General features: G+C 45.3%; 39 protein-coding genes. 14 read left to right on the top strand and 25 right to left on the bottom strand.

Features of this window, described 5'->3' with window-relative positions; translation table 11 throughout:
• From ONB37_16880 to ONB37_16870, 3 genes are all read left to right on the top strand, one after another.
• The coding region (locus ONB37_16880; GenBank protein MDZ7401833.1) for a YfhO family protein at positions 1-2,522 on the top strand (2,522 nt) is incomplete at its 5' end.
• Between the two features lie 53 nt (positions 2,523-2,575).
• On the top strand, positions 2,576-3,787 hold the full coding sequence (locus tag ONB37_16875) for a HAMP domain-containing histidine kinase (protein MDZ7401832.1): 1,212 nt from the start codon (positions 2,576-2,578) through the stop codon (positions 3,785-3,787).
• A 918-nt stretch (positions 3,788-4,705) separates the two neighbouring features.
• Complete coding sequence (locus tag ONB37_16870) at positions 4,706-5,389, top strand: response regulator transcription factor (protein MDZ7401831.1); 684 nt, start codon at positions 4,706-4,708, stop codon at positions 5,387-5,389.
• 51 nt (positions 5,390-5,440) lie between these two features.
• On the opposite strand, the gene ONB37_16865 is transcribed toward ONB37_16870, so the two are convergent.
• From ONB37_16865 to ONB37_16855, 3 genes are all read right to left on the bottom strand, one after another.
• A complete protein-coding gene (locus tag ONB37_16865; GenBank protein MDZ7401830.1) occupies positions 5,441-6,940 on the bottom strand; it encodes an N-acetylmuramoyl-L-alanine amidase in 1,500 nt (499 codons plus the stop codon).
• An 11-nt stretch (positions 6,941-6,951) separates the two neighbouring features.
• The gene (locus ONB37_16860; GenBank protein ID MDZ7401829.1) at positions 6,952-7,782 is read right to left on the bottom strand and encodes a rhomboid family intramembrane serine protease; all 831 of its coding nucleotides are present in this window, start codon (positions 7,780-7,782) and stop codon (positions 6,952-6,954) included.
• Positions 7,783-7,893: 111 nt separating this feature from the next.
• Positions 7,894-8,526 carry a hypothetical protein gene (locus ONB37_16855; GenBank protein ID MDZ7401828.1) on the bottom strand — a complete coding sequence of 211 codons (633 nt, stop codon included), beginning with the start codon at positions 8,524-8,526 and terminating at the stop codon, positions 7,894-7,896.
• A gap of 238 nt (positions 8,527-8,764) precedes the next feature.
• Here ONB37_16855 and ONB37_16850 point away from each other — a divergent pair, with 238 nt between their 5' ends.
• Positions 8,765-8,968 carry a hypothetical protein gene (locus ONB37_16850; protein MDZ7401827.1) on the top strand — a complete coding sequence of 68 codons (204 nt, stop codon included), beginning with the start codon at positions 8,765-8,767 and terminating at the stop codon, positions 8,966-8,968.
• A 129-nt stretch (positions 8,969-9,097) separates the two neighbouring features.
• The gene (locus tag ONB37_16845; protein MDZ7401826.1) at positions 9,098-9,286 is read left to right on the top strand and encodes a hypothetical protein; all 189 of its coding nucleotides are present in this window, start codon (positions 9,098-9,100) and stop codon (positions 9,284-9,286) included.
• 110 nt (positions 9,287-9,396) lie between these two features.
• On the opposite strand, the gene ONB37_16840 is transcribed toward ONB37_16845, so the two are convergent.
• Positions 9,397-10,254 carry a sigma-70 family RNA polymerase sigma factor gene (locus ONB37_16840; protein MDZ7401825.1) on the bottom strand — a complete coding sequence of 286 codons (858 nt, stop codon included), beginning with the start codon at positions 10,252-10,254 and terminating at the stop codon, positions 9,397-9,399.
• Positions 10,255-10,413: 159 nt separating this feature from the next.
• Here ONB37_16840 and ONB37_16835 point away from each other — a divergent pair, with 159 nt between their 5' ends.
• Both ONB37_16835 and ONB37_16830 read left to right on the top strand, forming a co-directional pair.
• The gene (locus ONB37_16835) at positions 10,414-10,839 is read left to right on the top strand and encodes a hypothetical protein (protein MDZ7401824.1); all 426 of its coding nucleotides are present in this window, start codon (positions 10,414-10,416) and stop codon (positions 10,837-10,839) included.
• A gap of 405 nt (positions 10,840-11,244) precedes the next feature.
• On the top strand, positions 11,245-12,522 hold the full coding sequence (locus ONB37_16830) for a fibronectin type III domain-containing protein (GenBank protein ID MDZ7401823.1): 1,278 nt from the start codon (positions 11,245-11,247) through the stop codon (positions 12,520-12,522).
• 69 nt (positions 12,523-12,591) lie between these two features.
• Here ONB37_16830 and ONB37_16825 read toward each other — a convergent pair whose 3' ends face one another.
• The 3 genes from ONB37_16825 to ONB37_16815 are packed head-to-tail and all read right to left on the bottom strand — an operon-like array spanning position 12,592 to position 16,126.
• Complete coding sequence (locus ONB37_16825) at positions 12,592-14,166, bottom strand: ATP-binding protein (protein ID MDZ7401822.1); 1,575 nt, start codon at positions 14,164-14,166, stop codon at positions 12,592-12,594.
• A gap of 38 nt (positions 14,167-14,204) precedes the next feature.
• Positions 14,205-15,122 (bottom strand): DUF58 domain-containing protein, encoded by a 918-nt coding sequence (locus tag ONB37_16820; GenBank protein ID MDZ7401821.1) that lies wholly within the window; start codon positions 15,120-15,122, stop codon positions 14,205-14,207.
• On the bottom strand, positions 15,122-16,126 hold the full coding sequence (locus tag ONB37_16815; GenBank protein ID MDZ7401820.1) for a MoxR family ATPase: 1,005 nt from the start codon (positions 16,124-16,126) through the stop codon (positions 15,122-15,124). The genes ONB37_16820 and ONB37_16815 overlap by 1 nt, the downstream gene beginning before the upstream one ends.
• A gap of 612 nt (positions 16,127-16,738) precedes the next feature.
• On the opposite strand from ONB37_16815, the gene rlmN reads away from it, so the two are divergent.
• Entirely contained in the window at positions 16,739-17,779 is a 1,041-nt protein-coding gene (rlmN, locus tag ONB37_16810) for a 23S rRNA (adenine(2503)-C(2))-methyltransferase RlmN (GenBank protein ID MDZ7401819.1), read from the top strand.
• Between the two features lie 103 nt (positions 17,780-17,882).
• On the opposite strand, the gene ONB37_16805 is transcribed toward rlmN, so the two are convergent.
• From ONB37_16805 to ONB37_16745, 13 genes are all read right to left on the bottom strand, one after another.
• On the bottom strand, positions 17,883-19,046 hold the full coding sequence (locus ONB37_16805; protein MDZ7401818.1) for a polysaccharide deacetylase family protein: 1,164 nt from the start codon (positions 19,044-19,046) through the stop codon (positions 17,883-17,885).
• 596 nt (positions 19,047-19,642) lie between these two features.
• Positions 19,643-20,290, bottom strand: a complete 648-nt coding sequence (locus ONB37_16800; protein MDZ7401817.1) for a hypothetical protein — start codon at positions 20,288-20,290, stop codon at positions 19,643-19,645.
• Positions 20,291-20,448: 158 nt separating this feature from the next.
• A complete protein-coding gene (locus tag ONB37_16795; protein MDZ7401816.1) occupies positions 20,449-23,388 on the bottom strand; it encodes a M1 family metallopeptidase in 2,940 nt (979 codons plus the stop codon).
• A 299-nt stretch (positions 23,389-23,687) separates the two neighbouring features.
• Positions 23,688-24,548, bottom strand: coding sequence for a cell wall-active antibiotics response protein (locus ONB37_16790; protein ID MDZ7401815.1), 861 nt, complete (start codon positions 24,546-24,548; stop codon positions 23,688-23,690).
• Between the two features lie 17 nt (positions 24,549-24,565).
• A complete protein-coding gene (locus ONB37_16785; GenBank protein ID MDZ7401814.1) occupies positions 24,566-25,636 on the bottom strand; it encodes an NAD-dependent epimerase/dehydratase family protein in 1,071 nt (356 codons plus the stop codon).
• Between the two features lie 454 nt (positions 25,637-26,090).
• Positions 26,091-28,328 (bottom strand): DUF5686 family protein, encoded by a 2,238-nt coding sequence (locus ONB37_16780; GenBank protein ID MDZ7401813.1) that lies wholly within the window; start codon positions 28,326-28,328, stop codon positions 26,091-26,093.
• 355 nt (positions 28,329-28,683) lie between these two features.
• Positions 28,684-30,210 (bottom strand): VanZ family protein, encoded by a 1,527-nt coding sequence (locus ONB37_16775; protein ID MDZ7401812.1) that lies wholly within the window; start codon positions 30,208-30,210, stop codon positions 28,684-28,686.
• A 286-nt stretch (positions 30,211-30,496) separates the two neighbouring features.
• A complete protein-coding gene (locus ONB37_16770) occupies positions 30,497-32,017 on the bottom strand; it encodes a hypothetical protein (GenBank protein MDZ7401811.1) in 1,521 nt (506 codons plus the stop codon).
• A gap of 228 nt (positions 32,018-32,245) precedes the next feature.
• Complete coding sequence (gene selD / locus ONB37_16765; GenBank protein ID MDZ7401810.1) at positions 32,246-34,453, bottom strand: selenide, water dikinase SelD; 2,208 nt, start codon at positions 34,451-34,453, stop codon at positions 32,246-32,248.
• A gap of 490 nt (positions 34,454-34,943) precedes the next feature.
• On the bottom strand, positions 34,944-35,231 hold the full coding sequence (locus ONB37_16760) for a hypothetical protein (protein MDZ7401809.1): 288 nt from the start codon (positions 35,229-35,231) through the stop codon (positions 34,944-34,946).
• Positions 35,232-35,432: 201 nt separating this feature from the next.
• Positions 35,433-36,698: a (Fe-S)-binding protein gene (locus tag ONB37_16755; GenBank protein MDZ7401808.1), complete on the bottom strand. Its 1,266-nt coding sequence runs from the start codon at positions 36,696-36,698 to the stop codon at positions 35,433-35,435.
• A gap of 2 nt (positions 36,699-36,700) precedes the next feature.
• Positions 36,701-38,041 carry an FAD-binding oxidoreductase gene (locus ONB37_16750; GenBank protein MDZ7401807.1) on the bottom strand — a complete coding sequence of 447 codons (1,341 nt, stop codon included), beginning with the start codon at positions 38,039-38,041 and terminating at the stop codon, positions 36,701-36,703.
• A 128-nt stretch (positions 38,042-38,169) separates the two neighbouring features.
• Positions 38,170-39,564, bottom strand: a complete 1,395-nt coding sequence (locus tag ONB37_16745) for an FAD-binding protein (protein MDZ7401806.1) — start codon at positions 39,562-39,564, stop codon at positions 38,170-38,172.
• Positions 39,565-40,027: 463 nt separating this feature from the next.
• Between ONB37_16745 and ONB37_16740 the strand changes: the two genes are divergently transcribed.
• Complete coding sequence (locus ONB37_16740) at positions 40,028-40,546, top strand: hypothetical protein (protein ID MDZ7401805.1); 519 nt, start codon at positions 40,028-40,030, stop codon at positions 40,544-40,546.
• Positions 40,547-40,592: 46 nt separating this feature from the next.
• Here the strand turns inward: ONB37_16740 and ONB37_16735 are convergent, their stop codons facing one another.
• Positions 40,593-41,990 (bottom strand): FAD-binding protein, encoded by a 1,398-nt coding sequence (locus ONB37_16735; protein MDZ7401804.1) that lies wholly within the window; start codon positions 41,988-41,990, stop codon positions 40,593-40,595.
• Between the two features lie 310 nt (positions 41,991-42,300).
• Here ONB37_16735 and ONB37_16730 point away from each other — a divergent pair, with 310 nt between their 5' ends.
• Together ONB37_16730 and ONB37_16725 are read left to right on the top strand one after the other, a co-directional pair.
• Positions 42,301-42,945 (top strand): nucleoside recognition protein, encoded by a 645-nt coding sequence (locus ONB37_16730; GenBank protein MDZ7401803.1) that lies wholly within the window; start codon positions 42,301-42,303, stop codon positions 42,943-42,945.
• Entirely contained in the window at positions 42,946-43,485 is a 540-nt protein-coding gene (locus ONB37_16725) for a spore maturation protein (GenBank protein MDZ7401802.1), read from the top strand. It begins immediately after the preceding gene.
• Here ONB37_16725 and ONB37_16720 read toward each other — a convergent pair.
• Entirely contained in the window at positions 43,441-44,604 is a 1,164-nt protein-coding gene (locus tag ONB37_16720) for a hypothetical protein (protein MDZ7401801.1), read from the bottom strand. The two genes, ONB37_16725 and ONB37_16720, sit on opposite strands and share 45 nt — an antisense overlap.
• A 155-nt stretch (positions 44,605-44,759) precedes the next feature.
• Positions 44,760-45,386: a uracil phosphoribosyltransferase gene (gene upp, locus ONB37_16715; protein MDZ7401800.1), complete on the bottom strand. Its 627-nt coding sequence runs from the start codon at positions 45,384-45,386 to the stop codon at positions 44,760-44,762.
• A gap of 295 nt (positions 45,387-45,681) precedes the next feature.
• Between upp and ONB37_16710 the strand changes: the two genes are divergently transcribed.
• Positions 45,682-46,533: a sugar phosphate isomerase/epimerase gene (locus ONB37_16710; GenBank protein MDZ7401799.1), complete on the top strand. Its 852-nt coding sequence runs from the start codon at positions 45,682-45,684 to the stop codon at positions 46,531-46,533.
• 181 nt (positions 46,534-46,714) lie between these two features.
• On the opposite strand, the gene ONB37_16705 is transcribed toward ONB37_16710, so the two are convergent.
• Together ONB37_16705 and ONB37_16700 are read right to left on the bottom strand one after the other, a co-directional pair.
• Positions 46,715-47,578 carry a hypothetical protein gene (locus ONB37_16705; GenBank protein MDZ7401798.1) on the bottom strand — a complete coding sequence of 288 codons (864 nt, stop codon included), beginning with the start codon at positions 47,576-47,578 and terminating at the stop codon, positions 46,715-46,717.
• A 121-nt stretch (positions 47,579-47,699) separates the two neighbouring features.
• Positions 47,700-50,486 carry an alpha-amylase family glycosyl hydrolase gene (locus ONB37_16700; protein MDZ7401797.1) on the bottom strand — a complete coding sequence of 929 codons (2,787 nt, stop codon included), beginning with the start codon at positions 50,484-50,486 and terminating at the stop codon, positions 47,700-47,702.
• Positions 50,487-51,745: 1,259 nt separating this feature from the next.
• On the opposite strand from ONB37_16700, the gene ONB37_16695 reads away from it, so the two are divergent.
• Both ONB37_16695 and ONB37_16690 read left to right on the top strand, forming a co-directional pair.
• Positions 51,746-53,797: an alpha-L-fucosidase gene (locus ONB37_16695; GenBank protein ID MDZ7401796.1), complete on the top strand. Its 2,052-nt coding sequence runs from the start codon at positions 51,746-51,748 to the stop codon at positions 53,795-53,797.
• A 63-nt stretch (positions 53,798-53,860) separates the two neighbouring features.
• Positions 53,861-55,309: an alpha-L-fucosidase gene (locus tag ONB37_16690; protein MDZ7401795.1), complete on the top strand. Its 1,449-nt coding sequence runs from the start codon at positions 53,861-53,863 to the stop codon at positions 55,307-55,309.
• The last annotated feature ends 699 nt before the right edge of the window (positions 55,310-56,008 follow it).

Raw genomic sequence — 56,008 nt, 5'->3', positions numbered from 1 at the left:
TGGCCAAGAAGAAATCCAAAAAATTTGCTGCTGTCAAAACCGCTCCCAAACAACCGAAGGAGAGCTTCTTCACCCGCCATCCCAATTGGGCCACGGCAATCATTTTGTTCATCCTATTGCTCATTTTCTATTACCAGGTCGTATTTGAGGGGAAAACCCTGTTAGCGCCCGACGCCCTTAATTCCCGAAGTTTTAAACCATTTATCAATGATGCATTGAATCGAGGCATCTATCCCCTCTGGAATCCGTACATCTTTTCGGGCATGCCATCGTTGGGCAGCCTCACAGCGCCGCTGATTAACATCGTCGATACCATCGTCAATTATATCCTCCTGGGCATCAGCCAGATCATCCCACTGACGCCGTTCATGGTAATCATTCTGAATTATGTTTTATTGGGATTTCTGACCTATTTTCTTTTGAAGTCGCTGAACCTCAATCGCTACGCCTGTCTGTTTTCGGCCATTGCGGTCACTTTCCTGCCGCAGTTCATCGCCTTCACCGCCTTCGGCCATAACACCAAATTCTATTCCGTGGTCCTGATCCCCCTCATCTTCTGGTCGGTGAAGCAACTACTCGAAAAGAAAAATCTGTTTTATTTTGCGATCACAGCGCTGGTCATTGGCTTCCAACTGCTGCGGGCCCACATTCAGGTTTGTTACTACACCTATTTGATGATCGGCATCTATTTTATTTTTCAGGCCATCCTGGAATATAAAGAAAATAGAAAGCCGCTGCCGATTTTGAAATCGGGGGCGCTGTTGGCGGCAGCCGTCCTGGCGGGATTGATGCTGTCGTCCGTGCTCTATCTTTCGGTCTACGAATATTCCCACTACTCTATCCGTGGCGGCGGCATCACCGAGGGGCTGGACTACAAATATGCATCGAATTGGTCATTCTCTCCTGCTGAGATGATCACCTTCATCGTTCCGTCGTTTTTCGGCTTCGGTGGCGAGACCTATTGGGGCAAAATGCCGTTCACCGATTACCCGCTGTATATGGGCATCGTGGTACTGTTCCTGGCGGGATTGGCGTTGGTGATTCGTCGGGACCGCTACGTGATCTTCTTCGCCATCGTGGCACTGTTCGCTCTCATCGTCTCGTTTGGCAGCCATCTCCCGATCCTCTACGGTCCCATGTTCAAATTTCTGCCCTACTTCAATAAATTTCGGGTTCCCAGCATGATCCACATCATTCTGGATATCGCTGTGGTCATCATGGCTGGATTCGGTCTTCATTTTCTAATTCAATTAAAGGACTCGACCGATCCGAAATTATTAGCCAGAAAGACCCAGGCCATCCAGCGCTATTTTTATGTATTCGGCGGCGTGGCGATTTTGATCATGCTGTTCGTAATTTTGGGCAAAGGCACGATTCTGAACTGGATTGCAGGCTCAGGCAAAGTCGGCAATGCTTCAGCGCAGCAGTTTGCCTATCAAATGACCTTGCGGGATTCGGTGATCATGCTGATCATCCTGGGCGCTAGCGGTTTTCTGGTTTTGTATTATTTGAATAAAAAATTAAACACAGGGTTGATGGCCATCGGCATCATCTTCCTGCTTATCGTTGATTTGTGGCTGGTGGATTTCAAAATCATCAAGCCGCAGCCAGAGGTGGAAGAGCAGGACTATTTTCAAAAGGATGATGTGGTACGTTTTCTTGAAAATCAGCCCAAGCCGTTTCGGATTTTACCAGTTAATATCGGACAGCGCGGCGAGAAGCCCGATAATTGGTACATGTATTTTAAAATTCAAAACATTCTCGGTTATCATGCGGCCAAGCTAAAAATCTATCAAGAAGCGCTGGAACAAATGCAATGGCAAAGGGTGCCATTTCCTGCTTCGTTCTTTTTCAATTTTTATCAACAAAGGATTAATGAAAAAGGCCAAAGTGTTATTCAGCAGCGGTCTGAAGAGGAAATCCCTTGGGATCTTTTTCATCGGCATCAAGCGTTCTTAAGGATGCTAAATGTGAAATATCTGATCACAATGTTCCCAATCTCTAACGAATCATATCAACTTGTTGAGCAGGCAAACGCTTTGGTCTACGAGAATAAAAGTGCCTTGCCCCGGGCATTTTTTGTGGGCGATATCGTCACCTTAAAAGATAAAAATGAGATTTTTGGATATATGGCATCGGGACGGTTCGATCCAGCTCGAACCGCAATTCTTGAAGAAAAAGCCGAGTTTGAAATTTCCCCAAATCCTGAGAATGAAGTTCAAATCACCCATTATGATATTCATGACATTAAAATGAAGGCTTCAGTGAAGTCCCCAGCCCTTTTGGTTCTCTCAGAAGTATACTATCCAGCGGGCTGGAAGGCCTACGTCGATGGCGAGGAAACTAAAATCTACAAGACGAATTATATATTAAGATCGATTTTTCTCCAACCAGGGGATCATAATATTGAGTTTGTATTTCGACCTGCCTCTTTCAAAATCGGCTTAATGGTCAGTATTATTACTCTAATGGTTTTGATCGCACTATTGGTCTATTCAATTCGGCATGGCGTAAGGAAATAGAGCTTTATCGTTTTTCAGATAACAATTTCAATTCCGAATTCGAGGTGGTCAAAATGAAAAAGCTGTTCTATCGTTTTTCAGATAAGTTCAATATGATTTTATTTACGCTGGCCATTATTTTAATTTTAGTGTTACTCTATTATTCTCAAACGATCGTTCACAGTTTAAGAGAACAATCGCGCACCATTTTAGAATTTTATGCTCAAATCCATTCTCGCGCTGCGGCTGAAAATGATTCAACCAATATCAATTTTTTATTTGAGAACATTATTCAAAAAACCAACTTTCCGATCATCAATACAGACGAAAATAAAAATCCGCTCTATTGGGAAAATATTTCAGTTGAGCCGAATGACAAATCCCCAGAGGCTATCGCTAAAGTGAGGAAAATGGTGGCCAATTTGGAAAAGGAGCTTGAGCCAGTGCCGATCATTTATCGTGATGAGCAAACTGGCCAAATTTTGCTCAAACAATTTCTCTATTACGGTGATTCAAATTTGATCACCCGGTTGATTTGGTTACCATATATCGAGATAGGTGTTTTCGGGTTATTTTTATTGGTTGCATTTTTAGGTTTTCGCAGCATAAAAAGCAACGAAGAACAATCCATTTGGGTTGGAATGGCCAAAGAGACAGCTCATCAGCTTGGGACACCTCTCTCCTCGCTGATGGGCTGGCTGGAGCTGATGAAAAGTACTCAATCTCCGAAAAAATTTCATCAAGTGCTCTTGGACATGGAAAATGATGTTAATCGCCTTAATAAGGTGGCTAATCGATTTTCACAGATCGGCTCTCAAGCGGACTTGAAACGACAGGACATTATTCCGATTATCAAAGACACGATTCAATATTTTCAGCGTCGCTTGCCTCACATGGGAAAAAAGATCAATATCATTGAACAATATGAATCTGTGCCTCCAGTTCGAGTTAATCGCGATTTGTTCGAATGGGTGATCGAAAATTTGTTGAAGAACTCACTTGACGCAATTGAAAAGGAGACCGGAATGATTAAAATTTCGATCGGTAGGTTAACAGAAAGGGGAGATGATATTTTCATCGATATCAGCGATAATGGAAAAGGGATCAGTCCCAAGAATCGTCGGTTAGTTTTTAGACCCGGTTTTAGCACCAAAAAACGTGGTTGGGGACTTGGCCTAAATTTGGCCAGGCGAATAATCGTTGAGTATCATGGTGGCAAACTTTTAATCAAAGATACTAAGATCGGAGAAGGAACGACGATGCGGATCATTTTGAAAGGGAAATGAGCTGTTGAACACCTTAAAATAAAAATTCTTCTAAGCTTTGATTTTTGTGATACGCATCATGTTAACGTTTCGTGATAAATCCTATCTTATTACTGCATAAGTAAAACACCCATTGGTTGAGTCAGCGCATTAGATCAGAATTCATGTCTTAAATTCCTGCCCTTTACGTCTTAGCAGATTGAATCGGAACCGATTAGTTGAGTAAGTTTAGCTCACTTTTACGAATTGCAATGAATGTTAAGAATAAAATATTCAAGGCCGAATTTTATTGTTTCAGTCCAGAACAGCGCATAATTTTGATACAATTTCAAGGAGTTATATTAAATTTCATATTTGCTAAATTAAAATACAATGCTTTATTTAAGAATGATATTGAGCCGAAGCGTTTGCTATCGGTTATAAAAATTGCGAAATGCCTATTGCTGGAAGGTAATCGAATAGTTATCATTCTTGTTTAATTTTATTGACTGATTTCCGTTCATCAATATCTTTTCTGTTGTTTGAAATCAGCCAGTATTTGGCATGACGTAGCAGTGATTCAGATTATTTTGGGGTTAATAAAACAAGCAAAAATTGTATAAAATATAGAGAGTTAACTATATACTTCCCAAAAATTATTTAAGGGCTAACATTGGTGCCAATTCGATAATACATATGGCATAATCTTTGCAAAAATAAATAGCGTAGTTTAATAAATGATGTTTGTTCTATCGATTGATTATTTTATTCAAAGCTTCCACCTCGCATTGAGATCGGGTTTCACAGCTCTAATCCAGGATGTTGATGGTTGGGGTGAAGGGTTTTGGAGTCAAGCACTGCATCATATCTCGATGCGAGGTGGCTATTTACATCTGAGGAGATAATTCACTAAACTCACGCTTCGTCAAATTGAACCATAAGTTAAAAGAGGAAAATTAAATGGATAAGGGAAAAGTATTGATTTTAGACGCAAGGAACGGCAACCCCGATTCCATAACCAAGAGCATCGAGGAAGAGGGCTTCGTTACAATTCGAACAAGCGATCTGGGGAAAGTTCAGGAATTAGTGTTATCCGAAAAACCGAAAGCTCTGCTGGTTGATCAAGATAGTTTCGGTGATGAAGTCTGGGAAATTTATAAAAATCTAAAAGACGATTTCGATACGAGAAAAACGGCCCTCATTATTATTTCCAGCAACAATGATGAAAATCAGGTGGTCCGTGCATATCAAGTCGGAGCAGATGATTACATTATAAAGCCTTTTAGCTCCAAATCTACTGTGGCTCGGATGAAAGCGATTATCGAGCGTGTGGAACGAAGCGAAAGCAAGAAAATTAAAGTGAAAGATATTGAAATCGACCTGGATGAGCATAAAGTGAAAAAGTCTGGGAAGCCTATCGATTTAACATATATTCAGTTTAAGCTCCTTTATCTTCTGGCTTCGCGGCGTGAAAATGTATTCTCACGGAAGGAAATTTTAGAGAAAGTATGGGGCCGCAAAGTATACGTCACCAACCGTACGGTTGATGTTCATATTAAGCGACTCAGAGAGAAATTGGGCGAGTACAAATACCCCTCACAGTATATCGAGACAATTCACGGAACAGGCTATAGATTTCTGTAACATCTCATTTTTTCCTCCCTCCGAAGCCCCTGGTGAAAACTGGGGGCTTTTTTATATCTGCGATTCATATCGTTCCTTGAATTGCTTAATGCTACGATAGATAGCAAGTGCTTGCTTTTTTTGAAAGGATTTGCTTCGAAGCAGTTTTTCTTCATCCGGATTTGAAATAAAAGCGGTTTCAATCAGGATATTTGGCATCGAAGCTCCCCATAATACATAAAATCCTGCCTGCTTTACTCCAAGGTCTTGAAGATTGCATTCCCGGGAAATTTCGCGTTGAACAATAGCGGCCAAATCCTGACTTTCTATATTATATACATTTTGAGCGATTGCTGATAAAATGTATTTTTCCTGGGATAGGTCGGCATATTTGCTTTCGGTCTCTAAACTAATGACGGAATTTTCAAGACTTGCAACTTCTCTTGCTTCTTCGGTGTTTTCAGGTCCTAAGAAATACGTGCTTACCCCATTGATCCTTCGATTCCGATTCGAATTGGCGTGGATACTAATGAATAATTTTGCTTGATGACGATTCGCAAATTCCGTGCGCTGATTTAACGGAACAAAACGATCATCCTCGCGGGTCATTAATACTTCAACTCCGAGATTCTCCTCTAGCAGCTCCTTGAGATGATGGGCGATCCCCAGAACCACGTCTTTTTCCTTTGTCCCCAATTTGCCTATAGCGCCTGGGTCTCTGCCGCCGTGACCTGGATCGATAACAATTCGATCGATTAGCCATTTGCGTTTTTCTACATCAATATTTTTGTTGGAATTTTTTGGCAGTTCTACCTTTGTCTTTAGCGATATTAGAATTTGATTCGGATTTTGTAACAATAGGCTTTTTTCGATAATGTCTTGGCGCAGCCGAAAACCGATTTGAGCTAACTCATTCGTCACCTGGCTGGGGATGATCTCGGCGATCAACCCAGTTTTGTACTTTCCGTAAAGCGCCAGAGAATCAACTCTCCCTCCATAAATATCCAAATATATGAAATTCGGTCCGCTTCTCAAGCTGAGCTCCGATTCCGAAAAGCGCCTCGTGGTCATAATGGACACTAATGTTCCGTTCGCTTTCTCTTCGATGGTTATTTGGGTGATATTTATGGCATTAAAAGGGTTGATCTCAAGTTCGCTGTTTAGTTGATTATAGCGGATTCGATTAGGAAATAATTGATCAAAAAGTTCGATGAAATAGGGGAGTGGCGCATAAAAATTCTGGTCGATCAATTCGATTTCGGCTGGTAGTTGATAGATTTTCTGGTCCAATTGAACAAAGGGACTAAAGGCACATAGTTTTAGAACGCGATTTTGAATCTGAACAATGAATTTGCCACTTTGAACATCAAAATGGCTTTGTGCATTGAGAAGCCGTGCCAAGTCATTGGCTGATAAATATTGCAGATTGTTGTTGGTAAACGTTTTGATTTTATTGGGAGCATAGGGGTCAGTTGTAAGTTGCGCCACAAATGTCTGTCCAAAGACAACGGTAATAAAGAACAATAAGAGAGTAATGAACAAGAGCATTTTGAGGAAAAGATGATCAAGCATTGGTCTACTCATCAAAACTCAAAATTATCGGTTTCATGAGCAAGAGAAATGCTGGCTTCTTTTAAAAGTTTCTTCTCTTTCTCAGTTAAGTTATCATATCCGACTTCGTTAATTTTATCAAGAATCGAATCGACTTCAGCTCTAAGTTTCAAGATCTTCTGCTGCTTTTGCATTCTATGGCGCAGTTCTTGATTTAGTCGTCTCTTTTGAATATAATCAGCCCAGGATAGAGCAATTTTCCAACCGAATTTCAGATATAAGAAGCCCACGAGCATCCCACCAAGGTGTGCAAAATGGGCGACCCCGCTTTGTCCAAGTAGGCCAAAGGTGATTTCTATCAAAACGAAAATCATCGCTAAGTATTTTGCTTTAAGCGGAACAGGAAAAGGGAAGAGGATCATCATGCGATCGGGATAAATCATCGCGAAGGCCACCAAAATACCGTAGATGGCACCCGAAGCACCGACAACTGGAACAGACGAATTATAATTAAATATCAGGTGAAAAAAGCCAGCTCCAACACCACAAATAAAATAGTACTTGAAAAATTCTTTTAGGCCCCATCTTCGCTCCACTTCGCCCCCAATCATCCAAAGAATAAACATATTGAGCAGAAGATGAATAAAATCGCCGTGAAGAAATAAGTAAGTTACAAATTGCCATAAATGCAACTGGGCAAACACCTCGGAGGGATGCAATCCAAACCAGTCGATGATCCATCTTCCCACTATGCTTTGAATCAAAAAAATAACTGTATTCGAAATCATCAAGATCCGGACCGCTGGGGTAAAATAAACTCCGCCTGGCCTGAATGAGATTTGTCCTTGTTGATAATAATTCATCGTTTCGCTTGCAGATCACTTAATGTCACAAAGAGTTAAGTCGCTAAATGGAAAGGTATGCAGATAGGATGTTAATTAACCGCTACCTCAACACAAGCCTCGCAAGAAATTTTATTGAAATCCCATCCGAATTCCAGCGCGGATTCCAAATCCAGAGAGATCGACCTCATATCTAGCCAGACCTGTGGGTTCGTCTTTCTTTTCACGGCTTACAATCGTCCCATCATAGAATGCTTCAGCAATAAATGAGGAGCGATAACCGATTCGATACATGAGTCCTGCGGATATCAGCCACTTAAAACCGCTGTAATACCGAGAATTTTTGCTACTGTTAGGACCATAGGTCTGTTCTTTGCGAAATAACATTTCGTAGCCCACTCCGCCACTGATGAAATAATCCATGCCAATGCCAGCTGGGAATTTAATATTGATGATTCCGTATATTGGAAGGATATTCGTTGTTAAATCAACATATTTGATTCGTAGCGTTTCATCCCCTTGGACGATAGTGGAATCTTCTGAATGATTTTTTCTGAAATAATCCACCGCAATGCCAACATCTACGGACTGGTCCACGGCCCAGGTATAGCTTCCTCCGAAAATAAAGCCTGCTTTGCTCGCTTTTGGATTAAAAAATCCTGCTTTGAGTGTCGTGACCGACATGGGTTGGCTGAACACTGGTGCCGATCCCCAGATGAATAGCGCGACCATTAATGAACTGGTGAATATTTTGATAATTTTCATTGTCCGTTTCCTCCATAAATTTTTTTCAGATTAAGTTATCAAATATTCCGCTAAATGTCAAGCAAAAAATATGCGTTATGGGATAATTTTGCCTAAGCAATGAATACTTCAATTTTTGCTATTTAGGGTTTTCTTATCAGTTGCAAAATGGTAATTCAATGGCATAATTATTGCAAAAATCAAGATAAAATCAATTAGTGATTTAAAATTGACCAGCGAAAGGAGTCTAAGATTTCCTATGAACAAATTTAATACCCAGGATTTTGAATGGATCGAATATTTACCCCCTTCCTCGATCATACTTAAACAAAAGATCAAAAATATTTTGCGAACCACTGAAAAATGCACAATCGATGAGATCAATCTGGATCTCGTTACTGGACATTATCAAATCACACTTTACGGGAAATTGAAAGATCAGAGAACCTGTTGTCAAAACTGAGTGCGGATGCTTTAATATCCATAATATCCTTTCGTCATTAAAGATTAATTTCAAAAAATAAGATGCTTTTGAAAACGCAATTTTCACTAAGATCGTTTCTGTGAAATAATCTCATGAGGTGAATTCATAATGAAGGTTGATGTTCGCGATTTGGAAGTCATCAAAAATGCGAAGCTCTCGCATTCGTCATTAAAACGACAATTGAAATCGATTTTAGATAGCTCTGGAAAGTATCGTGCAATAGTAGCAGGTTTCAATCGGACAACTGGAGAATATCGGATTGTTTTGCAAGGGACATTAGATCATCGCGAGTCCTGAGTAATGTTCGGCAAAATGAGCAGTGGACTCTCAAGAAAGAAACTGAATAGTCCAGTGGTTAGATTAAAGCTGAAAAAGAGCGAAGTGATCGATTAAAAAAGAGAAGATCCTTAGCCAAGAAAACCTCGCAAGGGCTTGCTTCGTGAGACATGACGCAATCGGCGCAATGCCTTTTCTTTAATTTGGCGTACTCTTTCTCGTGTCAGTTGAAATTTTTCTCCGATTTCTTCCAAGGTTAATGGTGTTTCAAGCCCCAATCCAAAATAGAGTCGAACCACTTCTGCCTCTCTGGGGTTCAGGGTTGAGAGGGCTCGTTCGAGCTCTATTTTAAGCGATTCTTTCATGAGTGTGTTGTCTGGAGCAGGCTGATCTTGATTTTCCAAGATATCGAGCAAGCTATTCTCTTCCTCTTCGCTGAACGGGGCGTCCAGCGAAAGATGCTTACTAGATTTTTGGATGGTCTCTGAAACTTCAAAATCACTGAGATCCAACACCTCGGCGATTTCTTCTGGGGATGGCTCTCGTTCAAATTCTTGCTCTAAAGCGCCGAACGCTTTGCCGATTTTATTCATGGTTCCCACTCGGTTCAGCGGAAGACGCACAATTCGCGATTGTTCTGCCAAAGCCTGCAAAATCGATTGCCGGATCCACCAGACGGCATAAGAGATAAATTTGAATCCTCGCGTTTCGTCGAAGCGATTGGCGGCCTTGATGAGTCCGAGGTTTCCCTCGTTGATCAGGTCTCCCAGCGAAAGGCCCTGGTTTTGGTACTGCTTGGCTACACTGACCACAAAGCGCAGGTTGGCCTTGGTCAGTTTCTCCAATGAGGCCTCATCCCCTTGCTTGATACGCCTGGCGAGCTCAATTTCCTCTTCATGGGTAAGCAATGGGACTTCACTGATTTCTTGCAGATACTGGTCGAGGGAATGTTCAGATCGAAGCGCAGTATTTCTCATTGTTTTGGCCATCTACCCCCTCAGATTGACATTCTTTGGTGGCTGAATATACTCATTTTTACTTTTTTTGTCAATATGATTTTAAAATTTAAAAAAATCTTCTTGACTTTTTCAAATAAATGGTTATATTAAAATTTGCAGATGCCTTGAATGAAATAAAAATGGGGAAAGATGAAAACGAAATTCATATCTATTGCATTTTCAGCGGCCATCTCGGTTTTCGGTTGGCTTATGCTTTATGCTGCAGCAGTGATCGTCGATTTCCGCGGCGAGCCTGGTCATGGAAAAGTTACTTTATATTGGTCAACCTTAAACGAAACCAATTGTAAAGGCTTTCAGATTGATCGGAGCCTCAATAGGACTGACTTTAAAAAGATCGCTTTCGTTAAGGGCGCCGGAACCTCAACAGCGCGAAAGGATTATAGCTACGAGGATAAAACTGTATTTAAATCGGAAATGGATCGAACTTTTTATTACCGGTTGACCATTATTAATGAAGACAACTCAGAGTCGGTTTATTCACAAATCGTGGCGGTAACTCCCTCCATCTCAGGTGCTCGATATACTTGGGGCAGCATTAAAGCGCTCTTTCGCTAATCATTGATAAGCTGGTAGGTGGAAACTATTCGAAGGGCGAGACCCAATTTATTAGCTTGATTAATATATCTTATTTTTCTTTCTCTCTAATCTTCTTGCCTGAGTAATTTCCAAATTTTAAAAAATTATCCCCTCTTTTTGATCATCATCATTTACCTCTAAATTTAAGCGTTGGAAGATTTCGCTGATATGTTAAACCTTGGTTTGAGCTATTAACATTTTAGACCTGCAAATCACAAATAATTTGAATAAATGAGGCTTGGATAAAGGGCATTGAATTTGCAAGCTAATGGGAGCGGAAACTTCGTTCGAGGTTGAAAAGCGATGTCCATAGTGATCTGAAATTGCCTCGGATGATTTGGAAGCATGAAAAAGTTGATCTGAGAATAGCAGCGAGGTGCCCAAATGAGAGCTCATTCGGTATTATCCATATTCCTTTTGATGTTAGTAGCCGTGCACTGCCAAAACTACGTCCCAAATCAACCGGATGATGGAAGTCTCGGAGTTCCGAAACCTGTTTATCCAACAAATAATTCAAGCGATGTTCCCATCAATTTGACATTTCTCTGGAGCAACGCCGATTTAATGAATAGGGATCAATTACATTATAGTGTTTATTTGGGAGTGTCAACGACAAAAATGGAATTGATCGCTTCGGGATTGATTGATACTAGCTTTCAATATCAATCTTTAGCCTACAACACACAATACTACTGGTATATCGTCGCACGCAATCAAAAGGGAGATAGCAGTCGCAGTGAAATCTGGAATTTTCGAACCAGGTTTAACAATAACCATTCTCCCAGTGTACCGAGCCAACCGCAGCCAGGGAATGGAGCTACTGGAGTTGCTCTCGATGGCTGTTTCTTGAGGTGGCGTGGTGGAGACCCAGATAGCTTCAGTATAGTGAGTTACGATATCTATCTGGGAAAATCGCAAGAGGCCAATCAGGTATTAATTACAAATTATCCAGATACTTCTTTTTTATTGGGCGGTTTGGAGTTCAGCACAAAATATTATTGGAAAATCATTGCAAAGGATCATTATGGCGCCATTGCCAACGGCCCAACATGGAATTTTACGACTGAATCGGCGACGCAGCTTTTTGGTGATAATTTTGACAACTATCCTGCTGGAGGGAATCCAGATCTTCAAAAATGGACGATCAATAAATCTGGGGCGTTGCTGTTTATTAGTGATTCGGTTGCTTATAATTCAGGCGGCAAGAGCGTCTGTTTCATCGACACAACAGAGTTAGGTAGCTGTTTTCTTGCCAGCCGATTACCCGCTCGAGCAGTTGGAATTTTGGAATTTTGTTGGATGATTAGCTCGGAGCATGATGTAATAGGTCTGAGAATGTATTCCCAGCAAGCACGAAATGAGCGATTGGGTCCACAATTGTCGATTCGGAATGGTCTGCTTCAGTATTATGATGCAAATTATAATTGGCAGCCGATTTGCGAAATAAAAAACAATACCTGGTATCACATCCGTTTGGCATTTGATTGTTATAAAAAGAACTATAACATTTTCGTGAATCAGCGTTTGGAAAAGGAGTTTGGAAACTGGACGGGAACGGAAGTGCCTGATTTAGATTTGATCTATTTCATGACATTCAATAATCGGGTTTGCAGTCGGGGCTTTTTAGATCAGGTTCAATACTTTGGAGGGGCCAGAAAATAAAATGCGGACACATAGAACCCAAGCCTATCATTGGATTTTTTTCAATGAAAAACGATCGAAAATCGACCACTAAGGCAAATAAACGGATACCTCGGTTCCTTGGCCTTGGATGCTGGTGATTTCAATATGACCATGATGGTCTTCGATAATTCTCTTGACAATCGACAGTCCTAAGCCCATGCCGCGCGGCTTAGTGGTGAAATAGGGTTCAAAGATGCGGTTTTGCATCTCGGGTGGGATTCCCGTTCCATGGTCTTTGATTACGATTTTAACGCTATAGCCACCAGCAGCGATGTGATGGGTTTCGATGATGATCTCACTGCCGACCTTGCTGGCTTCGATACTGTTCTTGATCAAATTGTGGAGCGCGCGGCGAATTTGCTGGCGATCTAAAAGAATTTTCGGACAAGTTTCATCGAGCGATAGCTTGATCCGCATCCCATTTGGTTCTCCTTCAATTAATTTGACCAAATTACCGATGATGTCGTTGATGTCATCGAGTTGGGGGTGAGCTGGAGGCATCTGAGCGAATTCGCTAAAAGCTTCAGCCAAACGATGTAAGGAAGCGAGTTCCTCATCGATCGTTGCCAGAGCCCGATCTTTTGGCGATGGGGCTTCGCTATCGATCGGTCCCGCAAGTCGGCGCAACGATAATTGAATCGGTGTCAGCATATTTTTGATTTCATGGGATACGCGTCGGGCAATCCCTTGCCAGGCAGCCAGCCGTTCGGCCTCTACTAATTTCGTTTGACTGTTCTTTAAATCAACCGTCATCTGATTAAAGGCGTCGATCAAGAACTTGATTTCATCGTTCGCACGAGCGTGGACCTGATGCGTGAGATCTCCAGCCGCAATACGCTGCATCCCATCTACCAAGGCGCGGATCGGCTGGCTAATTCCCTGAGACAGCCGTTTCGCCGTGAACACGGCTAATAACGTCAAAATCATGATGTATATCGTCGCCAATCCCCAGATGATTTGTCCTTCAACGAGCGTCTCCTTAAATAATGACAACGAATCGTGTAACCGCAGCGATTCTGTGATATTTTCTTTGGCCGCCACCACCATCGAGTCCACCGGAAACGCAATCACGCGAATCATTCCTGAATCGGCCAATTGATAGACTTCGCATATCGTTTGGTTTGACGAAAAATAGAGGTTGCTGCTGATTTCGCCGCTCGCTATTGAGAAGATTTGTTCGCTTTTCTGATTGAGAGGGCTCTGCTGATAATGATGAATGGCTGGCCCGACCAGATTGAAGAGCTGGGGGGGGTGCCCAATCCATTGAACCTGGGCGTAATAAAGCATCCCATATTTCTCGAGCAAATTCTCAGTTATAAAGCTGTCATCAGAATGAGCGATGAGAAAGGATTTGCCTCGTTGTTCAAGCTGATATTTGATGATGTCCAATGCTTGTGCCAGCGAATGCTCTGTACCTGGGAGCGGAAACAGTTGAACTCCTCGGGTCAAAAAATCGCTAATGAAAAAAGTGAGGGGAATGGCTGGAACAAGCACCAACAGGAAGAAGACCAGCGTCAGTTTCACTTGAAAGCGAAATCCGCGCGCTGAGCGTCGATAAAGTCGCCGTAGATAAATAGCGACGATCACGCCGATGATAATAATCCAGATGACGAAGATTTTCATAAATTATCTGTTCACGTCACGATCGGGGCAAAAAAGATCTAACCACCGATCCGCTTTCGTTTGATGAGATACTCCATTAATGCCAAGTCAAATGGCTGAGATGTGATTAATGGGACGTAATCAATTTGAGATAACCGGCATTGTCGTTTGTAGTTTTCGATGAACTGTTTCACTTTTTTCTGATAATCCGGCCGAATATGCCATGGCTGGGTATCAATTTCTTCGCCCGACTCCATATCTTTGAAGCGGCTGGTGCGATTAAAATTGAAATTAATTTCCATCGGATCCAGAATGTGGAACACGATGACTTCATGCTTCTTGTGCCGAAAATGTTTGAGGCCGGAAATCACCGACTCTGGCTCGTCATAAAGATCGGACAAGACAATAATCAAACCGCGGCGATGGATCCGTTCAGCCATTTCGTGAAAGGTGCTGGCTACGTCGGTCGTTTCGCTGCAACGAATGTTGGCCAGTTCCTTTAGAATTTGGAGCAGGTAACTTTTGATCGATCGCGGCGGGAGGTATTTGGAAATCTTCTGATCGAACTTTATTAGGCCGACCGCATCGCGCTGCTCGATCATCAGATAGGCCAGGGCCGCGGCTAAAGAGGCAGCGTAATCGAGCTTGGAAATTTGTTGGGAGGAATATCCCATAGACCCAGATGTGTCGAGAAGCAGGTAGCATTTGAGGTTAGTCTCCTCCTCAAACTGCTTGATGTAAAATCGATTGGTTTTGCCATAGACCTTCCAATCGATATGGCGAATTTCATCTCCTGGCATATACTGACGATATTCGGAGAATTCGACGCTGAAGCCATGATAGGGACTCCGATGCAAACCGGTAATAAAACCCTCCACTACCAATCGGGCACGCAGCTGCATATTTTTGATGCGCGCCACCACTTCGGGATCGAGATATTTTCTATAATCGTTTTTAATTTGAGAGACGATGGGCATTAGACGGTTACATCCTCTAATAGTTTCTCAATGATTTCGACGGTGCTGACATTGTCGGCTTCAGCATTGAAATTTGTGACTAGGCGATGGCGTAAGACCGGTTTGGCCATGGCACGAACGTCAGCAATATCTGGTGTCGGCCTGCCATCGAGAATGGAGCGGGTTTTTGCTCCAAGGATAAGGTATTGCGACGCGCGAGGCCCTGCGCCCCAACTGATCCAATCTTTAATATAACGCGGAGCGCCATTATTGTTCGGTCGTGTATAGCTCACCAGCTTCACTGCGTAGTTCACCACATGATCTGAAACTGGTACGCGCCGAACCAAATCCTGCAGCTTCAGAATCTCTTCGCGATCTAATATGACCCTCAGTTCTGGCTGATAAGCGCTGGTGGTCGATTTGACAATCTCGGCCTCTTCATCAGGCGAGGGATAATCGACCCACAAGTTGAACATGAAGCGATCGAGCTGGGCTTCAGGCAGGGGATAAGTGCCTTCTTGTTCAATTGGATTTTGGGTCGCCAGCACGAAAAATGGCTCGTCCAGCTTATAAGTTTCCCCAGCCGCTGAGACCTCATGTTCTTGCATGGCCTGCAGTAGCGCGGCCTGGGTTTTCGGTGGCGTACGATTGATTTCATCAGCTAAAACAATATTGGCGAACACTGGACCTCGGACAAATTTGAACGCTTTACGGCCAGTGGTCAGGTCGTCTTCGATCAATTCGGTTCCAGTGATGTCCGATGGCATTAAGTCTGGCGTGAATTGGATGCGACTAAATTTCAGATTGAGCACCCGAGCCAGTGTACTAATCAACAACGTTTTGGCCAAGCCAGGAACGCCGATCAGTAGGCAATGCCCTCGCGATAAAAGTCCGATCAAAAGCTGATCGATAATACTCTGCTGACCGATGATGACTTTGCCGATCTCCGCCGCGATCCTATCGTGCGCTTGTTTCAGTTCCTGAACGATTTCAAGATCACTTTTCTTTTCGTTTTGATCAATCATGTAACCTCCAATCCCAGCGCTTCCAATTCTTCTAATTTAGTTAGTACGCATGATCTCGCATAAAAACCGCCACCGATAATTTGCCTCATTGCTGAGCATTCCAGTCATCCAAGCTGCGCTCATCTCAATTGGCAATTGATGATGAGCAGGTGTTCGATGGATAAGTGAGCCATTGGAATTTGCGAAATTTTGCCATAAATATTTTTGCTTACCATCAATTGCCGAGTGACAGCTCAAGTATGAGTCGTTTGATCCAAATAATTTTTAGGTGAACATATTCAATCATCCCAAGCGAAATGTGAATGTTCAATTGGATCAATTCTCTGAAATGAAGCTAATGCTTATATGACAAATCGATGCGATTGTTTCATGAAGCCTTTGATAAAAAATTTTCTTCTCAGGAATGAATTCTCTTGAAAGGCTACTTTCGTTTTTGTAAATTTAAGAGTCAGAAAGATATGATGACTTTATGGATGTCATCTCTGGTAGCGAGGGTATCGCTTAACGTGTTGTTGATCAGAATTGAAGAGACGCATGCCTCCGCAGGCGTGACAGCGATATTTTCACAAATTGGTCAATTTTAAAGCAATCCAATTTTAGCATTCACAGCGCATGGATAAGATCAATATTGTCGGGTTGACCCTTGAGGATATGGAGCAGTTGATGCTCTCCATCGGTCAGCCGAGTTATCGCGGACAGCAATTGTTCAATTGGGTCTACCAAAAGGGAATTGACAGTTTCGATGAGATGACCAATTTCGCCAAGCCGCTGCGTGAACAATTGGCTGCGCTTGTCGAAATCGGGCACGTTTCAATTGCAGATCGGATCAGTTCTGTGGACGGTCAGACCACAAAATTTTTGTTTCGATTGAAAGACGGTTTGCATATTGAAAGCGTATGGATGGTTGAAGGGAAGCGTCGTACGATTTGCCTTTCTTCTCAGGTGGGATGCGGCCTCGCCTGTCGATTTTGCGCCACCGGGCGAATGGGGTTGAAACGGAACCTGACCGCTGGGGAAATCGTCGACCAATTGCTGGCCATTCATCGGATCACCCAGCAGACGGCCACGAATGTGGTGATCATGGGAATGGGAGAGCCTTTTCTCAATTATGATGAAGTGATTCGAGCATGCGAGATCATCTCTCATGATAAAGGGATTGCCATCGGCAAACGAAAGATCACGATTTCTACGGCGGGAATTGTGCCAGCAATCAGAAGGTTTGCTGACGAAGGGCAGCGATTTAAATTGGCAATCTCGTTGAACGCGGCGGATGATGCATTGCGCAGTCAGCTCATGCCGATCAACAAAAAATATCCGCTCGCCGAATTAATTAGTGCTGCCAAATACTACGCTGCAAAGTCGCGCTATCGAATTACTTTTGAATACATCCTATTGGCAGGGCAAAATGACCAGCCGAAGCACGCTCAAGCATTGGCCAAATTGTTGGGGAAATTGCGATGCAAAATCAACATCATACCATATAATCCCACCGATGGTCAATTCCATTCTCCCGGTGAGGAAACGATCGAGCGCTTTATTCAGCCGTTCCTGAAAATGAATGTCGTGGTTTCCGTGCGCCGGAGCAAGGGGGTGGATATCGGCGCTGCATGCGGCCAGCTTTATGCCCACCATTCGTCTCTAAAGCACAAATAAAATTCCCCGCTCAACTGAATTGATTCGCTGGGAAAACTCTCAGTTCGTTCGGAGAGGCAGACAAGCTGGATGGCTCAACAATCACTGCTGTTCATTGTGCCAGCTATTCAAGAAGCTCTGAGATGGTGACAAATCGATAGCCCAGGTCGCGCAATTGGTGAATAATCTCGGGGAGCTTTAAGTGGGGGTAATCCCCCTTTCGCTGGGTTCCGAGATGCATGAGGATGATTGCGCCATTGGCACCGTTGTTGTTGTTCTTAGCAAAAGTAATGATCTTTTCCGCGATCTCTTCAGCGCTATGGTAGTTCGAAGCATTCCGATCCGCCACCCAATCCAATGTATCCATCCCGTCCTCCCAACTGCGACCGATGGTCCAGCCAATGTGTCGAAAGCCGACCGCAGCAGCCCAAGTTCGGATCTCGGAATTATGCTCCCCGTATGGGGCACGCCAATAGGGGGCCATCGGGATGCCGGTAATTTGTCGAAACAACTCAGCGGTCTTGAGCAGCTCCTGTTGTACGAGCTCAGCAGTGATCCCTGGCAGAGTTTGATGAAGTTGATTCTGTTCGTAACTGGTCAAATGCGGGTGTGTCCAGGTATGGTTACCAATTTCATGCTGCTCTGCCACCATTCGCTTCACAGTTTCGCTATAACGCCGAATGTAGCGTCCTGTTAAAAACATGGTGCATCTAATCTGCTCCTGCTTCAAAATATCGAGAATTTCACCTGAGATATTATCCAAATAATCGCCATCAAAAGTCAATGCGATCTTTTTTTCATTGAAACTACCCCGAGGAAAATCCCGCGCCAATAGGCTCGGAAGTGGTGAACCATAGTGAAAACTGATTTCTTCGATTAATTTGGAGGTCCCGTCTTCGCTGATCGAGCGCACTACAAAATGGTTATCGCCAGGTCGCGCTTCGATACCGCGAAAAACAAACCGACCCTGTTCTACCAACGTGGTTTGGATCAATTTTCCATTTAATGATAATGTGACCACATGGTTATCGTCAGCCTGGCCTTCGATATCGAAACGATTGCGCACGATCATCGCATTTGAAGGTGGCGCAACGATTTTCAATCGGTCGATCTCATCGGCGATCGCTTCTGTATCGCGATGATTCGATGTCATATTACCAGCCGCAATATTAAATTGGCCGAGTTTTCGATCCAATCGATGGACTTGCTTTATGCTGATTATCGAGAGGATAAGGCTCAGAAGCAGCACAATATTGACGAGTCCGAAGTAAGCCAATTTTCCTGGCATCCGAGCGATCCAATTTCTCATCAGCAGAACTATTGGCCAGATCTTTTCAAGAAACATTAAATCTGGCCGATTAGAACTGAGCTGACCAATGAGATACGAGCGATAGCAACTTTGGCTACAAAAAATATGGTTGGACTTTTGGATTTGACATTCAGCGCAGATCGGTTGCTTACAGAAATAGCACCGTCGTTTGGCGGCTCGATCCGGATGGTTTTTACAGACAACATCCATGATGATTAATTTTCATTCTCCCTTACAGAACTATTCACTGAAATCTAATCAAATTGTATTGTATTCAAACCGAGCAAACAAAATTGTCTGTTCGAAGTCCATTAAAAATTCAAAACGCCAATCAAGAGTTTTGGCACCGAAAGAAGATAAATTGCGTACTTTGGTTTTCGAATGGCCCAAAATTGAATCTTATTTTTTATAATGCGATGGGACTATCCAATTGGTGGCAAAATTCGGTGTCAGTCCATGGCGATTGCCTCAATTTATTCCTGACAAGTTTTGTGCCAGCGAAACTCGAGTTATCTTTTTAATGCCATAGAGCCTTATCGTTATTTTGCTGAAGCGGGAAAACTGTGCATTTGCGATCAACGGCTGGCTTGCTCTTCGTTCTCTAACCCAATCAGATCCGCATAAGCATAAGCGATGGCTGCGAAAGTCACTGGCAACGCGACCAAAAATCCAACACCTAATATCAGAACGCCGATGAATAAGATGACATAAAGAAGCAACATGAAAATCGAAAATTCAAGCAGGTTGCGCGATACCAGCTTTCGGCTGGTCTCCATCGCCTGCCAGAAATCCATTCGCTTTTCGATAATGAGAGGGATGGCGAAGAGATAAAGCGCGGAAATAATGATGCCAGGGATGATCAAAAATATGAACCCTAATCCCACGAAGATGGAGATCAATATATCCGCTAATGCCGCTGGGACCCACACCTCGAAGCCTTTGATGATATCGCCGAGATAGAAATTGCGGCCACGGATCCGACTGAAGATAATATAAAAAAAACCAGCCGTCAACGGACCAGCCACAATTAGCCCAATAATCCACGTCGAAAATGCGATGGTTAAAAGCGCCACGTAAACAAAACTGAGCAGCAGAAAATTGCCGAAATCTTTCATGATTAAATCCCAGCCGTTGGAGATCCACTTGCTCATGTTGATTTCACCGGGCTGAAACTGGGATGTCTGGTTTTGTTGCATGGTCAAATCTGTTGTCTGTTCTCGCATTTGAGAGTCTCCTCTATTTTATCAAGATTTTTTTCCACATTTATGAGCTCATAAGACAATGCTGGGCTCGAAAGGCAGAAGCGTTGGTTTTTTAGCCAAGGCGCCCATTTCGAGGAGCTGCTTGAAATCAAATTTGGGTGTCTGGAGCGCCCTATTGATTATAAACGAAGTCCGAATCCTGATGTCTGCAAACCAAAAAGCCATCGATACTGAAATTTCTTCTCATTTGGAAGCGGGTGGCTGACCCAAAACGGAATATAAAACTTCAGGATTCCTAGGGACAGTTGCAAGCAGACATCCTGTTTCAGTGATGAAAAAGAGATCTCATTGCGGCCCTCCCAAACGTTTCCCACATCATAAATCAAAGAAACTGGAAGATAGGGGAGCTTGATATGGAAGTTGGCAGTTCCAATCACCTTGCCGGTTAGGTGCTGGCGATAATAGCCGAGCATTGCGCCATCGCCCTCGATGAAATAATAATTCTGCGGGCTATATCGTCCCCGGCGATCGACCGCAAACGCAAATGGACCTTGGGGCACCAGCCCGCCAGAGAGGAAGAACCGATGATGCTGGCCAGGATCACCTTGAATATGCCCACCGAACAAGCGAAGTCGTGTGAAAAGCCACCGCGTCCATTTGAAGTTTTGATTCCATTCGAGCGAGACTCTGGTGAACGCGGCGTCACTGCGGAGCGCTGTGCTCGTGAGGATGGCACCAAGGTTCATTTGGAATGGGAATCGATAATGACCCGTCGAAAACGATAAATTGCCCGTTGCCCCCGATGTAACTCCCTCTGTCCAATCCTGTGCATTGACATAATCGAGATTGTAGACATCTTGATAGAAATAATCGATCCCGAATCGTAATTCTGGCCGACGAGTCACATATTGGCTCCAGCGCCAATTCAGCCCCATCGAGACGTATTTTTGGCCTTCAAAATCAGAGCCGTTTATCTCGAAACGGGTGAATTTTCCGAGCCAGGGAATTGGGTGCTTAAAACCCAGGGAATAGCTGAGCTTTTCGCTCCTCAGTCCGTAATCGAGATTAAAATGCCACTGCCACCTTCCGCGAAAGCCGCTGAAGTCGCGAAACTGCCCTCCGCTTAAAAAGATGCCTGGTCTGATGCCATCCACGTCGTCTTCATACCAGATCGTCGGTCCATAAAAAATTTGATATTCATGAAAAGATGGGAAAGAGAGGATCGGCTGCCAGGAGATCTGAGGCGGCTTACAATTGTTCCAATTGTCCACTTCGAGCACATGATCCTCTGGGTCGATCCATACCTTTTTTGGCCACTCCGAAACAGGAATGAGAAAGGTCGTATCTCGGCCAGTACCTTGCCAGCGCTGATAAATTTTAGATCCGTTCGGCTGCATTATCATCAAGGTCGCTGGCATGGGGATTTCTCCTTTTTGCTCAACGGAAACCGAAAGTTGCTTGACGCCATTGTCAGAGGATCGTTTCTGAATTTTTTTGATGGCCAGATCGCATTGATCCGTGCTCTTTAGCCAGCTCTGGAAAAACCAATCTAATTTTCGTCCGCTAATTTGCTCGGCTAATTGAACGAAATCCTCGGTGGTAGGATGTTTGAATTGAAATTGCTCAAAATAGGTCTGCATCAACTCATCAAATTTGTCATAACCGATCAATTCTCTGAGCATATCCATCATCCATGCAGATTTCACATACACCAGATTGTAGCTCTCTTTGAATTGGTATGCTGGCGTAAGGATCGGTTGCTCGCTGGAATTGGCTGCGAACAGATAGTACAACAATGTCTGGACATACCGGTCGCTCAATTGAGGCATAAAGCTCAGGTAGGACGGCCAGTTGGTCATATTGCCCTCGCGACCATATTTTTCCTCGAGGTATCGGTTTTCCGCAAAAGAATTCATGCCTTCATCCAGCCAGGCCTCAGCCATTTCATTATTGCCTAACACGCCATAGAACCAATTATGGCCGACTTCGTGCATGATGACCATCTCAAGCAAGCGAACCCAATTGGGCGAGCCGAAATTAATGATCGTTAAATTGGGATATTCCATCCCAGCGCCAGCAGAAACATCTCCATCTACCACCGAGACCTGGTCGTAAGGGTATTCCCCATAATGTCGGCCGTAATGCTCTAAGGTATCATAGACGTAGCCGACAGCAGCCTTGCCCTGATGTTCATGGTCCGGGAGCACAAAAACATTAATCATCACATTCTTATATCCGCCACGTTTCAAAATAAAGCGCTGATCTGCCACCCAAGCGAAGTCGTGGACTTTTTCAGCATGAAATCGGAGCGTTTTCTGATTGGTCGCCACTTTAGTTTGTGCAATGGGTTTTAAAATCTTTTTGATAGCTTTTCGATGATTCTGAGCCCTGAGGCTATCCAAACGCTCTCCGATCTGGGCCAGCGAATCCAACCGGGCAATCTCATTCGCTGGGCTCACCAGCTTCCCGGTCGTAGCGACCGTCATATTCGAAGGCACCGTGATCGTCACATCAAAGGTGCCGAACTCTCCATAGAACTCCCCAATAAGATGATACCCATCTGGATGCCAGCCATACTTATCATAAACGACGATTTTTGGATACCATTGGACGAATTCATAATGCTGTTTAATATGGCCGAATCGTGAGAAGATATGGGGGATCTTGATAAAGAATGTTATGTCAAATTGGATCGACTCCCCTGGTTTCAGCGGGGCGGGCAAATTCACTTTCATCTCTGTTTCATCAAGCGGTTTATATTCCCACTTCAGAGATTGATTCCCAATGCGGATCGTATCGATTCTGATATAGCCGCGCTCCTGTTCCGGTGCTAATGCAAATCGAGAAATGCCAGCCTGGATGGATTCGCGAGCATAGACGCTTCGATTATCTTTATAGGCATTGGGGTAAAGATGAAACCAGACAAAATGGAGCGTGTCAGGGGAATTGTTTTTATATTTGATCTTTGCATGTCCTGTTGCTGTGTGATCCTCAGAATTCAACGCAACTGAAATCTGATAATGGACATCCTGCTGCCAGTAGCCAGCCAGCGACATCATGGGGAATATAATGGTTCCGATTGAAATAAATAAGATCCAGACTATGGAGCTAAACCGCATGACGTCCTCCAATAGACAATTGTTCGAATAACTGGTTCTTATTGCAAAGTTATCAAATCAAGATAAATCCTCATACCTGCTCATGGAGGCATCTCATTTTTTGGTTGACATAGGCATTAGTCAACAAATAGATTCCAGCATTCGCAGAAATGACATCGTTTCTTTTGATTACCATTTTTGCAATAGAAACTAACCAGACCAATTTTCACCAACAAGAGCCTTGCGCTTTGTTATGGCTTCGAAGCGGCAAGATTAACAGTCAGAATGCCTGAGCTCAGCTTGACTCTCATAAATGCAGCTTAACGATAAACGACCCGCAGTTCACCAATGCCAGCAGAGATCGAGCAGTCGAGCCTTTGAGCGCTAGACCCATATCCTGGGCTATAATAAAAACGCCCTTTCTTCTCGAAATCAAAATCGATTTGTTTTTGGGTGAGAAACCCAAAAGTCGCGCTATCGAAACGAACGCCTAACTCGCGTGGAAGATAGATCGTAGTCGCTCCAATATCTAAATCGATGTCCGCTCGGGCACTGGTGCAACCCTGCCCTGAAAAATCGATATTTAATTCGCCGATCCCCCCATTGATCCGCGCTTGATGAAATCGGGCATTCCCCAATCGACGCAACCTGGTTTCTCCTATTTTCACATCAATTTCAAGCAGCTCCATTTCAATCTGATTTGGAGTCGCAAAATCGACCTTAACCTCGCCAGCAGAATTTTTCAATCTGAAATCCTTCAGCCTCAGATCCCCTAATTCAAATTTGACCTCTCCGGCCATAATCTTGCTGTCGAGCATTATTACCACGTCCGTCGGCAGCGCCATCGATAATTTGGGCGCTCGGTCATCTTCAATGGATTTCAGCCAATCCTCCCGGTCAATTGCAATGAAGAACTCATTAATCCCCTTATTATGATTGATCTCGATCTGATCGTAGCGATCATCATATTCAATCCAGACATGAATCTCTCCCAGCTTTTCATTGGCTGAAATCTTAACTTGACCAGCGTCTACGGCTACTGATACGATCAACGTTTTCTGAGGATCAATTGGGTAGTGTTTATCAATGGTTTGAAATTTTGCGGCGAAACAGGTTTCTCCAGTGGTCATTGCCCACCCGAGAATACCCAATAGAGTGATATAGTATAGTTTCGATTTCATGGCTCTTTTTCTCATATTTAAATCAACATACCACGCTTCAATAGTTCCGTGTGAACTCTCTCATACATGGCGGGCATTTCTTTCTCCCACGCAGAAATCAAAGCGTCCTCCAGATCGTAGCTGATAAACTCGAACTCTCCCGAAGGATTGAATGGAGTGACTTTTTTATTATAACTCTCTGGCCAGTTCTCGTAACTTTTGCGAAGACCATCCCGAATACTGATTTCTGGTTGATAGCCCAATTCCGTTTTGGTTTTGGATAAATCGACAACAAAAGAATGCTTATTGCAAAAAGGGAAAAAATACTTGGTCGGGACTAATTGTCGAAAAACGTTGTAGGGAATATTGATGATTTTGACCCTTTCACCAAGGATCTCTGCCACCAATTTGATAAAATCATTGAGGCTGATGATCTCATCTCCCGCCACGTTGTAACATTCTCCTGTGGCGTTTTCTTTCACGATGGCGAGCAGAAATGCTTGAATCAGATCATCGATGTAAACGGGTTGGAATAAATTCTCTCCGGAACCGGGGATCAAGATTTTCTGTCGACCGCTTTTAATTCGATCGATGTAATACCACTCGCGGATTTCCCCTGGTCCATTGATTTCAGTGGGCCGTATGCTGACAAAAGGGAATCCGGTTTTATCAAATTGATCGACCAAATATTCCTCGATCAGCGACTTATTATAGGCATAGCTATTGTTCGCGATGGTGTCGAATAAGCGACGATTGGGGATTGGCAACATCAACCTTTCATCATATTCTTTGGTGTGAGCCACCGCCATGCTGCTAGTGAAGATATATTTTCCGATTTTATCGCGAAACACATCCACCACCAATTCAACATCTTCAGGAAAATAGGCACACGTGTCGATCACCACATCGAATTGACGGTTTTTGAATAGAGATCGAAACCGCTCTTCATCGTGCCGGTCGCCGATCAGCCATTCCACGTCCTCATAATGGGGAAACTGATTGCGCCGGGTGCCTCGGTTGAACAATGTCACTTTTTGATTGCCGCCAAGCAACGCGGCGGTCAAATGCAAACCGAGAAATCTCGTTCCACCAATAATCAATACATCCATCTGAGTTCAACTTTTCATTTTGATTGATGTGAAAACTGCTTCCATCGCTTTTAGCAATGGAAGCAATACGCATTTTTGTCCGTTGGGATGAATTATTTAAATTAATTAACTAAAAATTTTGGTGGATGTCAAGCAATTTTTTGGGATTCTTCTAATCGCCATATCTTACTACGACAAGGACAAAGGAAGGTTGCTGGGGATTTTGGTCTTATGAATGAAACCATCGAAAAGAGGGCGATCGACCATCTTCTGATTTGATCCAATTGAGCCCATAGGGAAATGTTGGCCTAACCATTATCGCGCAACTCTGCTTTTTTTACGATGTGATGTTCGTGATCGCCCTCATCCACAATTCTCTCATCCTTGATTCATCCCAATTTGATCCATTGTCGGGGCTGCGGGTGAATGGGATGCGCTTTTGCCGAACCAAGCTATGCATTAGTTCGAAAATTCATCAAAAAGGCCGATTGATGCGGAACGTCACCACCAGCGGTTCGCCTTTTCGATCCATTCGTTTGGCAAAATCGAGCCGGACGTTTCCTTCTCGGTTGCCCAAACCGAAACCGATGGCCGTATAGAGGTCTTCCCAATCGAGATGATCGAAGCCTTGTTGGGCTTTGAGTGAATCATCAACCGACCAAACCAGTCCAGCATCGGCGAATAAAATGAGGCTGAAATCGCTCCAGCCCAATATTTGATTTAAAGGGCTCCTTCGGCCGTGGATGCGATATTCGATGTTGCCAAGCAGCATCCGGTTGGTTGTAGTGGCGCTATCGTTAGCAAACTCTTTGAAACGATAGCCGCGAAGCGTGGAGAGCCCACCCAGATCGAACTGCAACTGACTGGGCAATTTGCCACGGGAAGAACCAGCCCGCACGCGAAAGTCGAGGTTCTCGCCATGGGTGATCGGTTGGTAGCGGCGAAGATCAACGATAAATCGGTCGAAATCCACATCCAAATTCTTGAACCGCTTACCAGCAAATTCGCCAGTTACATCGATCAACCAGCCCTGGTCCGGGTACTTGTAATCGTTCCGCGTATCTAAGGTGATCGTTGCAGCGGCACTCTGAAAGTCGATCTCATCAATCAGTGGATTTTCGCGAAATTTTTTATCACCACCGAAAATCGACCATTGGGTTTTGCGCTTGAGGTTATAATGATGATCCCAGCGATATGCGGCTGTCAATACCAGATATTCAGAAATGTCGTGCGAGATATAAGCGGAATAGCCGGAACGGCGAAAATAATCGTGGAAATCTTCTCTGAGAAATAGGGCGGCCAAGGAATTTTCAAAGGTGGGGATCATCCATTCATCCTCAGAATGAACCACATCGTGCGCCTCTGCGCCAACAACTGGGCCGTATTTTCCGAAGACATTGCGCTCCACTCCAATTTGATAGCAAGCGCGCTTTCGCGAGAATCCATAACCAGCATGACCATACAGGTCAAACCAGGCTTTGTTCCGATCGCGCCAATCATCGCGCTCCAATTTGAGTCCTAAAAATAGCCCTTCGACCCGATTGTAGCGAAACATGAATGGCTCGGATTCGAACGGCGAATCGGTGTAATAGCGATTGCGCTCAGCATGCGGTCGTTCCCATTCATCACCCCGCTTGGGGCCAACGGAGACACCGCCGATTCCGACGGATACGTGCTGGTCACCATCATCGACTTTCACTCCAGTGATGGTGGTTTGTACCATATCGCCATTCACTTTGGCCAGCCGAGAGCGGTAAATTTTGCCACCCACGCTTACTACATCTCCCGTCACTTGAGCAGTGCTATCTAATTCCACATTCCCAAATAATGCTACCACACTACCGTCAACCTCACCTTTCACCCGAACCGTGCCCCGAAGGGTTACGACATCACCGCGAATGAATTCATCTGGCTCAATCACCACATCTCCCCAAAAGCGAACAATTCCTGAATCTTTTTGCTTGTGATGCTTGAGATATTTTCGTTCGATCTTCTCCTGAATAATTTTGTCTTCTTCTTGCTGTTTGGTATACGCTTGCTCAGGTCCCAGACTCAGTGCTCGGCCTGTAATTAAAGCTGAATTATCCAACACCAATTGACCACCGTAACAAATCACATTGCCATCGATGGCCGCTTGCGCCAAAACAATGGTCTTTCCCCAAAAATTAACCACATCACCATCGATTTTGCCTTGAATAGTCATTCCAGTTCGCAGCACCAACACATCGCCATAAATCGTTGCATCCGAAGCTAACATCGTATCGCTTTTCAGAATCGTCAGCGGAAGGCCTCCTGAATCTGAAGGAGCAGATTCAATGACTTTAAATTGCTCATCACCGATCTGAATAATCCAGCCGGTGATTTCCATCGGTTCATTTCGGACCACTTCACCGCGATGGACAAACACATGTCCATAAACATGGGAGTTTTGTTCCAGATAGACATCGGCATTGATGGCGATAATATGGCCACGGAGCTCTCCAGCGACTGTCAGCGACCCGTTTCTCACCAGAACGTCGCCGATCAGGCTTTCATCGGCATTGATGGTGACACTACTGTTTTCATAATTGAACATCTTTCGCTTTACCGGGGCAGCATCCTCTTCGGCCGCGGCGCCAGCGCTGCTGGTGTAGATCAAAATGCCGAATAAAATCAAAAAGGAGATCAAAATGATCACTAGAAATAAAACTTGTTTCATTTGAACTGATGCCATCTCATTACCTCCGAGCCTAATTCTATCGAATGATCTATTGCTCTGTTCATTGGGTTTAATTAACGAGCAGCACGATGACCAATTAATCTTTCAGAGAAAAGAAAGGTCACGCAACAATACGATTGTAACTGACCAATCATTTGGCAACATCCATACCAATGGAATCATTAAATATTCGATGACAGCAATCAATGGATTTCCAAGAGGTTGCAATACTTATCATTGAACGAATTTCAGCATCCTTGTGGTAAGTTGACACGACTGAAAGCAGTTTAGCTGTGTAATTTTTACACTGAGATAGAATTCAGGCGGGATATTCCCAAGCTGCGGGAAACCGTCTATTGACACCTCCGATCTATTCAACCAAAACCAACTGATAAATGAAGCCGACGACGAGGAGCAATCCTGAAATGAACCCGCAATAGATGAATAGGTGATAATCGAAACTGTGGCGAAAGCAGAGGATCTGAATCACGGAGTGAATCAGCAGAATGATCAGCGGGGCTGAACTGGAAACAATGCACTTCCAGCGTCGGGAGATCGCTAATCCTCGTGCGAGCCAACCGAGCGGAAACAACAGCATGAAACAGAAAGCTGCCTTACCGAATCGGTCGCGGCTCAACCCTGCAAGTAATGGCAAATAGGGGCTGGTATCGTAGATCTTTCGCGCACTTGTCTGGCCGTTAACGTAAATTTTCATCTCACCGCGATGAAACGTGGCAACAACCAATTGTCGCCGGTTGGGCTCAAGCATTGGAGGGGTCATCAATTCAACTTTGGAACCATTCCGTCCAGTCAACGGGGTTCTAACTCGGAATACCAACCCTGGCCCAGATTGTCCCAAAGTAAAATTGCGCTGGTTGGTGTTTTTTGACAAAGTGACGATCCTGGCTGGTCCAAATTGTTGCAACGAAGCCGTGGATAACCAAACGGCGATGGAGAATTGATTGGTTCGTTTCAATCTTTGCACCAGCGGGGTAGCAGCATGAGTCGTTCCGAGCAACGAGTTCTCGTTCAGTATGACCCCGCCATCTGGGGCTAATTGGACTTTTGTCTTTTTTTGTGGGGTAATGACGAGATGATCGTGCAGTGTCCCCTGAGACGGGAATGGAAATGAATCGAATCGGTATTCAGCGATCAAGCCATGGATTACTGACATTGGAGTTGATTTGTAATGTCCTAAAGTGGCAAGCCGTACGATCTCATGATCATAAAGCCGACGATCGAAAATGGCAAGCTGATAGAGCGTTCCGTGCCATTGTCGATTTTGCGTTGGCTCATTGCCCAGCATCAAGCGAAGTTCGCTGTCCCAGTTCTGCAGTCCGTTGAGAAAACTCGGCAACATTAGGATGATCAGGGCCAGCGCACCATAGAACAGAATAATCCGAGTGTAGAACTGGCGCCCTCGTTCATACAGGATCTTCACGACGGTTTGACAATCGAAGGCCCCAATCGGATAAGCTAACCATGCGCCAATCGCAGCGCCGACGCAATTGGTCAGCAGATCGACTCCTGAAAAACTGCGGGGCAAAAATAATTGTGACAGCTCGATGCTCAAACTAACCAGCAATCCGATTCCCATTGCTTGGAGTATAGACTTGCGCTTGCCGAATCCAAAAGCGCGCCAGACCAAGCCGAGGATCAAGCCCATTGGCATCAGCATCATGAGGTTCAAAATTATATCGAACCAATTCGATCCACCAATCAGCGCGTATTGGTAGCCCCGTTTGAATTGAATGAATTGCTCAAAGTAAAATGCAGAAAATCGGAACGGCGTCAGTGTCAACAAATACACAAACACTAAATAGATGGCCCCAGTCGTCAGTAATGGTTGATAATAGGGTGCCTTACGATAGAGCGATTTAAGAGAAAATCTAACCAAATCAGATCATCCTTTATGGATGGAATTTATCGGCTAAATATCAGCGGAGCTTTATGAAATTTTCATGATAATCAATTAGCAAAGTTAAAGATTTAAGAACACGGATATGTCCTATGACTGTGTGATAATACCGCCAATTCGTCGGCAATGCGTGTGAATATCGAAGGGATAAGTTTTTCATTCTTCGGAAAATTCATGTGATGACTTGAACATCAAGCGTTCGATTGCCCGAGCAACGGTTGAATTTAAGATATTCAGCGCGCAAGGTCATAAATTGGTTGCTGGATTAGTTTCCTTTCAAACGTTTCAGGGATATCGCACTGAGTTCGACCAATTGTTGGCTCACATAAAGGTAATTTCGATCTAGGTTCTCCCTGGCCAAATTGAGATATTGTCGGGTTAGTTCGAAATAAAATTGAGCTTCTTTGGAGGCTGCAGATTTCATTTTTGATTCAAGCCCAGCTAAATCCTTTTCGATGTATTGAATTCTGCTCCGAATTGTATCTGAAGGCAAGAGGACGATCGACGGGTTGCTGAGCAACTCATCGGTTGCTACTGCGAGGCGTTTCGCGATAAAAATATGATATCTCGAAGATCTGTGATCCTGTTTTCGTATCGCCTCTTCAGCGCTAATGCGAGCCGATTGCGAATAATTCAGTAGCGCTTTGGCCTGATTATTCACATCTTTGGTGACCAAGCGTTGATGCAATTGGCTGAGCTCGAGTTGCAAATCGTCGAGTTCCTGTTGAATCAATTGCTCTTCATCCGCATTGCTTGAGCGCATTTTGGTTTGTATTTGCTCAATTAGCCCCCGAGCCAGCTCTGTGTTCAAAAGCACGCGCTGATAATCTTGCTGTTCCATGGCGCGATGAGCAGCTTGATGGACCTGTTCGAGATGCGACATGAAAAACTCGATCCGCTCATCATCTTGAAACGAAATCATCCGAGCTTGAAGGGTTTCGATTAGCTCGTCCAATGCCGTAAGCTCATCGAAAGCGCGGTCTGCGGTTCGATCAGTTTTTCCCATTGCCAGGTCGCGCGTCCGATGGAGCAATCGTGTGGCTTGATGATAAAGATCGATGGCCCTATTAAAATCGCCGCGAGCTCGCGCCTGCTGGGCTCGGGCAATTAGTTTCAAAATCTGCCGATAATTTTTCTGCACCTGGGGCTGGGGGTGAGAGGCAAGAGTTGAGCCAGATTGTCCCAGAAGTTGCTCTAATAGCCGTGCTTCGCCCTCGGCCCGCGCTTCGCTGGAGCGATCCTTCAACATCGCACTTTCTAATGCTTTCTGCACCAGAAACTCAGCTCTCCGAAAAAGTCGAATTGCCTGTCGAAACTCCCGATCATCATAAGCTTGTTCGGCCATCTTCCTTTGTTCGATCGCTTGGTTTAACCAATGTTGGGCCTGCGAATCTGGATATTGATGGATCATTTCAGTGGCGAGCTGAATTTTTTGTTCCAAGTTCTCACGTCGCAACCGCATTGGCTCTTTCAACAAAGTCATCAAAGCCTCATTGATCGAAAACTCTGCATCATTTAATCGTTGGTTCGCCAGAACAAATCGACGAGCTAACATCAATTCACGGGCCCGTTGAAGCTTGGCCTCAGCGATCGTTAGGGTCTGTTGCGTTGTTGCCGTCCCAAAGCTCGCCTGTAACTCTCGTGCAAATTCTAATTTGCGCGATACCAAGTTGAATTTCTGATCGAGCGTTCTGAATGGTTGAGCATGACATGGAAATCCGGCCAACCCCAATGCGATTGCTACAATGAAAATTATGTTGATGCGATGAAACGTCATCTTGATCATTTTATGTTAGTTGTCAGATTGGAGGAGAATAAGGATAATCATCATTTCCACAGCGGTCGTATCGTTTGAGATAATTCAAAAATCGTTCCAACCAGCCATCATTAAGTATGCGCTGAAAATTCGTATTATCGCGATGAATCCTTTGCCTCAGCCGAATATTTTGCCTGTTTTGGTACAGAGGATCTGTACGAATAGGAGAAAGTTTTTTAGCATTTCTTAGGTCGTTAGCTAAGGTTTTACTGCTATCAAACCCTTCCCTGGAGCAGTGATCATTCCGATCACCGCCGCGGACGAGATCCCGCGATGATGCAATTCGTCAATCAGCGCCTCTTTTTGTTGCTCTGGCAGGAAAATCAGCAATCCACCCGAAGTTTGTGCATCGCAGAGGATGAGCTTATCAATTTCGGAAATCCGATCGTCCCAATTCACATAGGGTTTCACGAAATCCTGATTGGCAATAGTGCCTCCTGGGACAATTCCAGCACTGGCTAATTGGAAACATGGCTCGATTTTTGGTATTTGGGAGGCATAAATGATGGCATCAACATGGCTGGCCGTAGTAACCTCCTTCAAATGCCCCATCAATCCAAAACCAGTCACATCGGTACAGGCATGAATTTCGAATTGTTCGAACGTTTCAGCCGGCGCGCGGTTGAGCTGTTCCATTAATGCAATAGCTTCTTCGGCCGTTTCGGTGTCCACCAGACCGCGTTTAATACCAGTAGTAATGATGCCCAATCCGATCGGTTTAGTGAGCACAATCGCATCGTTCACGCGCGCTGAGGCGTTGGTCAAAATTTTGTTCGGATGGATCAAGCCAGTTACGGCCAAACCAAATTTCGGTTCCGAATCTTCCACAGTATGTCCGCCAATGATGTCGATCCCTGCCTCCCGTGCCTTATCGGAAGCGCCCTGCAAAATTTGCCTCAGCACATCCATCGGTAGACGTTTTTCTGGAAAGCCAACGATATTCAGGGCGAACAGCGGTCGGCCGCCCATGGCATAGATATCGCTCAGCGAATTGGCAGCCGAGATGGCCCCGAAATGATAGGGATCATCCACGATCGGGGTAAAAAAATCCACAGTTTGCACGATCGCCAGATCATCGGTTATCCGATAAACCGCAGCATCGTCCGAAGTATTTATGCCCACCAAGACATTGGGATTGGCGCTGATTGGCAGAGTGGACAAAATTTGCTCGAGGTTTTGGGGCCTTAACTTGCATGCGCAGCCCAGTCCATGGGTGAAATGGGTTAATTTGATGTCTTTGGTGGAGTAAATTGCAGGGGCTTCCATTTCCCGTTCAGGCCGCAACCGGCGAACTGCATCGACGATGTATTCAATGGCCCGATCGATCTGATTCTCGTCGTTCAATCTGCCGGTGGAAAAGCGGATTGTGCCCAGAGCGTTCTCCAAAGGGACCTTCATGGCGACTAAAACTGCAGAGGGTTCTGCCACATCGGTGTGGCAAGCGGCCCCTGGTGAAGCTGCGACCTCGGTCAATTCGTCTAATAGAGTATTGGCATCGATGCCAGGAAATGAGACGCTGAGCGTATTTGGCAAGCGCCTATCTGGATGGCCATTTAAAACAATCTCCGGCAGCGCTTGGCGCAATCCGTTCCATAATCGATCGCGCAGCGCCCGATAGTGGCGCTGATTCTTCTCCAGGTCTCTTGCCGCAATTTCACAAGCTTTGCCCAGTCCCACGATCTCCAAAACATTCTCTGTCCCAGCACGCCGGCCAGATTCATGGCCGGCACCCAAAATGAACGGCTGCAATTTAACGCCTCGGCGAATATAAAGTGCGCCAATCCCCTTGGGCGCGTATAACTTGTGACCCGCCACCGAGAGCAAATCTACACCCAAATCATCCACCTTTGTGGCGATTTTTCCCACGGATTGTGCCGCATCGCTGTGAAACAGGATCTGATGCGCTCGTGCGATCTGGCCAATTTCTGGGATCGGCTGAATCGTCCCAACCTCGTTATTGGCGTGCATGATGGTGATTAAGATCGTTCCTGGCCGAATTGCCCGCTCCACTACCTCGGGATCCACCCAGCCGTAGCGATCTACTGGTAAGTACGTGACCTGGTAACCTTGTCGCTCCAAATACTTGCACACATTAATCACGGCTGGATGTTCGATCTGGGAAGTGATGATGTGGTTGCCGCGATGCCGATAGGCCTCAGCCACACCGCGGATCGCAAAGTTATTGGATTCTGTTCCACCGCTTGTAAAGATAATTTCGTCAGGCTGGCACCCTAACAGATTGGCAACCTGTTGTCGTGCAGTTATGATTGCTTGGCGCGCCTGCAACCCATACCAGTGCGAACTGGAGGGATTGCCGAAGTGGTCCTTCAAAAACGGGATCATCGCCTCAGCAACTTCTGGATCAATCGGTGTCGTTGCGTTATGGTCTAAATAGATCGGTCGCATTTCAGGCCTCAGGCTGTTAATCTGAACAATTTTCCTGCCGTTCTTCTAATTTCTCAACAGATGAAATCTAGACTTCACTCCATTATGGGATTTTGCAGGGTTAGGTTAGACAAAGATTGTCATCGCATCTGTGTTGCATTGTATCGCTCATTTTGAAAGACGCAGGTTTACGGCTTAATCCAAGCTTTCAATCTGGTTGAGCAAAAAAAATGCAATTCAGATTGAGATCTCGTGAATTGCATTTAGTTCAACAGACGAACGGCGCTAATTTTTAGTGAATTGATAATTTCCAAAAGACAACCATTTTAGGCTCATCTTTGAAAAATCGATTGGGATTCCACGCCCAATGGGAGTACGCATTATATGTTCAAAGTGATTATCAGAACGAAAATGAAACGAGGTACATTGGCATGCTGAGAGTGCAGTCACTTAGCAAACATCAAATATTTCAATTGCCTTTAAACCACGCAAAGCAATAATTGCCGAATGATTAGTTCCAATTATTTTCATCATCGACATCCCAATCGCTGTCATCCCAATCCTCTTCTTCCTCGTCCCAGTCTTCATCTTCTTCGTCCCATTCATCTTCATCGTCCCAATCTTCCTCATCCTCTTCTTCATCTTCCCAGTCGTCTTCATCCTCCCATTCCTCTTCATCTTCCCAGTCTTCTTCATCTTCCCAATCTTCTTCGTTGTCCCAGTCGTCTTCGTTCCATTCTTCCTCATCGTCTGATTTGAGGAACGATAAATTCCATTTGTTTAAAATTGGTAGTTCCATTACATAAACCTCACTAATTTTCCTTCTGGTTACTTTTTAAACTGATTCGGGCTGAAGTTATAAAATCAATTTGAAAAAAGCAAGCATATTTTTTACAATTTTTGTGACGAAAATAGTTCAAACTTAGCTCTGATAGATCATCTTGAAAACAAAAGATGAGCCGTTATGTTGACCAAAAAATTCGGGGAAGCTGCCGACCAGCTATCGAATAATCGTCTGGTTTAGCAATTGAACAAGATGCATGACGCGAACAGGCAATTTGAATTTTCTTGCACCATAGGCCAATTGTACCAGGCAGCCAGGGCATGAGGATAATAGGATATTTGCCTCCGTAGTGCGGACATTATTCATTTTTCTTTGCAAAATTTTCATCGACATTTCATAATGGCTCAGATTGTATGTGCCGGCTCCGCCACAACACCAATTTGCCTCTGGCAATTCCACATAGTGAACCCCAGCAATGCGACGGATCAAATCCCGAGGTTGAGTCTTAATCTTTTGATAGCGTTCCAAATGGCACGGATCATGATAAGTAACGATCATATCTTCTGTACTGGTGAAATCAGAGTCCAATGGAAACTGGCTGAGAAACAGATTGACATCCATGATTTTTTTTGACGCGCGCTTGGCGCGGTCTGACCAGTCAGGCTCCTCAGAGAGAAGTTTGCCGTATTCGCTGAGAAATGAAGAACAACTTCCGCATTCAGAGATGATGATATCGCACCCTGATTGTTCGATGATCTCGACGTTGCGTTTGGCCATGGCCTTAGCCGCCATCCGATCGCCATAGCCCACTGCTGGAAGACCACAGCACAGATTGTTCAATACCTCAACAGCGTAACGGTTTTTGATCAGTAGTTCCACGGTCGCCATTCCCACATCTGGAAAAGCGTAATTGATGCCGCAACCGACGAAATAGCCGATTTTCGGCCCTCGATCTGCCCGGACTGAGGGGAGTTCGGAGAGCCGTTCTCTGAAAAATTTTTTGGGGAACGAGGCCACCAAAGCCTCGGCATTTGCCAAATCTTTTGCGATCCAGCCAAACACGCGGAGCGCCTGGGCCAAGCCAGAAATGCCGGTGCGCTTCCCCAGAGCGATCAGTTTCATGAGACGGGTCATGCGTTCTGGGTTGGGAAGCAATTCACGGAATACAAACCGTTGCAATGGCGGTTGTCCGTGCCGTTGAATATAGATCTCACGGGCCGCCATCATGATATCCTGAGTTTTTACTACGGGAGCACAGTTGACATTGCACGCCCCACAAAGCAGGCATTCGAAGATCGGGGTTTTATATTGCGGGTCAAAGGCAACTTCGCCCTCGTAGATCAATCGGGCCAAAAAATTGCGACCGCGCGCCACCGAATGCTCAATGCCCGTAACAACGTACGTCGGACAGGTGGGCTGACAGTAGCCGCAACGGATACAGCGAATCGCTTCTTCGTAAGCTTCTTGCCATGTTCTGTCCATTCTCATAATCCTCCGATAAATCGACCCGCAGCGAAAATACCAGCTGGATCATATTTTGCTTTTATCAGTTTCATTAAACGAAAATCTGGCCTTGGCGAACCCCAAATCAGATCCGGTTCAATACCTATTGGAAAATCAGAATGATTCATCAGGCTAACCACGACCAAATTTCCCTGATAATCTAAGGCCATTTGCCGCAACGATTCGATTTGTGATCGTAGCCGAGAGCCATTTTGTTCATCATTGAAAATATGAATCATTCCATTCCCCACCTGGGCGTCGATACCAAAATTTATCCCTTGTTCATTGCCAAATTGCTTAACAGCTTCAATCATCGGAATAGTAGATGATTTCGGGAGTGCAACTTGAAAATGAGAACTGAATCCTTGTTTGCTCTGTGCTGACGAACGCGAAGCAATTTGATCCCACAGTTGTGCATCTTCCTTGCCCTGCCAGGTTTCAAAATTTTTCCCCTCGAAACTATGTGCCAGTTGCTGCAATCTCCTCATGGTTAACACGACCATTTCGATAGGCCCATGGACATTGATCAATAATCCCTGGGGCGTTTGGCAGCGGATCCAGTCTAATTTAAATAATTTAACGAAGCGAGCATTTAAAAATTCGCAACGTCCAATTACCAGGTTCGATGCGGCAAGCTGGCGGAGCAAATTCGCTATCGAATCGAATTGATCGAATTCAACCCACAGCGTCTGGCTATACGCGGGCAAAGGGAAGAGCCGAAAGGTGATCGAAGTGATGACCCCCAATGTTCCCATAGAACCGACGAACATTTTGCTCAAGTCATAACCCGCAACATTCTTAACCGTTTTTCCGCCCGCTCGAATGAGAGTGCCATCGGCCAATATAATAGTCATTCCCAATACCAGATCGCGAATTGCACCATAAAGCAATCGCAAAGGTCCAGTGCTATTGGTTGCAACGATTCCGCCCACAGTCCGCAACGACGCATCGAAAGGATCGATCGGCAAAAATTGACGCTGCTGATTCAAGAAGCTTTGAAGCTGGCTCAATTGAATTCCTGCCTCGACCGTGACGGTCAAATCGGCAGCCGCGTGTTCAATGATCTGAGTCATGCGATTCAGCGCAATGCACCAATCGAACGGTTCGATCGTTGCGCCAAAATAGCGCTGGCTGTTTTTGCCACATACCATGACTTTTTTATGGGCTCGGTTGGCTAACTTGAGCACTGTTGAGACCTGTTCGTTATTGGAGGGGAAGAGCACCAATTCAGGTAGCTGACCAGCAACACCATATAATTGCCGATGCGGTTGCGCGTCGTATATGTTTTCTTCCCCTAAGAGCTGTTTGAGTTCTTCGATCATTTGTGGTTGGTTCCTTCTCGCATTTAATAAGAATTTGTTAAACGATCGAATTCAGCAGCGAAAGTGGCAGAACGGGTCAACCCAGTCCCGGCCCCGTCAGATGCCAAATCTGCCGATTGTGGTTCGATTCAAAGGCTATCCGCCTCTGTTACAGGAAATATTTTGTTCGGATTGAAGATCGTTTCGGGATCAAAAACCTGTTTGATTCGCTTCATCGCTGCGATTTCATCATTAGTGAACAGCATTTTCATCGCCGATTTCTTTTCAAGTCCAATACCATGTTCTCCGCTGATGGTTCCACCATGTTCGATGCAAACGGCCAAAATTTCGTCACAAGCCTGTTTCACCTTGTCTTTGTCTATCGGATTACGGTCGTCGAATAGAATGAACGGATGCAGATTTCCATCCCCAGCATGAAATACATTGCCCACTTTTAGCTGATGATGATCGCAGATCTCCATCACCCGTTTCAGCACGGCTGGTACCTTGCTGCGCGGCACTGTTCCATCTGCAATCATCACAGAAGGCTGCAACATGGTGAGCGACCCGAACGATAATCTTCTCCCTTTCCATAGCGCGTCGCGCTGATCGCTTGTCTCGGCGGATTCGATTTTATCAGCCCCATTCTTTAGGCAGATCTGTTTAATTTGTTCCGCCTGGCTTTCCATGCCCGCAAATGGCCCGTCCAATTCAACCAGTAACACCGCCTCTGCATCCATCGGATAACCAAGATGGTGCGCCGCTTCTACCGTTTGAATGATCGGCTTGTCCATCATCTCCAACGTCGCAGGGATGATGCCGCGAGCGATAATCTCAGAAACAGCATTAGCGGCTTGTTCCATACTATTGAAGATCGCTAACATGGTTTTCACTGCTTCCGGCAATGGCAAAATTTTCACAATGACCTTGGTAACAATTCCTAACGTTCCCTCAGAGCCGATCACCAGGCTCAGCAAATCATAGCCAGGATATTGCTCTGATTTTCCTCCAATTTGCAATAGCTCGCCTTCAGCAGTAACGATTTCGAGCCCTAAAATGTGATTGACTGTCACCCCGTATTTGATACAGTGAGGCCCACCAGCGTTTTCAGCCACATTACCGCCAATTGTTGCCACTCGCTGACTTGCCGGATCGGGCGCAAAATAAAATTTATATGGAGCCAAGGCGTTCTGAAGGTCAAGATTATAAACTCCTGGCTCCACCGCAGCGCAGCGGTTATCCAGATCGATCTCCAGTATCCGATTCATATGGGAAAACTGAACGATAATTCCACCCCAAATGGCGATTGAACCTCCGCTCAAATTGCTGCCTGAACCACGCGGGATCAATGGAATGCGATGTTGTCTGGCAAACTTTACCAGGGCTACGATCTGGTCGGTCGAGCGAGGAAATACCACTGCGTCTGGCATCCCCCGATCCAACGATGCATCATATTGGTAGAAAACCAGATCCTTTTCTTGGGTCAAAATATCTTCTTTTCTGAATATCTTTTGTAGCCCTTTGACGATTTTTTTATCGAGCATGATATCCTCTCAACAAAACGATTTTCTTGGTTTGATGAAAAACTGCTCAAGCGCTATGGATAGATTTTTTCCTTTAGGGCTATTGAATATACTATAAGTTTTTCAATGAGACAAGCAGAATTTTCAGCAAAAATATTTTATAAGTGAACGTATTCGTACAGCCGATTGCCCGCTCTCGGTCAGAAATCCGTTTTCAGCATATTTTATGTTAGTAGTTAGATCCAGCCGACAGTAAAATAATAAGAAGGTTCCGAGCTAATGGCAATATCAATCATACCATATATAGATATTTCGGTGCTGCACTAATCAAAATATTGAACGTAATGGGATGCTTTCGAAAAGCAGCGGGCTCGGGAATGAAAATCGCGTTTTAGAACAGCGAGTCGCAATCCTTGGAATAGCATTTGTATGAATAATGGCGAAACATCCAGTTATGAAATTAACTTCATCGGAGGTAAAAAAAATGAACCGAAAATCGGTACTCATGTTGGCAATGGCCCTTTCAATCCTGATGCTCATTGTCTCTAGCCTTTCAGCTCAACATCGTGGACGTCCGCGCTGGGGGAAAAGACCTGGCATGGTTCACTCAGCTCCAGCCATTGGCTTTCGCATTGGTCGTGATTTTGCCAATGACCAATACTTAGCTGGCGCTCATTTCTGGCTACCGCTCGGCATGTTCTGGGAATTTATCCCCAGTGCGGATTATTATTTCACTGGCAATGAGACGAATCGTTGGCAATTCGATGGTGATTTGGTGTTTAAACCACGACCTGTTGGTCCTTTTTATTTTGGCGGTGGGTTGGCTGTGCAATATCTGAGTTTGAACAACCAGACCGATTTGGGTGGCAATGTGGTGGTTGGGCTCGAATTCGGGGGCCGGCGAAAGCCCCCTGTCTATCCGTATGTTCAAGCGCGGTGGACGTTTTTAAAGGATCAGGATTATTTTTCTCTGCTCGGGGGGATAAATTTTAGTTTGAGATGACGCCATCACAACCCTTTCAAAGCTCATGAACTTTTGAAAGGGTTGTTCAAACGGTGCCGTTGAGCGGAAATATTTTCCCGGGATTTAAGATATTCAGTGGATCGAATACCCGCTTGATCTCCCGCTGCAGTTGAATGGACCGCGGCGACAATTCCAGTCCCAAAAATGGCTGCTTGGTAATACCGATCCCATGCTCGCCCGAAATGGTCCCGCCATTTTGAAGCACAATCTTGAAAATCTCCTCTGCGGCTCTTTCACCCAGTCGAATGATTTGATCGGTTTTCATTCGATGTGTCAAATTCACATGCACATTCCCATCGCCCAAATGACCGAAATTGTAGTTATCGAAACCAAATTTTTTCGAGATCTGCTCACATGCTGCAATTAGCTCTGGAATTTTGCTGATCGGAACGGTCACATCTTCGGCTCGCTTGAATTGATTGCCCTCTTTGATCAAATCCCGCAGCTTGCGTCGCACATCCCAGAGACCTTTTCTTCGCTCCGAGCCTTCTGCAATCAGCACATCCAGCGCTCCAGCAGCGAGACAGCCCTCCCCAACGATCTCCATCTGGCGATCCAGTTCCTCGGGCTCGCCGTCCAGATCGATGATGAGCAGCGAAGAACTTTCCTGCGGCAGATTGATCCCGATTTTTCCACGGATGAGGCTCACGCAGGCGGGATCCAAAAATTCCAGCGCGGCTGGCACGATGCGATTTTTAGTCATACCAGAGAGGCTGTGAACCAACGAATTGGTATCAGGGAAAAATGCAAGTAATGATACAATTTTGGCAGGCAACGGAATCAGCCGCAACGTCGCTTCGGTTACAATTGCCAGTGTTCCCTCCGAGCCGATGATTAAATTGGTCAAATCATAGCCGACCACGCCCTTGCGAGTTTTCACGCCAGTATTTAAAATTGTCCCATCGGGCAAAACCACTTTCAATCCCAGCACATAATCGCGCGTCGTGCCATACTTGTAGCAATGCGGCCCCCCAGCATCCTCAGCGATATTCCCGCCGATGGAAGAGGTTTCGTAGCTGGCAGGATCAGGCGGGTAATACAGCCCCCTGGCTTCCACCGCCTCATGCAGATGCAGATTGATCACTCCAGGCTGCACCACCGCAATCATATTGACTTCATCGATCTCCAAAATCTTATCCATTCTCAGCAGCGAAAGCACAACTCCCCCTTGAATGGCCAGCGCACCGCCACTCAATCCCGTCGCTGCCCCTCTCGGCACCACCGGCACTCGATAAGCCGATGCCAATTTCATCAGCTCCGAAATCTGCTCGGTCTTCTCTGGCTCGACCACGACATCGGGCAGGTAGCGGTATTCGGTACCATCGAAGTTGTATGCCTCCAGCGTCTCAACATCGGTGAAAACATATTTGGCACCGATAGATTTTTTGAGTTGTTGAATAAATTCGTTGTTAATCTCTGCCATTTTGGTTTTCAGATTGAATCATTATTTTGAATTTTGAAAATGCATCCGATATTTCCGAAACAGCGGACGTCTGAATATTCGGCCCAGATAACTTAGTAGGATTTGGTATAAAAAGCAAGCAGATTTTTTCGTGAATTTTTTGACAATAGATTTAAAGTTGCAATGATTTGGCCGCCCCAAATTTTCAACGAAGCTCGATGATTAATCGGTCTTTTTTGTGAAAAAAAGCTTGATTCACATCAAAAAAATGATACCTTAATGGCATCCATCAATCGATCAATTTTCAGAATTCAACAGAGGAGTCACAGACATGCTCAACTGGATCTGGCTATTTCTGGTAGTAGTCGCGTTAATCGTGGGGGCAATCAATGGCAATATCGAGGCGGTGACCAAGGCAGCGTTCGATTCGGCCAATACAGCCGTGAAAATCGCTATCGATCTGATCGGAATCATGGCGCTATGGTTGGGGATCATGAATATTGCGCAGCAGGGTGGGCTGGTGAATTTATTGGCACGAGCCATCAAACCAGTCAGCCGGCGCTTGTTTCCTGAAATTCCACCCGAACATCCCGCCATGGGCGCCATGATTCTCAATATCGCGGCCAATTGGTTGGGACTATCGAATGCGGCCACGCCATTGGGGCTGAAGGCGATGGAAGAACTGCAAAAATTGAACAAGATCAAAGATACGGCTTCCAACGCCATGGCCACATTTTTGGCGCTCAATACCGCCAGCTTGACATTGATCCCCGCCACCATCATTGCCGTCCGCACATCGCTAGGCTCGAAAAACCCTACCGAAATCATCGGTACCACTATTTTCTCCTCAGGCTGTGCCATGATGGTAGCGGTGATTGCTACTAAGCTGTTGCAGCGATTGCCAATGTTCAAAATTAAAGAAGAAGAAACTTCGGATCAAGCGCCAACCAACGCCAATAGAGAGGAGGAGGAATAAATGTTCGAGCGAATCATTGGTTTCGTTTCTACCTGGGCCATCCCTTTTTTGCTGTTCATCATTCCAGTCTTGGCATTGAACAAAAAGGTAAAAGTTTATGAAACCTTTGTGGATGGTGCCAAAGGGGGCTTCGAAGTGGCGGTTAAAATTATTCCCTACCTGGTGGCGATCCTGGTGGCGATCGGCATGTTTCGCGCCTCAGGAGCCATGGACATCTTTGTAAAAATTATCTCGCCGGTTACCAATCTGATCGGTATGCCAGCCGAAGCCCTGCCTGCGGCGCTAATGCGCCCCCTATCCGGCAGCGGCACCTTGGGCATTGCCACCGAGCTGATGAAACAACACGGGCCCGATTCCTTCATCGGGCGATTGGTTTCCACCTTCTTCGGCTGTACCGAAACCACATTTTATGTAATTGCTGTGTATTTTGGAGCGGTGGGAATTAAAAAGACACGGCATGCCGTGCCCGCAGGACTCATTGGCGATTTGGCGGGATTATTGGCGGCGCTGTTTATCTGCAAGCTGATGTTCGAGAACTGATGAAGCGATGGGCGATTCGATTTTCGCTAAATTGGCCAAGCGGGATTTGAGCTGAGTTAGCTCGCTGCGCTGTTTTTTTAGTTTATTCTTCAGCTTTTCGGAAAGCGCCAAGGAATCGATCATTGCGATCTGGTGCGAGGCCTCGGCCAGCTTGCCTAATTTCTCCAGGCATTGTGCCAGCTTCAGCCGGCAAAGAAATTCATTGTAATCATTATCCATGGGCGAATTAACGATCGAATTGAGCAAATTTTGAAAGTAAGAAGCTGCGGCTGCGAAGTTCTCCATCGCATAAGCGCTTTTGGCCGCCCCCCAGAGGAAGAAGCGGCTCTGCGGAAATTGCTTCAATCCCCTTACTGCCCAGGCATACGCTTCATCCGCTTCCCCTGCATCCAATAAGATCCAAATCAGCTCGCTCATGGCGATGTATCGGGTGTAGCGGCCCAGTTCCACGCTACGTCGTACCAGTTCGATGCCCTCGGCGCGGCCATCTGATATTAGTGGCAGCCAGTTCAACAATCGGGTTTTCTGGCTGCGCCAATATTGATAGGAGCCGATCCCAAAATAGGCGTCATGAAATTCAGGATCGATATTAACGATCTTCTTCAAAATAGCAATGCCCGAAAACCCATGGTTGATCGCTTTCAGATAATCCCCATTTCTTCCCTCATAAAAAGCCAGATAGCACAAGGCGCTGCCGTGATAAAACATCGCCCAGAGGTCCTGCGTTTTCCTGTTTTCAGCTTTATCAATGGCGAGACGAATGTAACGTCGAAAATCTTCGCTCCAGCGGTCGGTTTCATAATCGCTCATTTTCGATTGGAGCATGGCTGCCATGAAGAAATAGCCGATCGGATGATCTGGATAGGTTTCGGTTAAATTTTGAAAAATGGATTCTGCCTGAGAATAGTTATGCTGAATTGATTGCGCGATGCCTATTTGGATCAGGCTATCCGTTTTGGCATCGGGGCAGGTTTGCCCATAGCAAAATTCAGCAACAACTCCCATTACCAAAATTGAGTACAAAATTGAAGTGATGAATTGAAAGAGCATGCTTTGACGAGAATTGTCAAAGCATTTTTCCGCACAGAAAGAGAAAGTCACTGAATTTTTCGCAGTCATATTTCTTCGCCCACCTCAAACATCTTCACCCGTAATGAAAGTTTGCACTTGAGGAATATGTAAACTTCAGATTCCACGGCTCCATGCGATTGGATCAGTAGAAATTCCCACGGTAGAGCTTTAGAATAAAAGCACCGCCATCGCCTGAGCCAAAATTAATCGGTTCCATTCAGGCGATCCCCAGCATCCCCTAATCCTGGCACGATGTACCCATGCCCATTAAGTCCCCGGTCCAAGCTGGCGGTTACGATTTTGACATCGGGATGGTTTCGATTGATCAATGTCACTCCCTCTGGCGCCGAGACGATGGTGACCAGGGTGATCCGCTTTCCTCCGCTTGATTTGATCAGTGAAATGCAATAATTGGCGCTACCACCCGTTGCCAGCATCGGATCGAGGACGAAAATCTCAGCTTGCGCGATGCTTTTTGGAAAATTTTGATAATAGGTCACTGGCGTTAATGTGGTTTCATCTCGATAAACTCCCAGATAGCCGATTTTAGCATCGGGCAGCAAATCCAAAAAGCCACCGAGCATGCCCAGACCTGCGCGCAGAATCGGTAGCAATACAATTTCATTTTCCAAGCTATGGCCAATGATCGGCTCGAACGGCGTAGTGATCGTGGTCTCTGAAAGCTGACAATGAGCGGTCGCTTCTACTGCTAAAATAGTGGACACTTGATGGACCAATTGCCGGAATTGTTGTGTTCCAGCGGATTTGTCTCTCAAACGGCTCAGCTTATCCAAAATTAGCGGATGATCCAGCACTTGAACTTTGATCATGATCAGCTCCTTTGTAAAAATGAAATTAAAAATATCAAATTGCCAGCTAAAATACAAGTAGAAAATAGATCATTAACCGAATTTAATGACAATCCGCTTTTGCCAAAATTTAAAATTCATTTTCATATAATTGTTGACTATATCATAGAATTGCGCTATATTAGGTCTCCTTGAACCAGGCAACCGATAGGCACATTCCGCTTTCAAAACGAAAGAGGTTTTTGGTTGTATAAAAGTTAGCAGTCGATCTGGACCAAAAAAAGAAAACCATTACAAATTGCAGAGGACGATCCAGGTGAGAAATAGCAATGTAGTAGTAGGAATTACAGTAGATAAATTTAGAGGGCTTCCGCCTTCGGCATTATTGTCAGTCATCAGAAAGATGGGGGTTGAGTTTATTGAAATCACCAAATCCGTTTTCGATGAACTGCCCGCCTTTTTAGAACAATTGGGCGAAATAAAAACTGGCTTCCATCTGCCGAATTTGCACGATGCGGAGTATGATTTTTCATTTCACGATCGCCAAGGCGAAATTCACAAGCTGATTGGATTGATCAACCGCCATCATCGTGACTTGAATATCCAATATTGTCTTTCGCATCCGCCTGAGAACCGGCGTTCCAATTGGACCATGGACCAGTTGATTGATTACCTTCTGAATAATTTAGCTCAATTGGAGGTGCCGATTATATTGGAGAACATCCAGAGCTGGGACATGGCTCGGTTCGATCGGTTTTACGAGCGTGCTCAAGCGGCTCTGGGCGAGAAGCTGGTGGGACGATGTTTTGATGCCCCGCATTATTTTTTGCAAGGCGAGGATCCTGTTGAATATCTCAAGCTTCAAAACGGAAAAATTAACTTCATTCACCTGTCGGATTGTCGCAAAAATTTTGATGCCCATCTTCCGTTCGGCTTGACGGGAGAGTTGCCGATTGATGAAATTTTGGTAGCCCTCAAAGACCAACGCTTTCATGGGGTGATTAATTTGGAGCTTCTACCAAGAAGCATCAAAGACGTGAAACCGCTCATCAATAGCTATCTGAAAGTCGTGCGCAATTTCGATCGGATGAAATATTTTAAAACCAAATTTAGGTTGATCTGGTATGCGCCGCCATTGCTCAAAAAAATGAGATCCGCGTTTTATTGATAGAAAGGTGCATGAGTCAATTTGAACCCCAGCGCGAAGAATCAATGGTTCATCCCACGCGCATTGCTATAATGCCCTCCTAAAGTTTTTCCGAAATCGCATGACATTTCCTCGATATTCTATGAGTCAAGGATTTCCGGGATTGGCGGAAAAAAAACGATTATGGCGCTTTGCCATGAAATCAAAGCGTGCTAAGCGCTAACCATGTGCTCAAGAACAATTGAGTTTCTCTGATGCCCTCTATCCTGTCATTTTTCCTTCTGATTTCGATGTTCAATTGCTTCAGCATCAAATTGCGGCTTTTGAGTAGTTCATTCTTGTTGTTGCCAACAATGAACAAGATGATTACTTCGGAATCGAGCAATACATGGATTTTGCCGGGACAGAAGTTGGGTTGGCGTGAAAGCTTGCTTTGAATGGGCAGCTTTTCAATCTCGAGGCTGCTGAAATCGCCCTCTGGATAGGTGGTAATTGCCAGCCAGGCTGGAGGGTTTTTGTCGCTGGAAGTGGCCAAATTCGCCCTCGAGATGAATAATATTCGATCGCTCTGGGACCAATCCACCTGAAAATGCTGCTTTTCATTGGCGCTTGAGATCAGAGGCGCGATGGCCAACGGAGCTTTTTGTGGTCCTCGAATTTTGATTATCAATGCTAAGAGTGAATCGGCGATGGAAATCTCTTCTTCCACCGAGAGGTTCTTAAAATGGCGGACCAAGCGATTGGCCATTAGATGCGCTTCGGCTTGAGCGCGAGAGAGGGGACTCCCCCCAATTTCAATGATATAATCCTCTAAAAACTTGTGAGTCAAATAGCTCAATCCATTCAGCGGCGACGTATTTGGAAGACCTGTCTCTCCGTAATAAAATAAACCTTTTCGATTGGTAAACATGAATGTTCGGCTTTGGCCTTCAGGAATTACCAGCATGTTTTGGTCGTAATAGGATGGTTGAATGGTCTGAGCAAAAATTTTAGGTTCATAGAGAATTGCCACAAAAAAAAATGTAATGAACCATTTCCACCGACTAATTCTAGTCATGATTTTCATTTTAGATACTCACGAAAGTTATAAAATTAAATAATCATCTCCCCCTACGAGATAATGTAGTTGAATCTCAATGAGTTTCCCTTCAAATTAATCGTACAGAATCAATCGTCCCCCATTACTATTATTCGTTCATCACGAAAACATAGGGCGTTTCAGGGGTCATTTGGAGCCGAATTTGATCGCCAGCAATAATTGGCAATTGCATTGGCTCACCAGTGATCGAATTTTCCAGCCGAAGCCATGGCTGTTTCACTTGCTTGATCACGTCGGAAGGTAGGGTGATTAAACAATCTCGATTCGAGTCGCTAAAGTTTAGCACCACTAACACCTGGTCCTGTCCATGCTTGCGGAGATAAGCGTAGACATCCAGTTCCGCATTTGTTGCTAACTTCATCATATCGCCGCGGCGCAGACAAAGATGACTGCGACGAAGATGGATGAGCTTTCGATAAAATTGGAAAAGATCGGTCTTGGCCCGTTGCCAATCCATAGGAGCAGTTTTGTCAGCCAATCCCTGTTCCTGTCCGTAATAGATCAGCGGCGTGCCTGGGATTGTCAAGAGCAGCGCTGCTGCCAATTTGGTCTTGTTCAATCCAAACTGAGTGATGAATCGCTCCATATCATGATTTTCCATATATCGAAAATCCAGCGCTTCCTCAGGGTAGTTCTTTTTTGTCTTATTCAGCCCATAATCAATGGCTGGAAGCGGCTTTTGCTTGCGCATCACATCGAGCAGATTGCCGTAGAAATCGGTGTCATACGACATATCAAATTGATCGCGATGATAAGCGGGCGACCGTGGAAGCACCTCATCGATCAACAACAAATCGGGGTAATTTTTTTTCAAAGACCGACGAAAAACCTTCCAGAAATCGTGGGGAACACCCCAGGCCACATCGCAACGGAAACCATCTACCCCCAACGATGCCCAGTAGTTCGCCGCACTTAATATATACTGCCGGACATTTGGATTCTCGTAATTCAGATTCGGGAGCGTGTCCCAGTCATTATGAAACTCGTAAGCATAATAGCTGCGCTTTTTATCTGATCGCCAGCGAAACCAGTCCCGAAATGGAGATAAAGGGGAATGATAGGCAGCGAGAAAATACGGATGCTGGTCGGAAGTGTGATTGGCGATGAAATCGAGAATGATTTTGATGCCAGCGTCGTGAGCCGCCTTAACCAGCGATTTGAAATCCTCCAGCGTCCCATAATCGGATTCAATTTGAAAGAAATCGCTTGGGCCATAGCCATGACGAGTCGGTCCTTCCCAAATTGGCATTAACCAAATACAATTGACCCCCAAGTCTTTCAAATAATCGAGCTTTTTTATGACGCCCTGAAGATCCCTGCTGGGGGTGAACTGACGGACAAAAATCTCATAAATGATCGCATCTCTCGCCCAATCGGGCGAATCCCCGTAACCCTGGATGCGCACCAAGTCTCGATCGACTGATAGCACTAATTTCTGCAAATCGCTTCCTCCATGCTCATCGGTCGCCACCAAATAAAAGTAGTAATTTCCGGGTTGATGGGGGATCGGAAATGCCAGCATTTCGGCCGCAGAGAGAGAGAATCTCTTGGGGTTTTTGATATCCTGGATCCAGGAGAAACCAAGTGATTTACCCAAGGGACTGCTACTGGCTGATGCGTCGATGATGATTTTGCCAGGGAGCAATTTGGCGTTGGCTCTGGCAGTTGGGCGATAAGAGGATACGGTAAAAATGGAGTTTAGTCCATTCCAACCATCAGGGACCTGACGAGGATTTTCCGGATCAGGAAGCCAGAGGCTGTCATTCACTACGAATTTGTACTCGTACTCCCCAGGATCAAGGTCCAGCCAGGCGGTCCAAACCCCATCATGATCCCGATCATTCATGGGATTGGCGGTAGCGGACCATCGGTTGAATTCGCCAGCCACCGCCGCAGTGCGAATGGAAGTTTGATAGTGGGCTAAGACTGCTGATTCTGATAACTGAAATTGGACTGGAAGATCTTGCTGACTAAATGCGAAAACATCAACGCTGTCGATGTTGCTCCAGAGACGACCATCGCTGATCCGAAGCGAAAACACATAGCGGCCGATTTTATCTGGCTTAAAGGATGGAAAAGGAATTCCAGAGCGATTCAATTTCGCCCTGCTTCCGATTGGCTTCGCAAGCAATTTCCATTGGTAATGCCGGATAGGATCATTATCCGGATCTCCTCCCACCCATTGATCCAGCGTCACTGGATGATTGATCCAAGCAATCATGGTGTGGCCAGCATCCAAAGAAGGGGATTGATTATGCTGGTTCACCCAAAAAAATGAGCGAATTGGGGCTGCTGCATTGCCAGCTCGATCCGCAGCGCTGATCTCTAATTCATATTCCCCATCATCCATCCCCTGTACGCGACACTCAATCTTATTGGTTTTTATGTTAAAATTAAATTTTATCGGCTGACCGTTGATGAGCACCCGAGTCGCCGCCAAATCCAAACCGTACTGCCCTTTGCCATCGATATATTGAAGCGCGATTTCAATCGGCTCATTGACAAAGCGTTCACCATAAATAGGTCGAAGGATCTTTAGCCGCGGCATTTCTGGATCCGCAACTGAAAGCACCGAATTGCTATGTTCACCATCCCAAACTGGATTCGCTGGATCTTTAATCCAGATTACTTCATCGATTAAATAGCGATATTGATATACTCCAGGGGCAAGTTGGATGCTTGCTTCCCAAATCCCATCGCCATCCGGATCGGCCATTGGCATGCTGGTCCGCGACCATCCGTTGAAATCTCCAACCACATGAACGGATTTGGCTGGCGACACTGTGGCGAGCCTGAAGTTTATGGGCTGTTGGGCCGCAACGTGATAAAATTCAGCAACCAAAAATATCATCATTCTAATAATCAAGGTTCTCATGGTTCACCTCTGGTTATTTATTTAAGTGGCCTCATCGAGAATATAATCAAAAAGAACCAAATGTCAAAATTATTTGATCTCCTATCTGAAACCGACCTGATCTTTTTAATTTGATTTCACAAAAAAATTGATAGGTTTGTTTGGTTAGGCCGCTGCTTTCGGAACAGCATCTTCGACGGGTGGTTTATTTGCCTTGGCTCATAAAGTTAATCGGGCTTATTGGTTTTTGAGAGAGTTGATTCAGTTGAGTGGCGAAGTGAGTTGAGTGAAGTAAGCAAGCAATACCACGCAATTATCCAATTCCCTGATCATCTAAAAGCTTCCGCCATAAACTGAATGGCTCATAATTTATTATGACATTCAATCAATTCAGCGCTTTCAACTGATTTTGTCGCTCCAATCAATAGAATCAGTCAGTCGAATCAGGCATCAAATGTTTGTTCACCCATGCTTTTGATGTAAGCGAGTAATCCTGTCTTTTCAGCCAGCTCGTAACTGCCTGTCAGTATCGCTAAAGCAATGTCTATAGCAACTCCTGTTCTTTGCTGCAACGCTCAGCTATAATTTTTTTGAGCGAAATAAGCTTATTTTTCCACAACACCCTTAGTAGCAAGAGCGAATCCCATCAGATCAACCTTTTCCCTTCTTTTCGATCTCAGGAAAACCAGCTTTCAAAATAAGCTAGTAAGCTTTCAGGTCGGTTTGGTTTTCATTGGCTACTAAAGTCAATAAGATTTTTCCTTGGGTTGATTAGCTTATTTTTCAGAACAGCCTTAGTAGCCAGGGCGAACCCCATTAAATAAACCTTATTCCCTTATTTTCGATCTCTCGAAAATTGCATCTAAAAATGATAAGCTAATAAGGTTTCATGGATGTTCGGTCTTTTTTTGGCTTCTAAGGTTGATAAGATTTTCTTTCTTTGTTAGATGAGTTGATCAGTTAAACAAGTTGAGTCAAACAAACAAGGCCTCCAATTAAACAGTTGTCTAATTGCAGTCTGAACGAAAACGATCAAATTTGGAGTGAAAAAGTTATTCGAATCCATATGGTAGACTTTAGTAGTAACCTAAGCTTGAAATATCGTATCAAATTTTACCATCTTTGTCAAGCGATAATAATGCAGAAAAAAATAATCAATAGAGAAATTTCAGCGCAATATTTTACCTTGATTTTTCCCTCAAATTCACTTAAATTCCAATCACAAAAACCAATCCAGTTAATCCTGTTTATCCTGTCAAACCAAACCAAGCGAGGGAGCGATGAACATCTTCAAATTTTCACTTCTAATTTCTCTCATTTTTCTCTTATCCTGTGGCACAAAAAATTATATGGCCGAATCCCAGGCCGAGCGGGATGCCCGCATGCAATGGTGGCGGGAGGCTCGGTTCGGCATGTTCATTCATTGGGGTTTGTACGCCATCCCTGCGGGCGAATGGAACGGCCGCACCGATCATGCCGAGTGGATCCGTACCACGGCTCAGATTCCATTGGAGGAATATGATAAATTCGTCCAACAATTCAATCCCGTTAAATTCAATGCCGAGGAATGGGTGCAGATGGCCAAAGATGCGGGCATGAAATATATCGTCATCACCTCCAAACACCACGATGGCTTCTGCCTGTTCGATTCCAAATACACCGATTTCGATGTCATGTCCACCCCGTTCCAGCGGGATATTTTGAAGGAGCTATCCGACGCCTGCCACAAAGCGGGTCTCAAGATGTGCTGGTATCATTCGATCATGGATTGGCATCATCCCGATTATCTGCCCCGACGGGATTGGGAGAAAGATCGCCCAACCGAGGGCGCTGATTTCGATCGCTACGTGCGACATATGAAGAATCAGCTTCGGGAGTTGGTGAAAAATTACGGCGAGATCGGCGTGCTCTGGTTCGATGGCGAATGGGAGAACACCTGGAACCAGGAGCGGGGCAAGGACCTCTACAATTACGTCCGCAGTTTGCAGCCCAATATCATCATCAATAATCGGGTGGGCGCTGGCCGATCGGGCATGGAGGGCTTCACTCAAGCTGGCGAATTTGCTGGCGATTTCGGTACGCCCGAGCAGACGATCCCCGCCACGGGTCTGCCTGGCGTGGATTGGGAGACCTGCATGACCATGAACGACCATTGGGGCTACAATAAAAACGATCACAACTGGAAGTCCGCCAAAGAGCTGATCCAGATGCTGGCCGACATTGCTTCCAAAGGCGGTAATTTTCTGCTCAATATTGGTCCCACGGCCGAAGGTTTGTTCCCGCAACCGAGCATCGATCGGCTGAAAGCCATTGGCCAATGGATGAAGGTCAATGGCTCGGCCATCTATGCCACTCACGCCAGCCCGTTCAAATATCTGGCATGGGGTCGCTGCACCCAGCAGCCCATGGAGGGCGGCACACGACTTTATCTGCATGTGTTCGATTGGCCAGAGGATGGCATATTGGAAGTGCCAGGAATCTATAATTCCGCTAAAAATGCCTATTTGCTCTCGGATCCTGGCCGATCTCCATTGGCCGTCACTCGGGACGAGGATGCCCTGGTGATCGCTGTTCCGACCGTGGCGCCCGATACCATCAATAGCGTGGTGGTGCTGGAGATCGAGGGCAAACCTGACATCAACAATCCGCCAGAAATCAAGGCCGATTTCAACATTTTCGTGGACGAGATCGAAGTGAGCATGAGCTCGGATCGGCAGAACGTCCAGATTCGCTACACGCTGGACGGAACTATTCCCCAGCCCAATTCCATTTTGGCGACGGGTCCGATTCGCCTGACCAAGACGACCACGGTTTCGGCCCGCTGCTTTCGGGATGACAAGCCCGTCAGCGCAGCGGTTCAGGCCACGTTCACGAAGGTCGCCCCTCGTCCCGCTGCGGCTGTGACCAATCCCGCCCCAGGTATTCAATTCGCCTATTTCGAGGGCGATTGGGACTGGCTGCCCGATTTCAGCCAATTGCAGCCGCTGAAGACTGGCACGCTGCGCAATTTCGATTTCTCCCCCCGCCAGAACGAGGAGCATTTTGGATTCGAATATAAAGGTTTCATCCAGATTCCGACCGATGGCGTCTATGGCTTCGCCACCGATTCCGATGACGGCAGCCAGCTTTTCATCGGTGATGAGCTGGTGGTGAATAACGATGGTCTGCATGGGATGATGGAACGATCGGGCGTGATCGCCCTGGCGGCTGGATTTCATCCAATCAGAGTGACATTTTTTGAAAAGACTGGTGGGGATGGTTTGAAGGTGTATTGGAAAGGCGCTGGGATGGAGAAGCAGCTTGTGCCTGATAATGTTCTTTTTCATAGATAGTAATTTATAAGAAACCAGGTCTTTGAAAAAACCTGGTTTCTTGTCCAGAAGTTGGAGCATTTTATGGTAAAGCATATTTTACTGATGAATGCACTTTTGATGTTGGGAGGTTTCTCCATATTAGTGGCTCAACATTCAGAACGGGATTATGTGCCTGTCACGGATCCGCTTATCAAACACAAGCTGGAGCAGTGGCAGGACTTGAAATTCGGCTTGATGATGCACTGGGGCCCTTACAGTCAGTGGGGCGTGGTGGAATCCTGGTCGATCTGCTCGGAGGACTGGATCACCCGCCCCGTGGATGATTACGAGGAATATAAACGCCAGTATCGAAATTTGAAAAAGACCTTCAATCCCACCCAATTTGATCCAACCAGATGGGCGAAGGCAGCCAAAGCGGCAGGCATGAAATATCTCGTGTTTACCACCAAGCATCACGATGGCTTCTGCATGTTCGATTCCAAATTCACCGATTACAAAATTACTTCGCCCGATTGTCCGTTTCACTCGCATCCCAACGCCGATATCACCAAAGCGCTGTTCGATGCCTTTCGCCAGGAGGGCTTCATGATCGGCGTCTATTTCTCCAAGCCCGATTGGAGCAGCGAATATTATTGGTGGAATTACTATGCCACACCCGATCGCCATGTCAATTACGACCCCGCCAAATTCCCAGAGCGCTGGCAGAAGTTCAAAGCATTTACCTATGACCAGATCGAAGAGCTGATGACCCGATATGGCAAGATCGACATCCTCTGGCTGGATGGCGCCTGGGTGCGGCCTCTTCAGAATATGCCGAAAGAATTTGAGGCCTGGGCCAAAAAGAAGGATTACAACCAGGATATCGATATGGCTAGCATTGCCGCCATGGCTCGCAAGCATCAGCCTGGTTTGATCATCGTGGATCGCTGGGTGAGCGGCGAGTTCGAGAATTACCTCACCCCCGAGCAAAAAATTCCTGATCGGCCATTGAACGTGCCGTGGGAGTCCTGCATCACTATGGCCGAGGGATGGTCGTACAATAAAAATCATCAATACAAATCAGTCCATCAGCTTATCCACATGTTAGTGGAAATTGTGGCTAAAGGTGGAAATTTGCTACTGAACATTGGTCCCTCCCCCGAAGGCGATTGGGCTGAGGCGGCGTACGATCGTTTGAAGGGAGTTGGCGCCTGGCTTGAAGTGAACGGTGAAGCGATTTACGAGACCCAGCCACTGCAACCGTATCGAGAGGGCAAAGTTTGTTTGACCCAGAAAAAAGACGGGACAGTCTATGCCATTTACCTGGCGGATGAGGATGAACCCACTCCGCCATCAAAAATTTGGCTTTCTTCTATTCAACCCGCTGAGGGCGCAAAGTTGAAGATGCTGGGGGTTGATCAAGAATTGACATGGGAGAAAGTGGGCAAGGGATTTTTGGTGAATATTCCTGAGTCGGTGCAAAAGAACCCGCCGTGTCGGGCAGCGTGGGTGGTGAAGATCCCAGCTAAGTTCGGCGCTTCGAAAGATTAATCGGTTTTTGCTTGGGCGCCAACCCTTATCTCCATTCATGATAAAAAAAGGGCGAACCAGAACTTTTGCGAAACACTATTTTCCCCTTATTATGAGAAGCCGCTGATCCGCGGAGGCGAAGCAATCTTGTTGTTAAGTGTGAATACTTCAGGATATTGCTTCGCTCCATTCCGTTTCGCTCGCAATGAAAAAACAGCTCAGTTTCAATCCGCACAATCCATAAATAAGCCGAGCCCGTGGCTCATAACATCCAAAACAAATAGGGGGGAAGATCGATTGATTTTAATTTAACCAAAGAATACGAATAATCACCTCTAAATTTGGAAATAAATCAATTTTCCCAAATGAATAGAAACAACCCAACGGATGAAATTCCAAAACACAAACCTCAAATCCCAAATCCCAAATAAATTTCAAACCACAAATTCCGAATGGTTTTCAAATTTTAATGCCTGAAATTCTTAACAGCCTGAATATAAAAGGTCATTTTTTGGTCGAAAAAATCTTCGGAAGGACATGTTTGTCATTGAGGCTTTCCACTTGAATATTAGAGATTGAATATTGTTTGTTGTTTGGCAAATGAATTTTGAAAAGATTGTCATAAAAACCCGAATTAATTCGGGTTTTTATGTGCCACCATCGTGGCGCCGCTGATTTTGCGAGCGCTGTTGGAATGTCAGCGGAATCCTGTTGGCGCCA

The organism is candidate division KSB1 bacterium, assembly GCA_034506395.1.
Classification (GTDB): domain Bacteria; phylum Zhuqueibacterota; class Zhuqueibacteria; order Thermofontimicrobiales; family Thermofontimicrobiaceae; genus Thermofontimicrobium.
Note: the sequence above shows the minus strand (reverse complement) of the source record. Positions and strands in the feature narration are given on the sequence as shown.

Bases quoted from the DNA above. Each gene is read 5' to 3' on its own strand.
- ONB37_16825 (MDZ7401822.1), bottom strand. From the start codon at position 14,166: ATGAAAATCTTCGTCATCTGGATTATTATCATCGGCGTGATCGTCGCT.
- ONB37_16725 (MDZ7401802.1), top strand. From the start codon at position 42,946: ATGTTCGAGCGAATCATTGGTTTCGTTTCTACCTGGGCCATCCCTTTT.
- ONB37_16805 (MDZ7401818.1), bottom strand. From the start codon at position 19,046: ATGCCAGGAAAATTGGCTTACTTCGGACTCGTCAATATTGTGCTGCTT.
- ONB37_16700 (MDZ7401797.1), bottom strand. From the start codon at position 50,486: ATGAGAACCTTGATTATTAGAATGATGATATTTTTGGTTGCTGAATTT.
- ONB37_16845 (MDZ7401826.1), top strand. From the start codon at position 9,098: ATGAAGGTTGATGTTCGCGATTTGGAAGTCATCAAAAATGCGAAGCTC.
- ONB37_16690 (MDZ7401795.1), top strand. From the start codon at position 53,861: ATGGTAAAGCATATTTTACTGATGAATGCACTTTTGATGTTGGGAGGT.
- ONB37_16705 (MDZ7401798.1), bottom strand. From the start codon at position 47,578: ATGAAAATCATGACTAGAATTAGTCGGTGGAAATGGTTCATTACATTT.
- ONB37_16820 (MDZ7401821.1), bottom strand. From the start codon at position 15,122: ATGCCCATCGTCTCTCAAATTAAAAACGATTATAGAAAATATCTCGAT.
- ONB37_16745 (MDZ7401806.1), bottom strand. From the start codon at position 39,564: ATGCTCGATAAAAAAATCGTCAAAGGGCTACAAAAGATATTCAGAAAA.
- ONB37_16790 (MDZ7401815.1), bottom strand. From the start codon at position 24,548: ATGAAATCGAAACTATACTATATCACTCTATTGGGTATTCTCGGGTGG.
- ONB37_16720 (MDZ7401801.1), bottom strand. From the start codon at position 44,604: ATGACTGCGAAAAATTCAGTGACTTTCTCTTTCTGTGCGGAAAAATGC.
- ONB37_16875 (MDZ7401832.1), top strand. From the start codon at position 2,576: ATGAAAAAGCTGTTCTATCGTTTTTCAGATAAGTTCAATATGATTTTA.
- ONB37_16695 (MDZ7401796.1), top strand. From the start codon at position 51,746: ATGAACATCTTCAAATTTTCACTTCTAATTTCTCTCATTTTTCTCTTA.
- selD (MDZ7401810.1), bottom strand. From the start codon at position 34,453: ATGCGACCGATCTATTTAGACCATAACGCAACGACACCGATTGATCCA.
- ONB37_16750 (MDZ7401807.1), bottom strand. From the start codon at position 38,041: ATGATCGAAGAACTCAAACAGCTCTTAGGGGAAGAAAACATATACGAC.
- ONB37_16830 (MDZ7401823.1), top strand. From the start codon at position 11,245: ATGAGAGCTCATTCGGTATTATCCATATTCCTTTTGATGTTAGTAGCC.
- ONB37_16855 (MDZ7401828.1), bottom strand. From the start codon at position 8,526: ATGAAAATTATCAAAATATTCACCAGTTCATTAATGGTCGCGCTATTC.
- ONB37_16815 (MDZ7401820.1), bottom strand. From the start codon at position 16,126: ATGATTGATCAAAACGAAAAGAAAAGTGATCTTGAAATCGTTCAGGAA.
- ONB37_16840 (MDZ7401825.1), bottom strand. From the start codon at position 10,254: ATGGCCAAAACAATGAGAAATACTGCGCTTCGATCTGAACATTCCCTC.
- ONB37_16860 (MDZ7401829.1), bottom strand. From the start codon at position 7,782: ATGAATTATTATCAACAAGGACAAATCTCATTCAGGCCAGGCGGAGTT.
- ONB37_16755 (MDZ7401808.1), bottom strand. From the start codon at position 36,698: ATGGACAGAACATGGCAAGAAGCTTACGAAGAAGCGATTCGCTGTATC.
- ONB37_16795 (MDZ7401816.1), bottom strand. From the start codon at position 23,388: ATGCGGTTTAGCTCCATAGTCTGGATCTTATTTATTTCAATCGGAACC.
- ONB37_16865 (MDZ7401830.1), bottom strand. From the start codon at position 6,940: ATGCTTGATCATCTTTTCCTCAAAATGCTCTTGTTCATTACTCTCTTA.
- ONB37_16770 (MDZ7401811.1), bottom strand. From the start codon at position 32,017: ATGATCAAGATGACGTTTCATCGCATCAACATAATTTTCATTGTAGCA.
- ONB37_16780 (MDZ7401813.1), bottom strand. From the start codon at position 28,328: ATGGCATCAGTTCAAATGAAACAAGTTTTATTTCTAGTGATCATTTTG.
- ONB37_16735 (MDZ7401804.1), bottom strand. From the start codon at position 41,990: ATGGCAGAGATTAACAACGAATTTATTCAACAACTCAAAAAATCTATC.
- upp (MDZ7401800.1), bottom strand. From the start codon at position 45,386: ATGATCAAAGTTCAAGTGCTGGATCATCCGCTAATTTTGGATAAGCTG.
- ONB37_16785 (MDZ7401814.1), bottom strand. From the start codon at position 25,636: ATGGATGTATTGATTATTGGTGGAACGAGATTTCTCGGTTTGCATTTG.
- ONB37_16870 (MDZ7401831.1), top strand. From the start codon at position 4,706: ATGGATAAGGGAAAAGTATTGATTTTAGACGCAAGGAACGGCAACCCC.
- ONB37_16730 (MDZ7401803.1), top strand. From the start codon at position 42,301: ATGCTCAACTGGATCTGGCTATTTCTGGTAGTAGTCGCGTTAATCGTG.
- ONB37_16835 (MDZ7401824.1), top strand. From the start codon at position 10,414: ATGAAAACGAAATTCATATCTATTGCATTTTCAGCGGCCATCTCGGTT.
- ONB37_16800 (MDZ7401817.1), bottom strand. From the start codon at position 20,290: ATGCGAGAACAGACAACAGATTTGACCATGCAACAAAACCAGACATCC.
- ONB37_16740 (MDZ7401805.1), top strand. From the start codon at position 40,028: ATGAACCGAAAATCGGTACTCATGTTGGCAATGGCCCTTTCAATCCTG.
- ONB37_16760 (MDZ7401809.1), bottom strand. From the start codon at position 35,231: ATGGAACTACCAATTTTAAACAAATGGAATTTATCGTTCCTCAAATCA.
- rlmN (MDZ7401819.1), top strand. From the start codon at position 16,739: ATGGATAAGATCAATATTGTCGGGTTGACCCTTGAGGATATGGAGCAG.
- ONB37_16850 (MDZ7401827.1), top strand. From the start codon at position 8,765: ATGAACAAATTTAATACCCAGGATTTTGAATGGATCGAATATTTACCC.